General features: G+C 64.9%; 55 protein-coding genes, 1 other RNA gene and 1 riboswitch (1 of these 57 running past the window's edge). Of the genes, 29 read left to right on the top strand and 27 right to left on the bottom strand.

From position 1 onward, the window contains the following. The 6 genes from scpA to GBJ34_RS16815 form a co-directional block, all read left to right on the top strand. Positions 1–731: the 3' end of a methylmalonyl-CoA mutase gene (scpA, locus tag GBJ34_RS16840; protein WP_151720358.1), read on the top strand. It extends 1,399 nt beyond the left edge of the window; only the last 731 of its 2,130 coding nucleotides appear in the window; the start codon falls outside the window, past its left edge; the stop codon is at positions 729–731. A gap of 174 nt (positions 732–905) precedes the next feature. Then, complete coding sequence (hflK, locus tag GBJ34_RS16835) at positions 906–2,099, top strand: FtsH protease activity modulator HflK (RefSeq protein WP_151720357.1); 1,194 nt, start codon at positions 906–908, stop codon at positions 2,097–2,099. A gap of 1 nt (position 2,100) precedes the next feature. Continuing rightward, a complete protein-coding gene (gene hflC / locus GBJ34_RS16830) occupies positions 2,101–2,982 on the top strand; it encodes a protease modulator HflC (protein WP_151720356.1) in 882 nt (293 codons plus the stop codon). Between the two features lie 120 nt (positions 2,983–3,102). Then, positions 3,103–4,302: a chromate efflux transporter gene (chrA, locus tag GBJ34_RS16825; RefSeq protein WP_151720355.1), complete on the top strand. Its 1,200-nt coding sequence runs from the start codon at positions 3,103–3,105 to the stop codon at positions 4,300–4,302. A 207-nt stretch (positions 4,303–4,509) separates the two neighbouring features. Continuing rightward, the gene (locus GBJ34_RS16820) at positions 4,510–6,009 is read left to right on the top strand and encodes a DegQ family serine endoprotease (RefSeq protein WP_404811443.1); all 1,500 of its coding nucleotides are present in this window, start codon (positions 4,510–4,512) and stop codon (positions 6,007–6,009) included. A gap of 143 nt (positions 6,010–6,152) precedes the next feature. Further along, entirely contained in the window at positions 6,153–6,560 is a 408-nt protein-coding gene (locus tag GBJ34_RS16815) for an acyl-CoA thioesterase (protein ID WP_151720353.1), read from the top strand. Between the two features lie 326 nt (positions 6,561–6,886). Here the strand turns inward: GBJ34_RS16815 and GBJ34_RS16810 are convergent, their stop codons facing one another. From GBJ34_RS16810 to GBJ34_RS16800, 3 genes are read right to left on the bottom strand one after another with little or no spacing between them, the layout of a single operon-like run. After that, the gene (locus GBJ34_RS16810) at positions 6,887–7,432 is read right to left on the bottom strand and encodes a L,D-transpeptidase family protein (RefSeq protein WP_151720352.1); all 546 of its coding nucleotides are present in this window, start codon (positions 7,430–7,432) and stop codon (positions 6,887–6,889) included. Then, positions 7,432–8,070 carry an HD domain-containing protein gene (locus tag GBJ34_RS16805; protein ID WP_151720351.1) on the bottom strand — a complete coding sequence of 213 codons (639 nt, stop codon included), beginning with the start codon at positions 8,068–8,070 and terminating at the stop codon, positions 7,432–7,434. The genes GBJ34_RS16810 and GBJ34_RS16805 overlap by 1 nt, the downstream gene beginning before the upstream one ends. Beyond that, entirely contained in the window at positions 8,067–8,609 is a 543-nt protein-coding gene (locus GBJ34_RS16800) for a peptidoglycan-binding domain-containing protein (protein ID WP_151720350.1), read from the bottom strand. Before GBJ34_RS16800 ends, GBJ34_RS16805 begins: the two co-directional genes overlap by 4 nt. Before the next feature lie 174 nt (positions 8,610–8,783). Between GBJ34_RS16800 and GBJ34_RS16795 the strand changes: the two genes are divergently transcribed. Then, positions 8,784–9,107 carry a 2Fe-2S iron-sulfur cluster-binding protein gene (locus GBJ34_RS16795; RefSeq protein WP_151720349.1) on the top strand — a complete coding sequence of 108 codons (324 nt, stop codon included), beginning with the start codon at positions 8,784–8,786 and terminating at the stop codon, positions 9,105–9,107. 376 nt (positions 9,108–9,483) lie between these two features. On the opposite strand, the gene GBJ34_RS16790 is transcribed toward GBJ34_RS16795, so the two are convergent. Continuing rightward, positions 9,484–9,921, bottom strand: a complete 438-nt coding sequence (locus tag GBJ34_RS16790) for a DUF1178 family protein (RefSeq protein WP_151720348.1) — start codon at positions 9,919–9,921, stop codon at positions 9,484–9,486. A 69-nt stretch (positions 9,922–9,990) separates the two neighbouring features. Further along, the gene (locus tag GBJ34_RS16785) at positions 9,991–10,551 is read right to left on the bottom strand and encodes an NUDIX hydrolase (protein WP_226341246.1); all 561 of its coding nucleotides are present in this window, start codon (positions 10,549–10,551) and stop codon (positions 9,991–9,993) included. Positions 10,552–10,900: 349 nt separating this feature from the next. Here GBJ34_RS16785 and GBJ34_RS16780 point away from each other — a divergent pair, with 349 nt between their 5' ends. Together GBJ34_RS16780 and thpR are read left to right on the top strand one after the other, a co-directional pair. Continuing rightward, a complete protein-coding gene (locus GBJ34_RS16780; protein ID WP_226341245.1) occupies positions 10,901–11,452 on the top strand; it encodes a glutathione peroxidase in 552 nt (183 codons plus the stop codon). Positions 11,453–11,720: 268 nt separating this feature from the next. After that, on the top strand, positions 11,721–12,263 hold the full coding sequence (thpR, locus tag GBJ34_RS16775) for an RNA 2',3'-cyclic phosphodiesterase (protein WP_151720345.1): 543 nt from the start codon (positions 11,721–11,723) through the stop codon (positions 12,261–12,263). Here the strand turns inward: thpR and GBJ34_RS16770 are convergent. Beyond that, complete coding sequence (locus GBJ34_RS16770; RefSeq protein ID WP_226341244.1) at positions 12,248–13,507, bottom strand: 3-deoxy-D-manno-octulosonic acid transferase; 1,260 nt, start codon at positions 13,505–13,507, stop codon at positions 12,248–12,250. The two genes, thpR and GBJ34_RS16770, sit on opposite strands and share 16 nt — an antisense overlap. Before the next feature lie 132 nt (positions 13,508–13,639). Here GBJ34_RS16770 and GBJ34_RS16765 point away from each other — a divergent pair, with 132 nt between their 5' ends. Further along, complete coding sequence (locus GBJ34_RS16765) at positions 13,640–14,122, top strand: hypothetical protein (protein WP_151720344.1); 483 nt, start codon at positions 13,640–13,642, stop codon at positions 14,120–14,122. A 9-nt stretch (positions 14,123–14,131) separates the two neighbouring features. On the opposite strand, the gene GBJ34_RS16760 is transcribed toward GBJ34_RS16765, so the two are convergent. From GBJ34_RS16760 to GBJ34_RS16720, 8 genes are all read right to left on the bottom strand, one after another. After that, complete coding sequence (locus GBJ34_RS16760; protein WP_226341243.1) at positions 14,132–15,553, bottom strand: amidase; 1,422 nt, start codon at positions 15,551–15,553, stop codon at positions 14,132–14,134. Positions 15,554–15,714: 161 nt separating this feature from the next. Then, positions 15,715–16,740: an ABC transporter substrate-binding protein gene (locus GBJ34_RS16755; protein WP_151720343.1), complete on the bottom strand. Its 1,026-nt coding sequence runs from the start codon at positions 16,738–16,740 to the stop codon at positions 15,715–15,717. Between the two features lie 63 nt (positions 16,741–16,803). After that, a complete protein-coding gene (locus GBJ34_RS16750) occupies positions 16,804–18,519 on the bottom strand; it encodes a calcium-binding protein (protein ID WP_192931265.1) in 1,716 nt (571 codons plus the stop codon). 23 nt (positions 18,520–18,542) lie between these two features. After that, the gene (locus GBJ34_RS16740; RefSeq protein WP_151720341.1) at positions 18,543–19,346 is read right to left on the bottom strand and encodes an ABC transporter permease; all 804 of its coding nucleotides are present in this window, start codon (positions 19,344–19,346) and stop codon (positions 18,543–18,545) included. Continuing rightward, positions 19,339–20,250 carry an ABC transporter permease gene (locus GBJ34_RS16735; protein ID WP_151720340.1) on the bottom strand — a complete coding sequence of 304 codons (912 nt, stop codon included), beginning with the start codon at positions 20,248–20,250 and terminating at the stop codon, positions 19,339–19,341. The genes GBJ34_RS16740 and GBJ34_RS16735 overlap by 8 nt, the downstream gene beginning before the upstream one ends. Before the next feature lie 4 nt (positions 20,251–20,254). Next, entirely contained in the window at positions 20,255–21,361 is a 1,107-nt protein-coding gene (locus GBJ34_RS16730) for an ABC transporter ATP-binding protein (protein WP_404811442.1), read from the bottom strand. Positions 21,362–21,431: 70 nt separating this feature from the next. After that, complete coding sequence (locus GBJ34_RS16725; protein WP_151720338.1) at positions 21,432–22,868, bottom strand: amidase; 1,437 nt, start codon at positions 22,866–22,868, stop codon at positions 21,432–21,434. 197 nt (positions 22,869–23,065) lie between these two features. Continuing rightward, on the bottom strand, positions 23,066–23,365 hold the full coding sequence (locus GBJ34_RS16720; RefSeq protein ID WP_151720337.1) for a DUF6476 family protein: 300 nt from the start codon (positions 23,363–23,365) through the stop codon (positions 23,066–23,068). Between GBJ34_RS16720 and GBJ34_RS16715 the strand changes: the two genes are divergently transcribed. Then, positions 23,364–24,431: an RluA family pseudouridine synthase gene (locus GBJ34_RS16715; protein WP_151720336.1), complete on the top strand. Its 1,068-nt coding sequence runs from the start codon at positions 23,364–23,366 to the stop codon at positions 24,429–24,431. The genes GBJ34_RS16720 and GBJ34_RS16715 overlap by 2 nt on opposite strands. Positions 24,432–24,757: 326 nt before the next feature. Here the strand turns inward: GBJ34_RS16715 and cobA are convergent, their stop codons facing one another. From cobA to GBJ34_RS16700, 3 genes are all read right to left on the bottom strand, one after another. Then, complete coding sequence (gene cobA / locus GBJ34_RS16710) at positions 24,758–25,474, bottom strand: uroporphyrinogen-III C-methyltransferase (protein ID WP_151720335.1); 717 nt, start codon at positions 25,472–25,474, stop codon at positions 24,758–24,760. Positions 25,475–25,737: 263 nt separating this feature from the next. Next, complete coding sequence (locus GBJ34_RS16705; protein ID WP_151720334.1) at positions 25,738–26,574, bottom strand: anti-sigma factor family protein; 837 nt, start codon at positions 26,572–26,574, stop codon at positions 25,738–25,740. Continuing rightward, positions 26,561–27,184 carry a sigma-70 family RNA polymerase sigma factor gene (locus GBJ34_RS16700; RefSeq protein ID WP_151720333.1) on the bottom strand — a complete coding sequence of 208 codons (624 nt, stop codon included), beginning with the start codon at positions 27,182–27,184 and terminating at the stop codon, positions 26,561–26,563. Before GBJ34_RS16700 ends, GBJ34_RS16705 begins: the two co-directional genes overlap by 14 nt. A gap of 135 nt (positions 27,185–27,319) precedes the next feature. Here GBJ34_RS16700 and GBJ34_RS16695 point away from each other — a divergent pair, with 135 nt between their 5' ends. From GBJ34_RS16695 to GBJ34_RS16685, 3 genes are all read left to right on the top strand, one after another. Next, on the top strand, positions 27,320–27,643 hold the full coding sequence (locus tag GBJ34_RS16695) for a DUF1636 family protein (protein WP_192931264.1): 324 nt from the start codon (positions 27,320–27,322) through the stop codon (positions 27,641–27,643). 172 nt (positions 27,644–27,815) lie between these two features. After that, positions 27,816–28,026, top strand: a riboswitch (cobalamin riboswitch). 31 nt (positions 28,027–28,057) lie between these two features. Then, positions 28,058–28,228, top strand: a complete 171-nt coding sequence (locus GBJ34_RS16690) for a CbtB domain-containing protein (RefSeq protein ID WP_151720331.1) — start codon at positions 28,058–28,060, stop codon at positions 28,226–28,228. A 3-nt stretch (positions 28,229–28,231) separates the two neighbouring features. Further along, positions 28,232–29,005, top strand: coding sequence for a CbtA family protein (locus GBJ34_RS16685; protein WP_151720330.1), 774 nt, complete (start codon positions 28,232–28,234; stop codon positions 29,003–29,005). 61 nt (positions 29,006–29,066) lie between these two features. On the opposite strand, the gene guaD is transcribed toward GBJ34_RS16685, so the two are convergent. Further along, entirely contained in the window at positions 29,067–30,344 is a 1,278-nt protein-coding gene (gene guaD / locus GBJ34_RS16680; protein ID WP_151720329.1) for a guanine deaminase, read from the bottom strand. Positions 30,345–30,466: 122 nt separating this feature from the next. On the opposite strand from guaD, the gene mgtE reads away from it, so the two are divergent. Both mgtE and GBJ34_RS16670 read left to right on the top strand, forming a co-directional pair. Beyond that, entirely contained in the window at positions 30,467–31,840 is a 1,374-nt protein-coding gene (mgtE, locus tag GBJ34_RS16675; protein ID WP_151720328.1) for a magnesium transporter, read from the top strand. Continuing rightward, on the top strand, positions 31,837–32,391 hold the full coding sequence (locus GBJ34_RS16670; protein ID WP_151720327.1) for a 5-formyltetrahydrofolate cyclo-ligase: 555 nt from the start codon (positions 31,837–31,839) through the stop codon (positions 32,389–32,391). Before mgtE ends, GBJ34_RS16670 begins: the two co-directional genes overlap by 4 nt. Before the next feature lie 114 nt (positions 32,392–32,505). Here the strand turns inward: GBJ34_RS16670 and GBJ34_RS16665 are convergent, their stop codons facing one another. The 3 genes from GBJ34_RS16665 to cobS all read right to left on the bottom strand — a co-directional run bounded on the left by GBJ34_RS16665 (position 32,506) and on the right by cobS (position 37,456). Continuing rightward, complete coding sequence (locus GBJ34_RS16665) at positions 32,506–34,302, bottom strand: aminopeptidase P family protein (protein WP_151720326.1); 1,797 nt, start codon at positions 34,300–34,302, stop codon at positions 32,506–32,508. 92 nt (positions 34,303–34,394) lie between these two features. Beyond that, positions 34,395–36,266: a cobaltochelatase subunit CobT gene (gene cobT / locus GBJ34_RS16660; protein ID WP_151720325.1), complete on the bottom strand. Its 1,872-nt coding sequence runs from the start codon at positions 36,264–36,266 to the stop codon at positions 34,395–34,397. 203 nt (positions 36,267–36,469) lie between these two features. Beyond that, complete coding sequence (gene cobS / locus GBJ34_RS16655) at positions 36,470–37,456, bottom strand: cobaltochelatase subunit CobS (protein ID WP_151720324.1); 987 nt, start codon at positions 37,454–37,456, stop codon at positions 36,470–36,472. Between the two features lie 206 nt (positions 37,457–37,662). Here cobS and GBJ34_RS16650 point away from each other — a divergent pair, with 206 nt between their 5' ends. Then, the gene (locus GBJ34_RS16650; RefSeq protein WP_151720323.1) at positions 37,663–38,970 is read left to right on the top strand and encodes an FAD-binding domain-containing protein; all 1,308 of its coding nucleotides are present in this window, start codon (positions 37,663–37,665) and stop codon (positions 38,968–38,970) included. 126 nt (positions 38,971–39,096) lie between these two features. Then, positions 39,097–41,271 carry a malate synthase G gene (locus GBJ34_RS16645; protein ID WP_151720322.1) on the top strand — a complete coding sequence of 725 codons (2,175 nt, stop codon included), beginning with the start codon at positions 39,097–39,099 and terminating at the stop codon, positions 41,269–41,271. A 68-nt stretch (positions 41,272–41,339) separates the two neighbouring features. Here GBJ34_RS16645 and GBJ34_RS16640 read toward each other — a convergent pair whose 3' ends face one another. Next, positions 41,340–41,591 carry a BolA family protein gene (locus tag GBJ34_RS16640; protein WP_151720321.1) on the bottom strand — a complete coding sequence of 84 codons (252 nt, stop codon included), beginning with the start codon at positions 41,589–41,591 and terminating at the stop codon, positions 41,340–41,342. A gap of 80 nt (positions 41,592–41,671) precedes the next feature. Here GBJ34_RS16640 and GBJ34_RS16635 point away from each other — a divergent pair, with 80 nt between their 5' ends. Beyond that, positions 41,672–42,304: a J domain-containing protein gene (locus tag GBJ34_RS16635; RefSeq protein ID WP_151720320.1), complete on the top strand. Its 633-nt coding sequence runs from the start codon at positions 41,672–41,674 to the stop codon at positions 42,302–42,304. A gap of 172 nt (positions 42,305–42,476) precedes the next feature. Here the strand turns inward: GBJ34_RS16635 and GBJ34_RS16630 are convergent, their stop codons facing one another. Together GBJ34_RS16630 and GBJ34_RS16625 are read right to left on the bottom strand one after the other, a co-directional pair. Continuing rightward, complete coding sequence (locus GBJ34_RS16630; RefSeq protein WP_192931263.1) at positions 42,477–44,162, bottom strand: glycosyltransferase family 4 protein; 1,686 nt, start codon at positions 44,160–44,162, stop codon at positions 42,477–42,479. After that, complete coding sequence (locus tag GBJ34_RS16625) at positions 44,162–45,007, bottom strand: hypothetical protein (RefSeq protein ID WP_151720318.1); 846 nt, start codon at positions 45,005–45,007, stop codon at positions 44,162–44,164. The genes GBJ34_RS16630 and GBJ34_RS16625 overlap by 1 nt, the downstream gene beginning before the upstream one ends. Before the next feature lie 326 nt (positions 45,008–45,333). On the opposite strand from GBJ34_RS16625, the gene GBJ34_RS16620 reads away from it, so the two are divergent. After that, complete coding sequence (locus GBJ34_RS16620; RefSeq protein WP_151720317.1) at positions 45,334–45,477, top strand: entericidin A/B family lipoprotein; 144 nt, start codon at positions 45,334–45,336, stop codon at positions 45,475–45,477. Positions 45,478–45,607: 130 nt separating this feature from the next. Here GBJ34_RS16620 and lepA read toward each other — a convergent pair whose 3' ends face one another. Next, the gene (gene lepA / locus GBJ34_RS16615) at positions 45,608–47,407 is read right to left on the bottom strand and encodes a translation elongation factor 4 (RefSeq protein ID WP_151720316.1); all 1,800 of its coding nucleotides are present in this window, start codon (positions 47,405–47,407) and stop codon (positions 45,608–45,610) included. A 200-nt stretch (positions 47,408–47,607) separates the two neighbouring features. On the opposite strand from lepA, the gene gatC reads away from it, so the two are divergent. The 7 genes from gatC (at position 47,608) to rpmG (ending at position 52,417) form a co-directional block, all read left to right on the top strand. Continuing rightward, positions 47,608–47,895 carry an Asp-tRNA(Asn)/Glu-tRNA(Gln) amidotransferase subunit GatC gene (gene gatC, locus GBJ34_RS16610; protein WP_151720315.1) on the top strand — a complete coding sequence of 96 codons (288 nt, stop codon included), beginning with the start codon at positions 47,608–47,610 and terminating at the stop codon, positions 47,893–47,895. Further along, positions 47,892–49,373, top strand: coding sequence for an Asp-tRNA(Asn)/Glu-tRNA(Gln) amidotransferase subunit GatA (gene gatA / locus GBJ34_RS16605; RefSeq protein ID WP_151720314.1), 1,482 nt, complete (start codon positions 47,892–47,894; stop codon positions 49,371–49,373). The genes gatC and gatA overlap by 4 nt, the downstream gene beginning before the upstream one ends. A gap of 73 nt (positions 49,374–49,446) precedes the next feature. After that, positions 49,447–50,169 carry a hypothetical protein gene (locus GBJ34_RS16600; protein ID WP_151720313.1) on the top strand — a complete coding sequence of 241 codons (723 nt, stop codon included), beginning with the start codon at positions 49,447–49,449 and terminating at the stop codon, positions 50,167–50,169. A gap of 3 nt (positions 50,170–50,172) precedes the next feature. Next, positions 50,173–50,880 (top strand): N-acetylmuramoyl-L-alanine amidase, encoded by a 708-nt coding sequence (locus tag GBJ34_RS16595; RefSeq protein WP_151720312.1) that lies wholly within the window; start codon positions 50,173–50,175, stop codon positions 50,878–50,880. 12 nt (positions 50,881–50,892) lie between these two features. Further along, positions 50,893–51,318: RNase P RNA component class A (gene rnpB / locus GBJ34_RS16590), an RNA gene on the top strand. Between the two features lie 84 nt (positions 51,319–51,402). Further along, positions 51,403–52,113, top strand: a complete 711-nt coding sequence (locus tag GBJ34_RS16585) for a tellurite resistance TerB family protein (protein ID WP_151720311.1) — start codon at positions 51,403–51,405, stop codon at positions 52,111–52,113. Positions 52,114–52,249: 136 nt separating this feature from the next. Then, complete coding sequence (gene rpmG / locus GBJ34_RS16580; protein WP_101498908.1) at positions 52,250–52,417, top strand: 50S ribosomal protein L33; 168 nt, start codon at positions 52,250–52,252, stop codon at positions 52,415–52,417. A gap of 500 nt (positions 52,418–52,917) precedes the next feature. On the opposite strand, the gene GBJ34_RS16575 is transcribed toward rpmG, so the two are convergent. Both GBJ34_RS16575 and GBJ34_RS16570 read right to left on the bottom strand, forming a co-directional pair. Then, the gene (locus GBJ34_RS16575) at positions 52,918–53,697 is read right to left on the bottom strand and encodes a Bax inhibitor-1/YccA family protein (protein ID WP_151720310.1); all 780 of its coding nucleotides are present in this window, start codon (positions 53,695–53,697) and stop codon (positions 52,918–52,920) included. 196 nt (positions 53,698–53,893) lie between these two features. Beyond that, the gene (locus GBJ34_RS16570; protein ID WP_151720309.1) at positions 53,894–54,136 is read right to left on the bottom strand and encodes a DUF1127 domain-containing protein; all 243 of its coding nucleotides are present in this window, start codon (positions 54,134–54,136) and stop codon (positions 53,894–53,896) included. A gap of 119 nt (positions 54,137–54,255) precedes the next feature. On the opposite strand from GBJ34_RS16570, the gene GBJ34_RS16565 reads away from it, so the two are divergent. Next, positions 54,256–55,131: a LysR family transcriptional regulator gene (locus GBJ34_RS16565; RefSeq protein ID WP_151720308.1), complete on the top strand. Its 876-nt coding sequence runs from the start codon at positions 54,256–54,258 to the stop codon at positions 55,129–55,131. A gap of 93 nt (positions 55,132–55,224) precedes the next feature. Next, positions 55,225–55,980 (top strand): tRNA (guanine(46)-N(7))-methyltransferase TrmB, encoded by a 756-nt coding sequence (gene trmB / locus GBJ34_RS16560; RefSeq protein ID WP_404811441.1) that lies wholly within the window; start codon positions 55,225–55,227, stop codon positions 55,978–55,980. Positions 55,981–56,048 lie beyond the last annotated feature (68 nt).

Raw genomic sequence — 56,048 nt, 5'->3', positions numbered from 1 at the left:
ACATTCTGGATGTCGACAATGTGGCCGTGCGCGACAGCCAGATCGCCCGGTTGAACCAGATCAAGGCCTCGCGCGATCAGGCGGCCTGCGACGCGGCGCTTTTGGAACTTGGTCGCCGCACGGTGGAGGGCGGCAATCTGCTGGAAGCGGCGGTGGAATGCGCCCGGATGCGCGCCACCGTGGGCGAGATCAGTCTGGCGATGGAAGGCACCTTCGGGCGCCATCGTGCGGAGGTGAAGACATTGGCAGGGGTATATGGTGCCGCCTATGAGGGCGATGAAGGCTTTGCCGCCATCCAGAAGGATGTCGAGGACTTTGCCGAGGCCGAGGGCCGGCGCCCGCGGATGCTGGTGGTGAAGATGGGGCAGGATGGTCATGACCGGGGTGCCAAGGTCATCGCCACAGCCTTTGCCGATATCGGCTTTGACGTCGATGTCGGTCCGCTGTTCCAGACCCCTGAAGAGGCTGCACAGGATGCGGTCGACAATGACGTGCATGTGGTGGGCATCTCAAGCCAGGCGGCGGGCCACAAGACCCTGGCGCCGAAGCTGGTGCAGGCCCTGAAGGATGCCGGTGCAGGCGAGATCCTTGTGATCTGCGGCGGCGTGATCCCGCAGCAGGATTACGATTTCCTCTATCAGAACGGGGTGAAGGCGATCTTCGGGCCGGGCACCAATATCCCCAATGCCGCGCGCGATATCCTGAAACTGATCCGCGAGGCGCGGGGCTGACAGATCCGGCCGGCATGGCAAAGGGGCGGCGGGGCAACCTGCCGCCCTTCGTTGTTCGGGGCCATGGTCTCAGGCACCTGACACCGCCTGCGACCATCGGAAGCGCCGTTTCAGTCTTGATTTCCGCGTGGAAATGACCAGTTAGCTGAATGGATAACAGCAAGGGAAAGATCGATGTCGAACGGAGGGCCTTGGGGCGGCGGTGGTGGCGGCGGTGATGACCGCGACGGGCGCGACGGCCGTGATGACGGGCGTGGCAATGAGGGACGTGGTCCGCGTCGCCCCGGAAATGAAGGTCCGCAGATCCCCGAGATCGACGAGATCGTGAAAAAGGGCCAGGAACAGTTGCGCGTTCTGATGGGCGGGCGCGGCCGTCAGGGCGGTGGCAATGGCGGCGGCGGGCGCGGCCCGGGCGGTGTCGGCCCGATCTTCACGCCGCAGGGGCTGGCGCTTGGCGCGCTGGCGCTGGTGGCGGTCTGGGGCTGGATGTCCTTCTACACCGTGAAGCCGGAGCAACGTTCGGTCGAGCTGTTTCTGGGCGAGTTTTCCGATATCGGCCAGCCAGGCCTGAACTTTGCGCCCTGGCCCGTCGTCAAGGCTGAACTGGTCGAGGTGACCGGCCAGCGCACCACCGATATCGGCACCGGGCGCAATGGCGACGGCGATAGCGGCCTGATGCTGACCCGGGATCAGAATATCGTGGATGTGGCCTTCCAGGTGGTCTGGAACGTGAAAGACCCCGAAGGCTTCCTGTTCAATCTGGCCGATCCCGCCGATACCGTGCGCGCGGTTGCGGCCTCGGCCATGCGCGACATCATCGCGCGTTCTGAACTGACCCCGGTCCTGAACACCGGCCGTGCCAGCATTGCGGCTGATCTTCAGGCCAATGTGCAAGCGACGCTGGACGAATATAACGCCGGCATTCAGGTGCTGCGCGTGAACTTCGACCGAGCCGATCCGCCGCGCGAGGTGTCGGATGCCTTCCGCGAGGTGCAGGCCGCGCAACAAGAGCGCGACCGTCTTGAAAAAGAGGCCGATGCCTATTCGAACCGCGTCACCGCCGGTGCGCGTGGCGAGGCTGCGCGTCTGATGGAGGATGCCGAAGCCTATCGCGCCCGCGTCGTCAACGACGCGCAGGGTGAGGCCAGCCGCTTCCTTGCGGTTTACGGTGAATATGTGAAGGCACCTGAAGTCACGCGCCAGCGCATGTATCTGGAAACCATGGAAAACGTCCTTGGTCGCATGAACAAGGTCATCCTTGATGGCGTCTCGAACGGGCAGGGACAGGGCGGCGGCGGCGTCGTGCCCTATCTGCCGCTGAACGAACTGGCCCGCCCGGCCCAGCCGCAAACGCAGGGAGGCAACTGAGATGGCCCGCATCCAATATATCCTTCCCGCCGTTCTGGCCGTGGGCGCACTGGCGCTGTCTTCCGTCTTCATCGTGGATGAGCGCGAGCAGGTGCTGGTGATGCAGTTCGGTCAGGTGAAACAGCAGATCAGCGAGCCGGGCTTGGGCTTCAAGGTGCCGTTCATTCAGGACGTGGTGCGCTATGAAGACCGGATCCTTGGTCTGCAATCGCAATCGCTGGAAGCCACGCTGAAGGACAATCGCCGCCTGATCGTCGATGCCTTCGCGCGCTGGCGCATCACCAATGCGGTCGATTTCCGCGAAGCGGTGGGTGCCGGCGGGATCGAGGCTGCGCAATCGCGACTTGACCCGATCATCAGCGCCGCGATGCGGCAGGTTCTGGGCTCGGTCAACTCCAATGCCGTGCTGTCGGAAGACCGCACCGGGTTGATGAACGCGATCCGTGATATCGCGCGTCAGCAATCCGCCAGCCTTGGCATCGAGGTGATCGACGTGCGTCTGACCCGCACCGACCTGCCGGAGCAGAACCTTGCCGCGACCTACGCGCGGATGCGCGCCGAGCGCGAGCGCGAAGCGGCCGACGAGATCGCCCGCGGGAACGAGGCCGCAAGCCGCGTGAAGGCCTCTGCTGACCGCGCCGTGGTGGTCACCACTTCGGATGCGCGCCGTCAGGCCGAGGTCATCCGCGGTGAAGCCGATGCCGAACGCAACGCGATCTATTCCGAAGCCTTTGGTCGTGACCCTGAATTCTTCGCCTTCACCCGATCGCTGACCGCTTATGAACGGTCGCTGCGCGAGGGCAACAGCTCCATCGTGTTGGAACCGAACAGCGATTTCTTCAGCTATCTGAACTCGCCCGAGGGCCGGGCTGCCGCAGAATAACCCGGCGCAGATTGCAGAGAATGACGGGCGCGGGGGCAACCTCGCGCCCGTTTTTCATTCCGGGCGCTATGTTTTGTCACATCGCTGCGTCTATAACATGGCGGGCAACAGGATATCGGCATGGATGGCGGCGAAAAACATCGGCAGGGCCGCGTGGCCGAGGTGGGCGGTGCCTTCCTCAAGCTGGGACTGACGGCCTTTGGCGGGCCGATCGCGCATCTGGGCTATTTCCGCGATGAGCTGGTGATCCGGCGGCGCTGGCTTTCGGAACAGGACTATGCCGATCTGGTGGCGCTGTGCCAGTTCCTGCCGGGGCCGACCTCCAGCCAGGTGGGCTTTGCCCTTGGCCTGATGCGGGCGGGCTGGGGCGGGGCGCTCGTGGCCTTTCTGGCCTTCACCCTGCCATCCTTCGCGATCCTGTTCTTGCTGGCCAGTGGCGTCAGCCTGCCGGACGGGCCTGTAGGCGCGGGGCTGCTGCACGGGTTGAAGCTGGTCGCGGTGGCTGTTGTGGCGCAGGCGGTCCTTGGCATGGCGCGCACGCTTTGCCCCGATCGTGCCCGCGCGGGCATTGCGGTGCTTGCGGTGGCGGTGCTGGCCTTTTGGCCCGGGATCTGGGCCATGGCATCGGCGATCACTCTGGGGGCGGCGCTTGGCCTTGGGCTGAAGGTCGAACCGGCAGCCCAAGCGGCGCAGGGGCTACGCCACCGGATCACGCCCCGCGCTGGACTTGCGGCGCTGGTGCTGTGCCTTGTGCTGCTGGTGCTGCTGCCCATTCTGGCGGCCAGCCATCCCGGTCTGGCGCTGGCGGATATCTTTTATCACGCTGGGGCCATGGTCTTTGGCGGCGGCCATGTCGTTCTGCCCTTGCTGGAGCCGGGCATGGTGCAGTCGGGCCGCGTCGCACCTGATGACTTTCTGGCAGGCTATGCGCTGACCCAGGCCATGCCGGGGCCGCTCTTCACCTTTGCCGGCTGGCTTGGCGCGGTGCAAAGCCCGGTGCCGCATGGCCTGCTCGGGGCGCTGCTCGCCACGGGCGCGATCTTTCTGCCGGGCTTCCTTCTGCTGATCGCGGCCCTGCCATTCTGGGCGCGCCTGTCGGATCTGCGCACGGCGCGCGCGATGATGCAGGGGGCCAATGCGGCGGTCGTGGGCATCCTTGGTGCGGCGCTTTACCAGCCGGTCTTCACCGGCGCGGTCAACGGCCTGCCCGATCTGGCGCTGGCGCTTGTCTTGTTCGTGGGGCTGACCCGCTGGTCGGTGCCGCCATGGATCATCGTGCTGGTCGGGGCCTGCGGTGGGGTGGGCCTTGCCTGCCTCTGACCCGCGCCGCTCGGCCCGGTCGGATTAAAGCCCTGTCGGATTGAAGCCCTGTCGGATTGAAGCCCTGTCGGATTGAAACAAAGAATCACATCCGTTTGACGCGCCGCGATGGGGGTTTGCATTGCCTTCGCGCCGCCCTACCTGTTTGGTGTGAGACGGGATCGGCCGGGGAGGCCGTGCCATTTGCGACCGAAAAGGAGTTCTGCGGTGCAATCGAGAGCCATCACTCTGGACAGGCCTGCTTTCGACCCAAGCCCGCGTGCCCGCCAGCCACGCGGTGCGACGCGGCTGATGGGTGCCCTGCTGCTGGGCCTGACCGTGGCCATGGGCCCGGCCCATTTTGCCGAGGCGCGCGGCGCCCCGGAAACCTTTGCCGATCTGGCCGAGAAGATCAGCCCGGCGGTGGTGAACATCACCACATCTGCCGTGGTCGAAACCTCGGCCGAAGATCTGCCGCGCCTGCCCGAAGGCTCGCCCTTCCAGGATTTCTTCGACCAGTTCCAGAACCGCGATGGCGGCAATGAGCCGCGCCGTTCCGAGGCGCTTGGCTCGGGCTTCGTCATCTCGGAAGACGGCTATATCGTGACGAACAACCACGTCATCGAGGGTGCCGACGAAATCGAGATCGAGTTCTTCTCGGGCAAGCGCCTGCCGGCAAAGCTGATCGGCACCGATCCGAAAACCGATATTGCGGTGTTGAAGGTCGAAAGCAAGGATGCGCTGCCCTTCGTCAATTTCGGCGACAGTGACGGGATGCGCGTCGGCGACTGGGTGATGGCGATGGGCAACCCGCTGGGGCAGGGCTTCTCGGTCTCGGCCGGGATCGTCTCGGCGCGCGGGCGCGAGCTGCAGGGCACCTATGACGATTACCTTCAGACCGATGCCGCGATCAACAAGGGCAATTCGGGCGGCCCGCTGTTCAACATGGATGGCGAGGTGATCGGGGTGAACACCGCGATCCTGTCGCCCACCGGCGGCTCCATCGGGATCGGCTTCTCCATGGCGTCCAATGTGGTGACCAAGTTGGTCAATCAACTGCGCGAGTTCGGTGAGACCCGTCGGGGTTGGCTGGGCGTGCGCATCCAGGATGTGACACCGGATGTGGCCGAGGCGATGGCGCTTGGGGACGGGGTTGTCGGCGCGCTGATTACCGATGTGCCCGATGGCCCGGCCAAGGCCGCGGGGATGGAGGCGGGCGACGTCATCACCCTGTTTGACGGCAAGACCATCAAGGATGTCCGTGACCTGACGCGCCGCGTGGCCGATGCGCCGGTGGGCGAGGGCGTGAAGGTCGAGGTGCTGCGCAAGGGCAAGACCGAGACGCTGGAAGTGACGCTTGGCCGCCGCGAAGAGGCCGAGGCGACCGAAACCGCCGCCACCAAGCCCGGCGCGCCCGCGCCCTCAGCCAAGGCCGAGTTGATGGGCCTGACGGTGGAGCCTGTCACCAAGGAGCTGGCCGAAAAGCTGGGCCTCGCGGCGGATGCCGAAGGTCTGGTGATCACCAAGGTTGACGGCACCTCTGAGGCGTTCACCAAAGGCCTGCGCGAAGGCGATCTGATCACCGAGGCCGGCCAGCAAAAGGTGGCGCGGATCGACGATCTGAAAGCCCGTGTCGATGAGGCCCGCGAGGCCGGGCGCAAGTCGATCCTTCTGCTGATCCGCCGTGGTGGCGATCCGCGCTTCGTGGCGCTGTCGGTCGAAGATTGATCGGGCGCTGACGATCTGCTGTTGAAACGGGCGGCGGGCCATGGCCTGCCGCCCTTTTTCATGCGGGCGGAGTGGCGGCCATACGGCAGGGCTTTCGCAAGCGGCGGCGTTTTGCCATTCTGGCCCCAGCCAGAGGAGCCTCAATGTCCGACCAGCCGCAAGACGCAGCAAAAGACCAGCCGCCAGAAACCGAACCCGTCATCCGCACCATCGCCATGCCCGCCGATACAAACCCTTCGGGGGATATCTTCGGCGGCTGGCTGATGTCGCAGATGGACCTTGCAGCGGGCAATCTGGCCGCCCGCATCGCACGCGGGCGCGCAGCCACCATCGCGGTCGAGGGGATGACCTTTCTCAAGCCGGTGAAAGTGGGCGATGAGGTCTCGCTTTATGCCGATCTGGAGGGGCAGGGCCGCAGCTCCATGCGGATCCATGTCGAGGCCTGGCGGCGCGACCGTTACGGTGCCGAAAGCATCAAGGTGACGGATGCGACGTTTACCTTTGTGGCGCTGGACGATATGGGCCGCCCGCGCCCGATCCCTGCGGCGTGATCGTCATCTGTCAGACTGCCTGTGAGGTGGCGATTGTTGGGGGGCCGTCTCTCAGGGGTGCCTCTCGGGGGGTCTCTGAGGGAATGTCTTTGACGGAACGCCCGCTGCGTCCTGCGCGCCGTTCTCTCTGCTCGACGATCGGCAGATTGGCCACCTTGCGAATGATTGGCTGCGCCCCGGATCTGTCTGACCACAGGGCGCCGCTGACCTTTGTGACAGGCTTCTGTGACAGCCTTCGCGTTGCAATGTCCGTGCGGCGAATGGTTGACGGCAGGTGCCGCCTTGGCAGCCGCGCTTTACCGAGATTAGATCACCTGCATCCGACCTCAGGGCCGGATCTCGATCGGGGTGCCATCGGGGACCAGCGACCAGATCTGTTCCATCTCGGCATTGGTGACGCCGATGCAGCCATCGGTCCAGTCCGCCAGCAGATGCAGCCGCCCAAGCGCGCCCCAGCCATTGGGCAGGCCATGGATCATCACCGCCCCACCGGGGCTGACACCCATCGAGGCCGCCACCGCGCTGTCCTCGGGATGGGGATAAGAAATATGCAGGCTCATATGCGCAATCGAACGGGCATTGCGCCAGTCGATGATATATTGCCCCTCGGGCGTGCGCTCGTCGCCCTCTTGCTGCTTGTGGCCCGCCTCGGGCGCGCCACCAAGCGCGATGTCATAGCGGGCCAGCAGGGTGTCACCCTGCCACAGCTCCATCCGGCGCGCGGATTTCTCGACCAGAATGCGATCCGCCTGATCGGCCACCGGCGCCATGGCGGGCGGTGTGCCGGGGGCCAGACGCGCCATCACCTTGGTATAGGCGGGCACCGCCAGAACCATCGCCGCAGCGATCAGGAACCAATAGCGTTTCCGCATCAGCCGATCTCCCGCAACAGGCGGCTGCGGAACGACCCCATCCATTCGGCGCGTTCTTCCGCCATCTGGCGGCCCGCATGGGTCTGCATGGCCTGCGCCACGGGAAACAGCTTCACCTCCAGATGATCCAGCGCAAAGCGACGGTCGTCCAGCGGGCGGTGCAATGCCATCGGGTCGTGGTCATCGAACAGTGCGGTGCCGATCTGGCCCGCCACCACAAACAGCCGCGCCAGGCCGATGGCCCCAAGCGCCTCCAGCCGGTCGGCATCCTGCAGGATGCGCGCCTCCAGCGTCTCGGGCGGGATGGCGGCGGAAAAGCTGTGCGCGGCAATCGCATGGGCCACAGCGGGCAGTTTGGCTTCAGGGAAGCCCGCTTGCCGCAACCAGATCACCGCAGCCTCGGCCGAAAGGCGCGAGGCCTCGGCCCGGTTCGGCGCGTCCTTTGGCAGATTGACCAGATCATGCAGGAAGGCCGCAACGCGCAGCACCTCCAGATCTGCACCCGGCTCATCCAGCGCGATGCGGCGGCAATTGGCCCAGACCCTGCGCAGATGGCCCAGATCATGCGCGGCGTCGATGCGATGGTCATCGGTCTGATGGGCCAGCACCGCCGACTCAAGATCCGTGTCAGAAATCACAACTCGTCCAGCTCCGTCTTCACAAGCCCAAGGGTCTTTGCGCCCGCCAGCGACAGGACTGGGCTATCAAGGCCCTGATCCGCCTGAAAGCGCCGCACAGCCGCCAATGTGGGCGCATCCATCGCCCCGGTCACCGGCGCGGCGTAGAAGCCGCGCGCCTTCAGAGCCCGCTGCACCGAGGCGATGAACTCCACCGTCATATCCTCGGGGCAGGGGGTGCGGATATGGATCGATTGCCGGTCGCGCAGGATGCGTTGATGGGTCGATGTCGCATAGCGGGCGGGGCTGGTCACATTGCCCTGCGCATCGGTGACGGCAGGTGCGTCGATCACCTGTTCTGAAACCGTCTCGATGATGGCGGGGGTGGTGTCGGTGGTCCAGCAGCGCCCGGGCTCAGAGGCGGGCGCTGCGGTGTCGCTGCCGCGCACCCGGATCACGCCTTTGGAAAGATCGGCGGTGGAGGGACGTGCCACCCGGTCCTGGGTGCAGGCAGCCAGCAGGATCAGGACCGCAACCCCGGTCGCCAAGCGTGCGATCATGCTGTCCTGCCCCGTTCTGCTGCCTAGTTTGTCTTGTTGTGCAAAACCATAGCGACAAATGCGGGTGCAGAAAAGGGGCGCGGGACCGGCGGCTGCGGGAAACGGCTGCGCGCACTGGAAGCGGATGAAAATTTCGCCTATCTCTGCATCAGCAATGCTTTGGAGAGGCCGGGAATGGCAAAGATCACCTATGTGGAGCACAGCGGGAAACAGCATGTCATCGACGTGCCGAACGGGCTGACGGTCATGGAGGGCGCGCGCGACAATGGCGTTCCGGGCATCGAGGCCGATTGCGGCGGTGCCTGCGCCTGTTCGACCTGCCATGTCTATGTGGCTCCCGAATGGGTGGACCGGCTGCCGAAAAAGGATGCGATGGAAGAGGATATGCTGGATTTCGCATGGGAACCCGATCCCGCCCGTTCGCGCCTGACCTGCCAGATCAAGGTGAGCGACGCGCTGGATGGGCTTGTGGTGCAAATGCCTGAAAAGCAGATCTGACGCCGCGCGCATCGTGGCGGCGGGTTCTGTTGTCTGCAACCTGCCCGACCTGATGCGACGCAATTCTCCGACCCCGTATCCGGGGGGCTGTCTGCCCCCCGCGAAGCCTGACGGCTTCTCCCCCCGAGGATATCTGTGAAAAGGTGAAATTAGGCGGGCCTTCGATCGCGCCTGATCGCCTATTGTCATGCAGTCTCGGCCTGCCAATCTGGCTTTTCGACATCAAGCCTTCAGGGACTGCATTTTCTGGTCTTCTTTGCTCGATTATCCTGGGGGCAGGCATCCCGCAGGGACATGAGGGGGCAGACAATTCCCGGTGACATCCCCCAACGCTGAACGCTGACAGGGGCTGAAGCTTCTACAGGCTGATCGCGGATCAGTTTGCCTTGCGGCCGGGCAGGAAGGGCAGCGGCGCGACGGGAATGCCATCTTCAAGCAGGCGGCGCGCCTCATCGAGCCGGGCCTCGCCATAAATCGCGCGCTCGGGGGCTTCGCCCTCATGCATACGGCGGGCCTCGGCCACGAATTCACCGCCGACATATTCCGAATTGGCCTCTACTTCGCGGCGCAACCGGGCGAGGGCCGCCGCGGCAGGGCTTTCGGGGCTGCTGAGATCGGGGCGCGGTGCGGCGGGCATCGCGGCATCGGGGGGCGAGTTGACCGCGGGTGCCATCAGCGCCTTTTCCACCTGCGACACGCCACAGACCGCGCAGGCCACAAGGCCACGCGCCCGCAAGCCATCGAAAGCATCGGCCGAGGCAAACCAGCTGTCGAAGATGTGGCCGTTGGAACAGGTCAGGGCGTAGCGGATCATAAGGGGCCTATATTCGGGGCCTATGGGTGCGAAGGACTGATCCAGAAATGGCCTTTCCCGAAGGGAAGATCAACCATTGCCGCGCATTTCGCGCGCAAGCGGGGCGCCCTCTCCCTGTTCGGCCGCCGGGCGGCCATGCTTGCCATCCCAGTGCGCCAGTGAGGCCAGCAAGGCTTGCAATTCTGGCTCGGCCACCTTGCGGGCGGCCTCATCAGGGCGGAACCATTTGCGGCGGCGTTGCTTGCGTTCGGGAAAGCGGTCTGCCAGTTGCGCCACGCGCAGCCCGTAGACCGCGACCACGCAGGGCAGGGGATTGCGCTCTGGTCCGACGCATTTGTCATAGGAGTAAAGCCCGAGGCAATGCGGATCGGGGCGGCCTTCCACCCCGGCCTCTTCCCAGGCTTCGCGCGCGGCGGAGGCCTCGGGGGTCAGATCGCGGATCGGCCAGCCCTTGGGGATCACCCAGCGGCCCGTATCGCGGCTGGTGATCAGCAGGACCTCGACCTCGCCCGCATGTTTCTTTTCGCGCGCAGGGCGCCAGCACAAGGCACCGAACTGCGTCTTGGTTTCCTCCGGTTTTGGCGGGGCCGGGCCACCCTCGGGCGACCATGAATGGGTCTTGTGCGTCACGCCTGTTCTGCCTTCGATGCCAGATTGTGTGCCAGCAATATGGCCGGACCTCTGGACTTGAGATGAGTTAGGGCCGGCTTGCCGAAATATCCAATAAAGTTCGCTGCCAGCCTCTGAAGGTTCATAATGAAATCTGTGCGACAGATTGCAAGCCTTGACCCCGGCGATTTTGACGGAACCAATGGGCATATGTGGTGTTTTTATCGCAGCAGCCGCGCTAGGTCGGGTAATCTGCGCCAAGGTCCGAGGCGCTGCCGGGATTCTGGGCGCAGGCTGGCTATCGGCAAATTTCAGGTTTTGGGCGTCGCAGCGTGATATGAGCGGGAGGGGGGCGAGACGGATGGCAGCCATGCGGATCGATCGGCGGGGCGGCCTGGCTTTGCTGGGGGCTGGCTTGGTGTTTTGTGCTGCGGCCGGGCGCGCTTTTGCGGCAGACCCGCCCGATTTTCGCTTTGACGGGCTGGATGGCGGCCAGCACGACCTGTCGCTTTGGCGTGGCGCGCCGGTGCTGGTGGTCAATACCGCCTCGCTTTGCGGTTTTGCTCGGCAATTCGATGCGTTGCAGGGGCTGCAGGACCGCTTTGCCGCGCAGGGCCTGCATGTGCTGGCGGTGCCTTCGGATGACTTTCGGCAGGAATTGGAGGATGACGCCGCCGTGAAACGCTATTGCGCGGTGAATTTCGATCTGACCCTTGCCATCGCGACGATCACGCCGGTTCTTGGGCCAGAGGCGCATCCGTTCTATCGCTGGATGGCCGAAAGTCACGGCTTTGTGCCGAACTGGAACTTCAACAAGATCCTGCTGGGGCGAGACGGCCAGCCCCGCGCCACCTGGCGCGCGGTGGTGGATCCGCTTTCGACCCCGGTTCTGACCGCGGTGGAGGCGGCGCTATCTGCGTGATCTGTGCAGATCCGCAAGTCAAACGATGCATCTGCCTTGGCCGCAATCCAAGCAGAGCGCCCCCCACTCAGACCGTCACCCCAATCACGCGGGCAATCCAATCACGCGGGCACTCCAAACAGACCCGTAACCCAGACATGCCGGCGGCAGAAACCATGCGGCAGTTCATTCCCGGCATCGACCAATCTTCGCGCGCCGTCCTGATCAGCGCCCTTGCCGAGATATGCGCTTTCGATCAAGTTGCGCGGTGTCCCATCCCGGAAACCAGATGATCCGAACCTTCATTGCCCTGCCCATCCCGGAAGATCTGCATCCGCGCCTTGCATTGTTGCAGGCGTTGCTGCCGCTGCCTGAACAGGTGGAGGCGCAGGATTTCCATATCACGCTGGCCTTTCTGGGCGCGCAGCCGGTCCATGTGCTGGAGGCGCTGCACGAGGGGCTGGAGGCGGTGCAGATGCCGCAGTTCGTGCTGGAAATGGCCGGGGTGAATGCCTTTGGCGGGGCAAAGCCGCGCGTGGTCTGGGCGGGATTACAGACCTGTGCGCCCTTGATGCGCCTGCAAGCCAAGGTGGCGCAGGTGGCGGTCAGAGCCGGAATTGCGGTGAAATCGCAAGGCTTTACCCCACATGTGACGCTGGGCCGGTTCACTCCACCGCCGCCCGATCATGCAGCGCGGCTTGAGGCTGCGATGGTTGCGCAACAGGGCTTTCGCGCCGGACCTTGGAGCGTCACGGAATTTGCGCTCTATGCGTCATATCCGGCCCATGCCGGGCCGCGCTACGAGCTGATGGCGCGCTATCCTCTGGCCTGATCCGGCACTTGCGGCAGGGCTGCAAGAATGGCGGCCCGCAATGCAGCCCCCCCTTCGGCCTTGGAAAGCGTGGCCGTTGCCGCCTCGGCCAAGGCAATCTGGCTTTGCGCGGTCAGGGTGGCCAGCGCATGACCAAGGCCATCGCGACCCACCGCAAGCGCAGCCTGCGCCTGATCCAGTTCGGCAAAAACTTCGGCAAAATTCGCGACGCCGGGGCCATGCAGAATGGCCGAACCATGACGCGCGGGTTCATATGGGGTATGGCCGCCCGCATCGCCAAAGGTGCCGCCGATGACCGTCGCACCGGCCATCTCATACCAGATCGGCATCTCGCCCAGACTGTCGGCCAGATAGACCGCGGTGCCGGGCCCCGGCACCTCGCCCATGGAGCGCGTGGCGAAAGACAGGCCATGGGCCCGGATCGCCGCCGCCACCTCTGCGCTGCGACGCGGGTGGCGTGGGGCCAGGATCAACAGGTCGAACTGGCCACGCGCCTGTGCAAAACCTTGCAGGATGACTGCCTCTTCGCCGGTATGGGTGGAGGCCGCCAGCAGGATCCGCGCGCGCGGATGCATCGGCGCGAAGGGCGGGGTCGTGGGGCTTGCCGCCTGGGTGCCTTGTGCCTTCAGCATCAGCCGTGGTCCGATGCGATCGGCGGGCAGGCCAAGCGCCAGAAACCGTGCCTCCGATCCGGCATCCTGCGCCGAAAGCAGGGTGATCCGCCGCAGCATCGCCGCGATCAGGCCGGGGGCAAAGCGTTGCCAGTTGCGGGCGGAGCCTTGCGACAACCTTGCGCCGATGCCGATCACCGCGCCTTGCGCGGCCATGCGGATGATCCGTTCCGGCCAAAGCTCGTTTTCGATGAAGATCAGCGCCTTGGCACCCGATCTTGCGATCATGCGCCGGGTGGCACCGGGGGTGTCAAAGGGTGCAAGCTGGGCCGTGACACGCGGCAGGCCCCAATCCCGCACCATGGCCCGCGCCGTCCAGCTGTTGCAGGTGATGACGATATGCAGGTCGGGCCGTGCCCGCAACAGATCGGCGATCAGCCAGCGTGCCGAGGTCAGCTCGCCATTGGAGGCGCCGTGCAGCCAGACCACGTTTTGGCCCGCCGCGGGCTGCGCCGCGCGCCCCAGGCGTTCCGACAGGGCCGCGCGACCAACCCGGCCGCGCAGCCGCTGCACCAGCACCAGCCCCGCCAGAACCGGCGTCAGGGCCGAAAGGATCATCCGATAGGCCAGCAAGGGCAGCTCCGCTCCGCATTCGTGCCCCGGCATAGCCAGAGGTCCCGCGCAAGGCAAGCGGGCGCAGCTTGGGCTTGGCACGGCCCGCCCGGCGCGGCATGGTGGCGGCGCTTAACTCATGTGGGGGTCTTCGTGCCTGATCTTCTCCGTGCCATCTGCCTTGGTATGATGCTGGCGGGCCTGCCATTGGCCGCCCAGGCCGCGCTGGATTGCCCGCAGGCGGCGCTGGTGACTGTGACCGGGCAGGGTGAGGGGCTGGTGGAAGGCATGGGTGAGACCGGGCTCTGCCTTGTGCGGCTGGCCGGTGGCAGGCTGATCGAGGTGCCCGCCGCCGATCTCCAGCACGCACAGGCAGGCGACACTCCGCCGCCGGCGCCGCTGCCCAAGGGGCTGCTGTCCTGCGGTGAGGGGCAGGCGCGCTTTGGCATCGCGCTTGCGCCGGGTCTCTATATCGATGACAGCGGCATGGCCGGGCGCTTTGGCCAAAGCGGCGGCGATCTGGGCTTTGAAACCGGACCGCTGGCGGGGGCTGCGGGCCGGATTGAGGGGGACAGGGTGGTGCTGTCCCTGCCACGCCGGGCCGAAGCGGTCTGCACCCATTGGCAGGCAGGCTAGCTTGCGGCGCTAAAGGGCGGGCGGTTGCCGTTCCGGCCAGCGCGTCGCCTGATGATATTGGGCCCCCATGGCCAATATCTGCGCATCGGCCCCAAAGCGGCCAATGATCTGCATCCCGGTCGGCAGGCCGGCTGCACCAAAGCCGCAGGGCACGGCAAGGCTGGGCAGGCCGATCAGGCTGACCGGGATCACGATCTCCATCCAGCGGTGATAGGTGTCCATTGCGCGACCATTGATCACCTGCGGCCAGCGCCAATCGGCCGGGAAGGGCCAGACCTGGGCCGCCGGCATCACCAGCGCATCATAGCGGGCCAGCAGCTTGGCCGCCCGCGCATACCAGCGCGAACGCGTCTCGCTGGCGCGGTAAACCTGCATGGGGGTCAGGTTCAGGCCCTGCTCGATCTCCCATTGCGTCTCGGGCTTCAGTTGCGCCCATTTTGCCGGATCCTCGCGCAGCGCGCCTTTGGATCCGGCATTGAGGAAGCCGCGCAGGGTGATCCAGGCCTGCCAAAGCCGTTCGGCCGGGAAGGGCGGTGCCAGCTCCTCGACGATCGCGCCCTGATCCTCCAGCACGGCAAGGCCCGCGCGGCAGGTCTCCAGAATGCCGGGCTCGCAGGGATAGGCCCCACCCCAATCCCCGAGCCAGCCGATGCGCTTGCCTTTCACATCCATGTCCAGATGCGCGGCATAATCCATGGGCTGCACCGGGAAGGGGACCTCCGGGTTTTCGCCCGCCAGAACGGACAGAAAGCGGGCGATATCCTCGACGCTGCGCGCCATCGGGCCTTCGGTCGCCATCGTGGCGGAAAAGGTGTCGCCTAAGGCATCGGCGGGCACCAGCCCGTAGGACGGGCGAAATCCATAGACATTGCAAAAGGCTGCCGGGTTGCGCAGCGATCCCATCATGTCGCTGCCGTCCGCCAGCGGTGCCATGCGCGCGGCCAAAGCCGCCGCCGCCCCTCCCGAGGATCCGCCTGCGCTGCGGCTTAGATCATAGGGGTTGCGGGTCACGCCGAAGACCGGGTTGAAACTGTGGCTGCCATGGCCCCATTCCGGCGTATTGGTCTTGGCGGTGAAGATCGCACCCGCCTTGCGCATCCGCGCCACCACCAGATCATCGGCCAGCGGCACATGATCGGCATAAAGTGGCGAGCCATAGGTGCTGCGCAAGCCCTTAACCGCCAGCAGATCCTTCACCGCGATTGGCAGGCCATGCATCCAGCCCTGCGGCGTGGCCGCATCCGCCGCCCGCGCCTCCTCCATCAGCTGCTCGGCATCGCGCAGCGAGACCAACGCATTCACCGCCCCGTTCACCGCAGCGATGCGCGCCAGATAGGCCTCCATCACCTCGGAGGGTTTCACCTCGCGCGCAGCAATCAGCCGCGCCAGATCCGAGGCCGAAAGGTCGGTCAGCGCCACAGCCGTCTTCATGTTCTGTCCAAAAATATCGTGGGGAGTGTGCGGGGGGCAAAGCCCCCCGCGCTTGTTTTCCAAGGGTAGGTAAATCCCCCCGGCTTTTCCTGATGGCGGGCAATGCACCTGCCATTTCCGTGAAAGCAGATGCAGCCCGTTCTCCGGGCTGCCTGGTCCGCTTACTTCTGCAGCTCGGTCCAGATCGCGGTCAGATATTCCTGCGCCTTGGGCGAGCAGGTCGGCAGGAAGTGACCAGAGGCCTTGAACTCTTCCGGGATCATGACCTCGGGCGCGGTCTTCATGTCTTCCGGCATGAAGGCGTCCGATCCGGTAATGCCATTGGCATAGCGCGCAAAGGCCGAGATCATCGCGGCATTTTCCGGCATCATGATGAAATCGAGGAACTTGTAGGCCTCATCGACATTCTTCGCGTCGCTCAAGAGCGCGACCGAATCCATGAACAGGGTATAGCCCTCTTTCGGATAGCCGTATTTCACATCGGGATTGGCCAGACGCGCCCGCATGGTGGAGCCGTTCCAGTTCACCGAGGCCGCCCAGTCATTGTTCGACAGCCGCTCGGTCGCGCCGTAATCCATCGACAGCCAGTCGGGCTTGGCGGCCAGCAGCGCGTCGCGCGCCTTTTTCAGCACCTCGGTATCTTCGGTGCAGGCCTCGCCGCCGACATACCAGATCGCAAGGTTCACCACGTCGTTCATTTCCGGCACGACGTTGATCTTGCCCTTCAGCTCATCCGGCACATCCAGAAACACCGCCGATGTATTGATGTCGCCGCCATAGACCTTGGTGTTGACGGCCATCCCGACCGAGCCCCATTGCCACGGGATCGAATGCTTGCGGCCCGGATCCCAATCCACATTCTGCCATTCGGGGGCGATATTGCCGAAATGCGGCAGCTTGGACTGGTCCAGCTCGGTCACAAGGCCCTTCTCGACCCAGATCGGCACATAATTGGCCGAGGGCACCACAAGGTCAAAGCCGTGGCCGCCGGCCTCGATCTTGGCCAAGGCGGTGTCGTTGCTGTCATAATCGGTGACGGTGACCTTGATGCCGGTCTCTTTCTCGAACTTGGCCAGCAATTCGGGGCTGGTATAGTTGCCCCAGTTGTAAAGCTGCAGCACGCCCTCGGCATGGGCAAGGCCGGTGCCGCAGAGCAGCAGCGCGGTCGCAGACAACAGTCGTTTCATCTTTCTCTCCTTGTTGGTCTTTATCTGGTTATGGCCACCCCCGGTGGTGAAGGGGGCGGGTGGTCATATGAACTGGAAATCGCTGCTGCTCAGCCGGATCGTGGCATCGTCACGCAGCACGATGGTCTGATCGTCAAAACGGATGATCCATTCGCGGGCATTCACCCGGTCGATATCCAGTGCGGCGAAGTTGCGGGCCAGATCGCGGTCGATGACGATCATGTCGCGGCCATCCTCGAAATCGCGGATCAGGTCGCGCGCGCGGCCCTTGGTGTCGAAGACAAAGCGGTCGGCCCCGGCACCGCCGTGCAGCGTGTCATTGCCGAAGCCGCCAAGCAGGTGGTCATTGCCATCACCGCCGAACAGGCTGTCATTGGCCACGCCGCCGTAAAGCCGGTCCGCGCCCTTGCCGCCGTACAGCCGGTCGATGCCCTTTTCGCCGAAAAGCACATCGTTTTCGCTTTCGCCATAGATCAGGTCATTGCCCTTGCCACCATGGAGGGTGTCGTCCTGGCTGCCGCCGCGCAGAGAATCCCTGCCGCCATGGGCTCGGATCACATCCTTGCCGGTGCCGCCCAGGATGCGATCATCAAAGTTAGACCCGGTCAGGGTGTCGCGTCCGTCGCCACCATCGATATAGCCATTGGCCTCGTATTTCCTTGCCCCCAGTAGACTGACCCTGTCATGTCCGCTGCCCGCGATGACGACCGTGCCGGATGTGCCTTTGGTCTGCTCCAGCACATCGTCATTTGGTCCGAGCATGGCCGATATGCGCACCTCGGCTTTCACAGCATCGCGCCCGATCGAGCCGATGATCGATGCCAGCTTGTCACGGATCACCACCTGATCCAGCCCGGCTTCGAGGGCCACGAAATAGCCACGATTCTCAAGATCCGAACGGTTATAGGTGTTGGAGACGATGGCCTTCTGGCTTGTCAGCAGATTGACCAACCGCGCAATGCCGGCGCTGTCCAAGCTGCCCTCGTCGCGCATCATCTCGGTAAATATCACCCGCGCATCCCGTTGCGCCTGCCAGAAACGCTCTAGATCAGGCGTAATGACGCTGCGGAAATTGCCGTCGCTGTCGGTGAGGGTCAGCGCATCCAGCACGTCAAAGCCCGAGGAGCCGATCAGGTCCATCGCGGCCATGGCCTCGTCTTCGCTGAAGGCCGCCAGTCGGAGATCGCCGGATGCTTGGATGCCGAAGGTGCCAGACACCCATTGGAAAAGTTCGGCATTCACGGTGCCATTGCCGAGCTGCCCAAGCACCTTTTCCATCATGATCAGCATCTGCTGATCGCTTTTGGCATAAAGGCGATACAGTCCATTGGTCTGCGGATAGTAATGGATCATGCCATTCTCATCCGTCCAGTGATCGCTCCACCGCTCCATATAGCGAGGGTCCGGCGGATTGGGTTCAACCGGCGGCTTCGGGGGTTTGGGTGGCTCGACCGGGGGCTCCACGGGAGGATCCACCGGCGGGTCAACCGGCCCGTCGCTGTCGATCACCCCCCATGCCAGCCGCGAGGTGGCGGCCCCTTCAACGAAGGTGGTGTTGAATTCGGCAGGGCGCGAGGGATAGACCGCAATGACCTGATATTCCTCGTAATCCTGATCGCTTCCATCCCAATAGGCCCCGTAGCGGGTATGGGCGACAAGGCTGCCATTGCTTTGCAGGGCATAGACCACCGACCCGCTATGGGTCAGGACCGTGCTCAGACTGCCAGGTTGGTCCTCGTAGCTGCGCACCAGTCCCAGCTTCACATAGAATCTTGCCATATCCGCATCCCCCTTTGGCCGGATCAGCCCTTCTTCCGCGTCAGCAGGAAGAAGGCGGTCAGCAGGATCACGGTCAGGCCCAGCAATCCGGTAGAGATCGCATTGACCTCGGGCGTGATCGCGCGCCGCATCTGGCCCAGCATATAGGTCGGCAGTGTATCCTGACCGCCGGATTTCACAAACTCCGTAATCACCACGTCATCCAGGCTGATGACAAAGGCAAGCATGGCACCGGCTAGGATGCCGGGGGCAAGCAGCGGCAATGTGACATGGCGGAAGGTCTGCCAGGGCGAGGCATAAAGGTCGGCGGCGGCGGTCTCGAGGCTCAGGTCCATCCCCTCCAGCCGGGCGCGGATCGGCAGATAGGCGAAGGGCACGCAGAAGGCGCTATGCGCGACGATCAGATAGCCAAGCCCCTGATAGCCGGTCCAGGTCTTGACCACGCCAAACAGGATCAGCAGCGCCACGGCGGTGACGATCTCGGGCACCATCAGCGGCTGGTTGATCATCACATAGATGAAGGTCTGGCCCTTGAAGGCGCGGCGGCGCGTGGTGCCAAGGGCCGCCAGCGTCGCGCAGGTGGTGGCGATGATCGCCGCGCTGACCGCGATGGTCAGGGATCGCAGGGTGGCGGCCTTCACCGCTTCATTCGCCCAGGCCTTGCTGAACCAATGCAGTGAAAACCCTTCCCAGACCCCGATGGAGCTGCCGCCATTGAAGGCATAGACCACCAACGTGAAGATCGGCAGGTAAAGCGCCACGAAGGCCAGAATGGCGATGGGGCGGAAGAACGGGATCCGGCTCGGCTCGAAGGATGCGTCAGCCATGGGCGCTGTCTCCCTTGCTGGCGGCGCGGACATAGACCAGCAGCGCCACCATGACGATCAGCAGCAGCGCGACCGAGAGCGCCGCCCCCAATGGCCAGTTGCGGCCCTGCCCGAATTGCAGCTCGATGAAGTTGCCGATCATCATGTTCTTGCCGCCGCCCAGCACGCGCGGCGTGACATAGGCCCCCAGCGAGGGCACGAAGACAAGGATCGAGCCCGCGACGATGCCAGGCTTCACGATGGGCAGGATCACTCGGCGCAAGACCTGCCAGCGATTGGCGTAAAGGTCATAGGCGGCTTCCAGCAGCCGCATGTCGAAACGGTCGATCGCGGCAAACAGCGGCAGCACCATCAGCGGCAGATAGACATAGGTCATGCCGACCAGCACCGCAAAATCGGTGTTGATCATGCGGATCGGGGCCTCGATCATGCCGATCTTTTGCAGAACCGTATTCACCAGACCTTCATTGCGGATCACCTCGTTGATTGCGAAGGTGCGGATCAAGAGGTTGGTCCAGAACGGAATGGTGATCAGGAACAGCCACAGCGCGCGGGCCTTTGGCGGCCGTGTCGCGATGAACCATGCGGTCGGAAAGCCCACCAGAAAGGTGATGCCGGTGGTCAGCAGCGACAGTTTCACCGAGCGCCAGAAGATCGTGATATGCGCATCGGCCAGTTGCAGCGTGTCGTCGAAGATATCCTTGGTGAACAGGATGCCGCGCCAGCCATCCAGGCTGAAGACCCATTCGACATTGCCGTATTTGCCAGGACTGAGGAAGGAATAGATCACAACGATCAACAAGGGCCCGGCTGCGGCGCAGGCCAGCAAGACCAGGGCCGGGGCCGAGAGCGCCCAGGCATTGCGCACGGACCTTGCGCGGGATTGGTCTTCTAATGTGCGCATGGCCTCAATCCCCCACGATCTGGGCGGCGCCCGGCGCAAAGCGGATGCCGACCGGCGCATCTTGGCTCAGGCCGCTATCGCCTGTGGGGTTGCTCTGCAGCCGCGCCACCACTTCGGTTCCGTCGGCCAGCAGCAGATGGACATGGGTATCGGTGCCGAAATAGACCCAGTCGCGGATGGTGGCGGGCACCGATCCTGCCTCGCCCGCGGGCGTCAGGCGGACCTGTTCGGGGCGCACGGTCAGGGTGACGGGACCGGCCGGACCCTCCGCCCCGGGCAATTCCACCACATCGCCCGTGGCCAGCCGCGCGCCACCGGGGACCAGCGTGGCGGGCAGGAAGTTGGTCTCTCCGATGAAACTTGCGACAAAGCGGTTCACCGGCCGGGTATAGATGTCGCGCGGGGTGCCGATCTGCTGGATCTTGCCATTGCTCATCACGCCGATCCGGTCGGACATGGTGAGCGCCTCTTCCTGATCATGGGTCACGAAGATGAAGGTGATGCCGGTCTCGGTCTGCAACCGCTTCAGCTCGACCTGCATTTCCTTGCGCAGTTTCAGATCCAGCGCCGAAAGCGGCTCGTCCAGCAGCAGCACCTCGGGCTTTGCGGCAAGGGCGCGGGCCAATGCCACGCGCTGTTGCTGGCCGCCCGACATCTGGGTGATCTTGCGATCCGCCAGATGGCCCAGCTTTACCAGATCCAGCATCTGCCTTGCGGTCTCGGCCACCTGGGCCTTTGGCTTGCCCTGCATCTGAAGCGCGAAGCCCACATTCTGGGCCACCGTCAGATGCGGAAACAGCGCATAGCTTTGAAACACCGTGTTCACCGGCCGCTTGTTGGGCGGCAACATGGTGATGTCGCGCCCATGCAGCAGGATCTGCCCCGAGGTCGGGCTTTCAAAGCCTGCGATCAGGCGCAAAAGCGTGGTCTTGCCGCAGCCCGAGGGGCCAAGCAGGGTGAAGAACTCGCCCTTGCGGATCTCGACCGAGACATCATCAAGCGCGCGAACCGCCGCGCCGCCCTGTCCAAACGCCTTGACGGTGTTGCGGGCCTCGATGGCTATGCCCGCAGCGTCAAGGGTTGCGGTTGCTGTTGTGGCGGTTGCTGTCACAATGCCGTCCCCGTTGCTGACTCTGTTCTGGTTTTTGATCATATTTCGCGGGGAATGCGCATCTGGCAAGTCATTTTGCCCAAACGGGTGGCTTTCGTGCCAACCAGTCGCCAGATTTCTCGACTTCTGCACAAAGCGCGAGCAGTTCCTCATCATTGCCGAAGGGTGCGGCAAGGTGGATGCCGATGGGCAGGCCGCTTGCGCTCATCCCCAGCGGCAGCGAGGCGGCGGGCTGCCCGCTGGCGTTGAATGCGGCGCAGAAGGGGGAATAGGCGAAGATTCCCTTGGGGCCGTTGCGATAGCCGACATAGTCTTCGGTCTTGTGGTCAAAGCGGCCGACACGGGCCGGAAGCTCGGCGAGTGTCGCAGACAGGATGATGTCATACTGCCCAAAGGCTGCGGCCATCTGGCGGCCAAAGGCATGGATCTCGCCCACGGCTTCCAGATAGCGGGTCGGGTGCAGGGTTTCGGCGTAGGCGCAGGCACCGCGCCCCACACCTTCGACCAGATCGGCGGTCAGCGGGCGGCCCTTCAGCGCCTTGCGGATGCCAAGGGCCGTGCCCACGCCGACAAGATCGGTCCAGGCCCGCATCATCCGCGTCACATCGGCGTTTGGCAGGCCGGGGCTGACATGATGGCCTAGGCCTTCGAGAAGGGCTGCGGCATCAAGGACGGCCTGTCGCACCTCGGGGTCGATCGCCTCGCCGGTAAAGGTTGTCTCCACCAGCATCACGCGCAGGCGGCGCGGCGGGCGGCTGATCGCATCCATATGGCCATGGCGTAGCGGCGGCGCGTGATAGGGCGCGCCGGGATCGGCACCATGGCAGGCGTCCAGCATGGCGGCGGTGTCGCGCACCGTGCGGGTCAGAAAGCCGTCGATTGCCATGCCCGCCCAGCCCTCGCCGACATAGGGGCCATCGGGCAGACGCGCACGGGTGGGCTTGTAGCCGAACAAGCCGCAGCTTGAGGCCGGGATACGGACCGAGCCACCGCCATCCGAGCCATGCGCGAAGGGCACGATGCCTGCGGCAACCACCGCCCCCGCACCGCCCGAGGATCCACCGGGCGTGTGATCAGTGTTCCACGGATTGCGGCTTGGCCCGCCATAGACAGCCGCTTCGGTGACCGTTCCGACGCCACCTTCGGGGCTGGTGGTGCGCCCCCATGTCACCACGCCGGTGGCCCGGATGCGCTCAAAGATCGCGCTGTCGCGGTCATAATGCGTATTGGCCAGCAGCCGCGATCCGTTATGGGAGGGGAAATCCACCGCCTCGCAGCCCAGATCCTTTAGCAAGAAGGGCACGCCCGTGAAGGGGCCGCGCGGCAGGCCCTCGGCGATCTTGCGGCGCGCGACATCCTCTTGCGGCAGGGTGATGGCGTTCAGGACGGGGTTCAGGCTTGCTGCGGCCTCCAGCGAGGCGTCCAGCAATTCGGAAGGTGATACCGCCTTGCGGGCCACAAGCGCCGCAAGGTCGGTGGCATCGCGGGCGCCGAAACGGTCGAGCATGGTGATTCCCCGTCATCTGATCTGAATATTTGATCATATGTTCGGGGCGCAGCAGGTATCTGGCAATCCTGCCTGCGACATTTGTCATGCCGCAAAGCGGCGATATGGCCCTTCAAGCCGCCCGGCGGTGTGGAAGCGGGCCATCCAAGCGGGGCTCGGCCCGAAAGCTGCAAGGATCGGCAACCCTCTTGCCGCCTTTATCGGTTCACCGCGATTTCCTGTGTCATTTGGCCATTCGTGTCGAAGATCAGGATCCGGCCATCATCGGTCACCACCGCCACCCAACCCTTGCCGCGGGTGATTGCCTGCGGGCTGACGCCCTCTGGCAAGGTCAGGTTCTCCGGGAAGGCCGGGGTGGTGCCAAGGGGCAGGCGCGTGACAAGCAGGCCCACGATGGTTATGACGCCGAGGATCAGGGTGAGGGTCAAGGCCGTCACCAGCCATTTCAGCCAACGCAGCGAGGGCGGCAGCTCCAGCTGTTCCGAGGTATCGTCCATGACCCGCTCCTTTGACGATGATGATGCAGCCGACGGCCCGCTGCTGCGCGTGGTGATCGGCGAGGACCCGCCCGACCGTCTGGATAAGGCACTGGTGCGCGAGGTGCCAGAGGAGGCGTCTCTGTCACGCTCGCGTCTGATGAAGATGATCGCGGCGGGCGAGGTGCTGCGCGACGGTGTGGCGGTGACCGATCCGAAGACCCGTGTTTCAGCGGGCGAGGTCTATGATCTGGTGGTGGGACAGGCCGCCGAGATCGACACCCAGCCCGAGGATATCCCGCTGGAGGTGATCTGGGAAGACGGTGATCTGATCGTCATCAACAAGCCGGTCGGCATGGTGGTGCATCCGGCGCCGGGATCCTGGACCGGGACGCTGGTCAATGCGCTGCTGTTCCATTGCGGTGACACGCTGTCCGGGGTGGGGGGCGAAAAGCGCCCCGGCATCGTGCACCGGATCGACAAGGATACATCGGGCCTGCTGGTCGTTGCCAAAAGCGATCGCGCCCATCACGGGCTTGCGGCGCAGTTTGAAAAGCATACGGTCAACCGGCATTATCTGGCGCTGGTCCATGGCGTGCCCTCGGCCGCTGATCCGCGTCTGCGCGGCACGCGGGGCGTGAGCTTCGAGACCGGGGGGATCCTGCGCATCGCCACCCATCTGGCGCGCCACAAGACGGATCGTCAGCGTCAGGCCGTGGTTTGGAATGAGGGACGCCACGCGGTGACCCGCACCCGCGTGCTGGAGGCTTACGGCACGCCCGAGGCAGCGAGCCTTGTGGAATGCTGGCTGGAAACCGGGCGGACACACCAGATCCGCGTGCATATGGCCCATGCCGGTCACGGGCTGCTGGGCGACCAGACCTATGGCGGCAACAAGCGCCGGGTTGCGGCCAAGGCGGTGGGGGATGCGGCCTCCGAGGCCGCCAATGCCTTCCCGCGCCAGGCACTTCACGCGGCAAGCCTTGGCTTCACCCATCCGGTGACCGGCGAGGATCTGCAGTTCGAAGCGCCCTTGCCAGAGGATATGGCGGCACTGGTCGATCTGTTGCGCGCTGGAATTGCGTAGCTGCCTGACACCCGATCGGGCCCAGACGCGCTGGGCAGGGTTCGGGGCTGGGGTGCTTGCGCCTTTGCAGCGCGCATGACGCTGCAAGACCAGACTATCGGGTCTTGTCTGAAAATGAATGGCGGCCATGCTTGCGCCACGCCCTGTTGACGCTGGGCGGGCAGGTGGGCGTTGGTCCTCCACCCGGAGAGCCATACACGCGGATAGCCAGCCACCCGGAGAGCCGCCGCCTATCGACAACCTTCCGCCGGGCAAAGCGCGGATCAGACTTTGACCCTCAGTTGCCTGATCCGGCTGTCGCTGGCGCTGGGCATGTCTGTGCGGGTCTAGAACGCCAGTGGCCCGTAAAGGATCAGCCCCGGTTGTGACGTATCGGCATTGCGCAAATGCGCGGCCAGCGAGGCAATGCTATGGCGCGCGATCGTCTCATCCGGGGTCGAGATGCCATGCGCCAGCAAGGCGGGCGTTGCGGCATCCATCCCGGCTTGGATCAGCCGCGCCGCCAGATCGGGGAAGGTGCGCTGCCCCATATAGATTACCGTCACCGCCATCGGATCGGCCAATGCGGCCCAGTTCAGATCGCCGGGCAATTGCCCCCGCGTATCGGCCCCGGTGATGAACTGAACACGTCGTGCGGTCAAGCGGCGCGTCAGGGGCAGGCCTGCGGCCGCCGTGGCCGATGTCGCGGCGGTGACCCCGGGCACGATCTCGAAGCCGATGCCTTGCGCGCTCAGCGCGATGATCTCTTCTTCCAGCCGACCGAACACCCCGGCATCGCCCGATTTCAGCCGCACCACCCGTAGCCCGCGGCGGGCATGATGGCAAAGCAGGCGGTTCACCTCTTCCTGACGGGCCGAGGGGCGGCCCGCGCGCTTGCCAACCGCAATGGCCTCGGCCTCGGGTCTGATCATTTCAAGGATCGGGCCGGAGCTCAGATCGTCGTAAAGCACCACATCGGCCTGGCGCAGCCGGTTCGCGGCGCGCAGCGTCAGCAGATCGGCCGCACCGGGGCCGGAGGATACGAAGGTGACGAAACCGGGCATGGCATGGTCCAGCGGCAGGGATCGGCGATCAGGGTTGCCTGATGCCATAGCGGGCCGGAACGCCCGGGTCAAATGCGCAGGGACAAGTGGGTGGGTCGATCAAATTGGCGGGCCAAGTCAATTGGGTGAGCGAGCCCAATGCGGAGCGAGCCGAATGGGGGGGCAGCCAGATACGCAGGGCAGCCAGATACCCAGGCAGCTCTGCTGCGGATCAGACCTGCGGCGGGAATGCGCCTGCCAATATCCGGGGCGCTTGGCCTTGCCTAGAATCTGCGCAGCAGGCGATTGGCCCCTTGCGACAGATCCGCCAGCGGCTGCGAATTGTCGACCAGCACATAATTCGCCGCATCGCGCGAGAACACGGCGAAGGCCTTGCCGTCGCGATGATAGGCGCGGGGGGGCTGATCCTGCGCGGTGCCGCTTTGCGCGACCGAGAACAGCATGATCTCGCCCATATCGGGGGTCTCGATGGCAATGGCCACGCCAGGGCGGCTTTGTGTCGCCACCACCTGCACATCGCGCACCAGCCAGTCCTGAGGCAGACCGGGCAGGGTGATGCCAAGCGCGCGGGCGATCTCCGCCGTATCAAGGCGGGGGCTTTCGGGCTGTGATTGCATGGCAAGGCGCAGCGCCATCGCCGCCTCGGCATCCAATGCGGCATCGATCAGCGGCGTCACGGTGGAGCCGGGTGAATGCGGTGACAGTGCGGTCATCAGCGATTGCCCGCTCCAGCCAAGGGCGAAACAGGCGATGGCCGCCGCAATGGGCAGATAGCGGCGGCGCAGGTCCTGGCGCTCCAGCCCGGCAGAGACCCGGCGCGCCTCGGACCGCATGGCGGCGGGGGCGGGGCCGTTGATCGCGCCGAGCGCAAGCCGCAAGCCTTCGGTCAGGCGCAGATCGGCCATGGTCTGGGCCGCAAGATCTGGATGCTGTGCCAGATAATCCGCCACTTCGAATCGCTGCTCGGGCGGCATCTGGCCATCGGTCAGGGCGGCCACGAAGCCCTCGATATCATGATCGCCATGCGGGCGATCCGCATCTGTCGGCGCAGACATGGCACCCGGTTCACTGGTCCGGGGATCATTGTCATCGATTGTCATCGCGACCTCCTACCAATCGCAAGCCCGCCAATCGCAAACCGGGCCGCGTGCCATCGGGGCTTTGGGCGCGGCCCGCAGGCTGTGCGCCACCTGCCACGCCTGCAGCCTGAGGGGCATCCGCCTGCCGGGGCGGGCCATCCTCGAACCGCCGCAGCGCCGCACGCGCCCGCCCGATGCGCGACATCACTGTGCCCGGCGGTATCTGCAACACCGCCGAGGCCTCGGCAATGCTCAAGCCCTCCATCGCCACCAGATGCAACGCCTCGCGCTGATCGGGGGGCAGGTCGAGAAAGGCCAGCCGCAATTGTGCCAGCCGCATCGCCTGTTCGCCATCCGGCGTCGAAAAGCCGGGATTCAGTTCGGCCCAGGCCTGCTCGCGCGCCTCGGATGCGCGCCGGCTGCGCATCTGGTCGATGAAATGGTTGTGCAGGATCGACATCAGCCAGACGCGCAATGACCCGCCGGGCCGAAAGCTCGCCCGGCGCTCATAGGCTTTGAGAAGCGCACCCTGCACCAGATCATCGCCTTCCTGACTGGCACGCGTCAGCACCCGCGCATAGCGGCGCAGCGCGTCGAGATGTGGTTGAAGGTCGAAATCGCTTTGTCCCATATTGGCTATACGATACCGGCGCAGCTTTCATCCGCAAGGCGGCGCAGATTTTTCCGTCGATCTGCTGGAAAGAGGCGGCGCTTGCCCCTGCCGGTCATTTCGCCAGAATGCCGTCGAAACGGATGGGGCGAGGGAATGGTCACGGTCTTTGTCTGCACCGAATGCCCGACAGGGGCCGAGCGGTTGGCCAAGGTGCAGAAGGCGCTGCGGGGCCAGCCCTGCCGGGTGCAGGGCAATGCCTGCCTGTCGGGCTGTCGCAGCGGCGCCTCGGTCGCGCTGCGGGCATCGGGGCGGATGGCCTATCTGTTCGGCCCGCTCCAGCCCGAGGATATGGCCTTCCTGCCGGTTCTGATCGGCGAATATCTTGCCGCACCCCGGGGCGAGATCCTGGACGCGCGCCCGTTGGGATCGCTGCGGCTGCGGGTGCTGGCCCGCATCCCCGCCTGCCGGGAAGACTGATCCCGGGTCTTGACCTGCGGCCCCACCACCGAGACCAGACTACCGAAGCCAGAGGCTGGAGGTTTACCCACCTGGGCTGACCGCTCGAGTCCGGCCATCCTCCGCCAGACCACAGACGCCTGTGTGCTCATACCCCCGACCTTTGTGCGCTTGACCCTGCCGGGGGCAGCTGTCACAGTTTCCTCGCAAAAGCGTGACCGGGCCCATCCCGGTGACAGGGAACATGGCAGGCAGCCCGACCAATGGGTCAGACCTGAACCAGACCGCCCCCGCGACTGTGAGCATCGAGCCAGTCCGACAAACCACTGTGGCCCCCGCGCCATGGGAAGGGTCGGCGGCAGCGACATGCAAGTCAGGAGACCGGCTTTTCGCGCGCACTCAACCGCCGTCGGGGATGACGGCCAGGAGAATGACATGACGACTGCAACCCGTGCCGCGGGCACAGCTTCCGTATCCTATGGCAATATCGCCATCGTGGCCTTGATCGGTGCGATCCTGATCTTCACCGCGGGCCTTGCCCAGTCCGAGGCGCTGCATGATGCCGCCCATGACGTGCGCCACGCCACCGGCTTTCCCTGCCACTGATCCATGCTGACGAAAATGCTGACCAGCGCCTTGATCGCTGGCGCTGCCGCAGGGCTGATTGCCGCCCTGCTGCAGCTTTTCTTCGTGCAGCCCGTGCTGCTTCATGCCGAGCTTTATGAGGGCGGCGAGCGGACCCATTTCGCGGCGGCCTCTGGCCATGATCATGGTGCGGGGGCAGCGGAAGGACATGACCATGCCGCACCGGCGGAGGGGCATGACCATGCGGCCCCGGTCGAGGCGCTGGCTGCTGAAGGGCACGCAGCACCCGGCATCGGCTTTGACGCGCCGCGCGACGGTCTGTCGATCCTGTTCTCGATCGTCGTCTATTCAGGCTATGGCCTGCTGCTGGTCGCAGCCTTCGCGCTGTCCGAGGCGCGCGGGCATACCGTCAGCGCTCGCGAGGGGCTGCTTTGGGGTGTCGCGGGCTTTGTCGCCGTGCAAATGGCCCCGGCCTTTGGTCTGGCACCCGAACTGCCGGGGATGGCGGCTGCCGATATCAATGCCCGCGCCCTTTGGTGGATCATGACCGTTCTGCTGTCGGCAGGCGGGCTGTGGCTGGTGGCTTTTGGCCGCAACTGGACGGTCTGGGCGCTTGCCCTTGTCATGCTGGCGCTGCCGCATGTCGTGGGTGCCCCGCATCCTGCCGATTTCACCGGCCCGACCCCGCCGGAACTGGCGGCGCAATTCGCCGGACGCGCGCTTGGCGTGGGGCTTGCGGCCTGGGCTGTGCTCGGGCTCTTTGCCACCACGCTCTGGACCCGCGCCCGCGCGGCCTGATGCCTTTGCCGAAGGGCCCCGCGCTTTGGGCCCTTCGGAACCGGATTGTGCCCGGCGGGATTTAAGCTGCCCGTTTGCCGCCGATCCAGACCGCCTGCACCGCGCGGTCATCGCCCATCATGATGGTGGGGAACAGCGCCTGCCACAGCGTGTCCGCCCGCGCGCTTGCCTGGGCAATGGCGGGGGTGGAGGCCAGATCGATCACCACAAGATCCGCCTCAAGCCCCGGGGCAATATTGCCGATCTGGTGATCGGCATGAAGGCTGCGGGCCGAACCTTGCGTTGCCAGCCACCAGAGCTGCGCCGGATGCAGCGCATGGCCGCGCAGTTGCGACACTTCATAGGCCGCGGCCATGGTGCGCAGCATCGAAAAGGATGATCCGCCGCCGGTATCGGTGGCAAGGCCCACGCGGTGACCGGCCGATTTCAGCCCCGCCATGTCGAACAGGCCCGAACCGATGAAGGTGTTGGAGGTCGGGCAATGGATCAGGCTGCCATCCACCTCGCGCAGCCGGTCCTTTTCGCGCGGTTCCAGATGGATCGCATGGCCATAAAGCCCCCCTTTGCCCAGCAGGCCGAAACGTTCATAGGTATCCAGATAATCGCGGGCATCCGGGAACAGATCCTTGACCCAGGCGATCTCGTCGGTCTGTTCGCTCAGATGGGTCTGCATCAGGCAGGACGGATTGGTGGCCCAAAGCGCCCCCATCGCCTCAAGCTGTTCCGGCGTCGAGGTCGGCGAGAAGCGCGGGGTGATGACATAGGACAGCCGGTCCACCCCGTGCCATTTGGCCAGCAGCGCCGCGCTGTCGTCATGCGCCGATTGTGCGGTGTCGCGCAGGCCCTCGGGGGCGTTGCGATCCATGCAGGTCTTGCCGGTCCAGATCCGCTGGCCGCGTGCCTGTGCCGCCCCCATCAGCGCATCGACCGATGCCGGATGGATCGTGGCATAGGAACAGACCGAGGTCGTGCCATGCGCCCGCGTCAGATCCAGATAGCGGTTGGCCACGGCCTGCGCATAGGCGGGGTCGGCAAAGCGCATCTCTTCGGGAAAGGTATAGCTGTTCAACCAGTCGATCAGACGCTTGCCCCAGCTCGCGATGATCGCGGTCTGCGGGTAGTGCACATGGGCGTCGACAAACCCGGCGGAGATCACCGAAGTCCCGTAATCGGTAACCTGCGCCTGCGGATGGGCGCGGGTCAGCGCATCCCGGCTGCCGGTCGCGACAATGCGGCCAGCTTCGACCAGCACCGCCTCATCGATGCGCGCAGCCTCTGGCCCCGCCTCGAACGGATCGGCGGAGAAGGACAGCACCTGTCCCAGCAGAAGATCGGCCATGGCATTCTCCCTACATTGGCGACCCATGTTAAACCCGTGTCATCTGTTCGTAAATTTCCCTTCCTACTCTGTTTCTTTGAAACAGCTTGGCATAAGGTCCGCACAATCGGATCGGAGGCGCGATGAACGAAACACAGGCAGCAATGGACGAGGAAGAGGCCCTGGACCCCCGCCGCGTCACCGCCATTCTCGAGGCGGTTGAAGCCGGGGACGGTGCCCGCCTGCGCGTCCTGGCGCAACCCTTGCACGCTGCCGACGTGGCCGACCTTCTGGAACAGATCGGCCCTGCGGAACGCCGCGCCTTCCTTGCGCTTTACGCGGGCGAGATCGACGGCGACATCCTGTCGGAAATTGACGATTCGATCCGCGAAGAGGTGATCGAGGCGCTGCCACTGAATGTGGTGGCGGATGCGGTGCGCGAGCTGCACACCGATGACGTGGTCGACATTCTGGAAGACCTTGAGGCACCGCAGCAGGAAAAGATCCTGGAGGCGCTGGAAGATGCCGACCGGATCGCGGTCGAACAGGCCATGGCCTATCCGGAATATTCCGCAGGCCGCCTGATGCAGCGCGAGGTCGTGGTCGCGCCTGAACATTGGAATGTCGGCGAGGCCATCGATTATCTGCGCGTGGCCGATCATCTGCCCGACCAGTTCTATCATGTGATCCTGATCGATCCGCGGATGCGCCCCAAAGGCTATGTCACGCTGGGGCGGCTGCTTTCCTCACGCCGCGATGTGCGGCTGCGTGATATTGTCGAAGACAGTTTCCGCACGGTGGAGGCGACCGACGAGGAATCCGATGTTGCCTATATCTTCAACCAGTATCACCTGATTTCCTGCCCCGTTGTCGATGAGAACGGCCGCCTGGTTGGCGTCATCACCATCGATGACGCGATGAACGTGCTGGATGAGGAACATGAGGAAGACATGCTCCGCATGGCGGGGGTGGGGGATGAAAGCTCCATCGCCGACGGGGTGGTCGATACGGTGAAGGGGCGGCTGCCCTGGCTGCTTGTCAATCTTGTGACCGCCAATATCGCGGCCTTTGTGATCTCGTTGTTCGAGGGCACGATTTCGTCGCTGGTGGCGCTGGCCGCGCTGATGCCAATCGTGGCCTCGATGGGCGGCAATGCCGGCACCCAGTCGCTGACGGTTGCGGTGCGGGCGCTGGCCACGCGCGACCTGACCGCGCAGAACGCCGCCCGCGTGGTCTGGCGCGAGGCGGGGGTGGGGCTGATCAACGGGCTGACCTTCGCCCTCATCATGGGGGCCGTGGGCTGGCTGGTCTTCGGGATGCCGCTTCTGGGTCTGGTTCTGGGGCTCGCGCTGATCTTCAATCTGCTGATCGCGGCGCTGGCGGGCATTGTCGTGCCGCTGGTGCTGGATCGCTGGGGCTTTGATCCGGCGCTTGCTTCCGGCACTTTCGTCACCACCATGACCGATGTGTTCGGCTTCTTCTCCTTCCTTGGCCTTGCCACGCTGGTGCTGTTGTGACCGGGATCGCGGCGCTGAAAGCGCAGGCACGGCAGGCGGCTTTTGCTGCCCGCAAACTGGCCTTCGCGCAAGGGCAGGGGCAGGCGGCGGCGATCCTTGCGGACCTTCTGTCGGAATACGGCGCGCGGCCGCTGGCCGGTTACATGGCAATGCGGACCGAGATCGACCCGACCGAGGCCATGGCGGCGCATCCCGGCGTGGTTGGCGTGCCGGTCATCATGGGCGCAGGGCAGGCGCTGCGGTTTCGCGAATGGACGCCGGGTTGCGCGATGGTCGATGGCCCCTTTGGCGCACAAGTCCCGACTGAGGGGGCCTGGATCGAGCCCGAGGTTCTGATCGTGCCGCTGGTCGCCTGGGATCGGCGCGGCTATCGCCTGGGCTATGGCGGCGGCTTCTATGACCGCACGCTGGAGGGCTTGCGCACCCGCCGCCCGACGCTGGCGGTGGGATTTGCCTTTGCCGCGCAGGAACTGCCCGAGGTGCCGGTAGAGTCGATCGATCAGCCGCTGGATGCCATCGTGACCGAGGCGGGCGTGTTGCGCTTTTCCTGAAGTGGCACCTTGCGGATGGCCGCATTCAATCGCCTTGCAAGCGGCCATTCGCGCAATGCGCCCTGTTGTCCAGACGCGTGACTGGTCTTTAGACGCCGCGCAGGCGACTTGCTGTTAGATCGCCGCACAGGCGGCTTGCAGCCAATCCAGCACCGCGCCCTCGACCCTTGGCCCGATCTTTGCCAGCACCTCGGCGTGATAGGCGTTCAGCCAGTCCCGCTCACCCGGGGCCAGCATGTCGGTCACGATCAGGCGGCGGTCAAAGGGCGCAAAGGTCAGGGTCTCGAAGCTGAATTGCGCGCGATTGTCGCCAAGCGCCGGGGCCTCCTGCACGACGATCAGGTTTTCCAGCCGGATCCCGAAAGCACCCGCGCGGTAATAACCCGGCTCGTTCGACAGGATCATACCTGGCTGCAACGGTACGTCGGACAGGCGCGAGAGGCGTTGCGGCCCCTCATGCACCGACAGGAAGGCCCCCACACCATGGCCGGTGCCATGGTCATAATCCTGTCCCGCCATCCAGAGCGGCGCACGCGCCAGCGCATCCAGATCACGCCCGGCCAGACCGCGCGGAAACCGCGCCCGGCTGATCGCGATCATGCCTTGCAGCACACGGGTATAGCAGGCGCGTTCCTCGTCGCTCGTGGGGCCGGTCGCCATCGTGCGGGTGATATCGGTGGTGCCATCCTGATACTGGCCGCCGCTGTCGACCAGCATCAGTTCACCCGGCGTGACGGGGCGGTTGGTGGCCTCGGTCACCCGGTAATGAATCACCGCGCCATTCGGCCCGGCGCCACTGATCGTGTCAAAGCTGATATCGCGCAACGCATTGGTGTCGCGCCGGAACCCTTCCAGCGCCTCGACCACCGCGATCTCGGTCAACTCGCCCTTCGGGGCCTCGGCATCAAACCACGCCAGAAACCGCACCACCGCCGCGCCGTCGCGCAGATGCGCCTCGCGGGTCGCCGCGATCTCGGCCCCGGTCTTGCAGGCTTTCGGCAGGCGGCAGGGATCGTCGCCCCAGGCCACAGAAACCCCCGCAGCCGCAAGCCGTTGCGACACGATCAGGGGGGCGGCGCTGGCATCGACGCGGACCGGACCGGCAAGGCCCGCCAACGCGGGCAGGAAATCCGCGACATCGTGCAAACTGACCGCGTCGCCCATATGGGCGCGGGTCTCGGCGTCGAATTTGGCCGCATCTGCAAACAGTTGCACCCGCCCGTCATCGGCCAGAATGGCAAAGCCATGCAGCACCGGGTTGCGCGGCACATCGGCACCGCGGATGTTCAGCAGCCAGCAGATCGAATCCGGCAGGGTCAGCACGGCAGCCTTTTGTCCGGCCTTGCGCAGATCCGCGGCCAGCGCGGCGCGCTTTTCGTCGCTGCGCCGTCCGGCCAGCGCATCGGGATGCGGGAAGGCGCGGCCCGTCGGAGGGGCAGGCTGATCCGGCCAGATCGCGTCGATCATATTGGCAACCGGGCGCAGCGTGACCCCGGTTGCGGCAAGGGCACTCTCCAGCCGCCCGATTTCCTCGGCGGTGTGCAGCCAAGGGTCAAACCCCACCACGCCGGCCGCCAGGTTTTCCGCGATCCAGACCCCCGCCTGCATCTCGGGCCAGTTCACCGGCGTATAGACGGACAGATCCACCTGATCGCGCACCTGAAGGCGATAGCGGCCGTCGATGAAGACCCCGGCAATCGCGGGCAGCACCACGGCAAAACCCGCCGATCCGGTAAAGCCGGTCAGCCAGGATAGCCGCTCGTCATGCGCCGCGACATATTCGCCCTGATGGGCATCCGCGCGCGGCACCAGAAACCCGTCCAGTCCCTCGGCCACAAGCTGTGCCCGCAGCGCGCTCAGCCGCGCCGCTCCCGTTGAGGGATCAAAAGTCGAGCTAAAGGTCTGAAACACCGCAGCGCCTTTCTTCTTTTCAAAAATAGCTTATGGGCGGGAAAAGGCGGTGCGTAAACGCCCTTTGGGGGGGGCAGGCAGCCCCCCTTCATCTACCCGGCCTTGCGCGACAGCCCGCGCGCCCGTTTGCGCGGATCGCTTTCAAACAGGCTTGCCAGCTGTTCGGTCATCGCGCCCGCCAACTGCTCCACATCGGTGATGGTGACGGCGCGCTGGTAGTAGCGCGTCACGTCATGGCCGATGCCGATGGCGATCAGCTCCACCTGTTTGCGCTTCTCGACCATGCTGATCACGTCGCGCAGATGCTTTTCAAGGAAGCTCGCGGGGTTCACGCTCAGGGTGGAATCATCGACCGGCGCGCCGTCCGAGATCACCATGAGGATCTTGCGCGCCTCCTTGCGGGCCATCATCCGGCGATGCGCCCATTCCAGCGCCTCGCCATCGATGTTTTCCTTCAAAAGCCCCTCTTTCATCATCAGGCCCAGATTGGGCCGCGCCCGCCGCCAGGGCGCATCGGCGCCCTTGTAGATGATGTGGCGCAGATCGTTCAGCCGCCCCGGTTGCTGCGGCCGCCCCGAGGCCAGCCATTTCTCACGGCTCTGGCCGCCCTTCCAGGCGCGGGTGGTGAAGCCCAGGATCTCCACCTTCACGCTGCAGCGTTCCAGCGTGCGCGCCAGAACATCGGCGCAGATCGCGGCGATGGAAATCGGCCGCCCCCGCATGGAGCCGGAATTGTCCAGAAGCAGCGTCACGCAGGTATCACGGAACTCGGTGTCCTTCTCCTGCTTGAACGACAGCGGCGTGGTCGGGTTGGCAACCACACGCGCCAGGCGCCCGGCATCCAGCGTGCCTTCCTCCAGATCGAACAGCCAGCTGCGGTTCTGTTGGGCTTGCAAGCGCCGTTGCAACTTGTTGGCCAGACGCGAGACCGCCCCCTTCAACGGATCAAGCTGCTGGTCGAGATAGGCGCGCAACCGTTCCAGTTCGGCGGGTTCGGCCAGATCCTCGGCGCGGACTTCCTCGTCGAACTCGGGCGTATAGACGGTATAATTCGGATCGGCATCGGAATAGGGCGCGGGCGGTGGCGGCTCCAAGGGCGCCTCGCCCTCGGGCAGCTCCGATTCCTCGGCCTGCTCCATATCCGCGTCATCCTGCATCGAGACCTGAGCCTGGCTCTGATCCTGCTGCTGTTCCTGACTGCGCTCGGCATCCGCCTCGGCGTCTTCCTCCTGCTCCGACTGATCTTCGCCGGTGCTTTCGGGATTGTCGTCGGCCTCGGCCTGATCCTCGGCCTCCTGATCCTCGTCCTCGGCATCCGGGTCATCGCCCAGCTGATCGCCATATCCCAGATCGGAAATCACCTGCCGGGCCAGCCGCGCGAAAGCGGCCTGATCGGCCAGAACATCGTCGATGCGGTCCAGCGCGCCGCCCGCCTGCTCTTCGATGAAGCCACGCCAGAGGTTCATCACATTCTCGGCCGACTTGGGCAGCGGCTGGCCGGTGGCCAGGTGGCGCACCAGATAGCCCGCCGCGACAGAGAGCGGCGCGTCGGAGGCCTGGGTGATCTGGCCATAGCCCTTGCGCTCGGCCTCCTGACCCAGCTTATGGGCGATGTTCACGGCAGTGCCGGGCATGGCGCGGGCCCCTAGCGCCTCGGCGCGGGCGGTCTCCATCGCGTCATAGATCTCGCGGGCGAGGCCACCGGGCGGGGCGTATTTGCTGGCTACGCCTTCGTCATGGTGACGGCGGCGCAGGGCGAAAGCATCCGCCGTGCCGCGCGCCAGCATCACCTCGTCGCGGGTCATGCGGCGGCTGACTTGCGGCAGGCGCACACCCTCGGAGGTCATGCCGGCGGGGTCGACCGAATAGGTGACCGTCATCTCCGCATCATCGGCCATGGTCTTGGTGGCTTCGGCCAGGGCCTTCTTGAACGGATCGGCGGGGTTGTCGGTGGGCTTGGTCATATCTCGCGCGCTCCGGGTCTTCGTGGTTTCCCCAAGGCCGGGGGGCTGTCTGCCCCCCGCGCTTCCCTTCGGGAAGCTCCCCCCGAGGATATTTGGGAACAGATGAGAGGCAGGGCGATGCCCTTGATCTCACCTGTTTCGAAATATCCTCAGGGGGGTGAGGCCGCAGGCCGAGGGGGGCGCGAGCGCCCCCCTGCGACGCATCACTTCATTGCAGTCGAGGCCGCACTTTCTGGCAGTTCCTCGCCGAAGCAACGCTGATAGAACTCGGCCACGGTCTGGCGCTCCAGCTCGTCGCACTTGTTCAGGAAGGACAGCCGGAACGCATAGCCGATATTGCGGAAGATCCGGGCATTCTCGGCCCAGTTCAGCACGGTGCGCGGGCTCATCACGGTCGAGAGGTCGCCATTGACAAAGGCGGTGCGGGTCAGATCGGCCACCGTCACCATCTGGCTGATCTGCTTGCGCCCATCCGCGGTATTGTAATGCGGATTCTTGGCCAGCACGATCGCACTTTCGGCGTCATGGGACAGGTAGTTCAGCGTGGCCACCAGGCTCCAGCGGTCCATCTGCGCCTGGTTGATCTGCTGCGTGCCGTGATAAAGGCCGGTCGTGTCGCCCAGACCCACGGTGTTTGCGGTCGCAAACAGCCGGAAGGACGGGTGGGGGGTGATGATCTCGTTCTGGTCCAGAAGCGTCAGCTTGCCGTCATGTTCCAGCACGCGCTGGATAACGAACATCACATCCGCGCGCCCCGCATCATATTCGTCGAATACGATAGCCACCGGATTCTTCAACGCCCAAGGCAGGATGCCGGGATGGAACTCGGTCACCTGCTTGCCGTCTTTCAGCTTGATCGCGTCCTTGCCGATCAGGTCGATCCGGCTGATATGGCTGTCGAGGTTGACGCGCACGCAGGGCCAGTTCAGCCGCGCCGCGACCTGTTCGATATGGGTCGATTTGCCGGTGCCGTGATAGCCCTGGATCATCACTCGGCGGTTATAGGCAAAGCCCGCCAGGATCGCGAGCGTGGTATCGGGGTCGAACTTGTAGGTCGGATCGATCTCGGGCACGCGGTCGCCCCGCTCGGCGAAGCCCTTGACCTTCATGTCGGTGTCGATGCCGAAGACATCGCGCACGGAGATTTCTTCGGTGGGTTTCGCAATCTGGTCGAGCATTCCATCCGCCATTCGGTCTGGGGCGCGCGCGTCCCGGGCGGGGCGCCTGCGCAGTCATGGGTTCGCTGTTTTGTGAAACATTCCGCGCAGGGCTGCAAGGGGTCGGCCTGTGCCCCTTACAATCGCAGATCCCGAGATGGCGCAGGCCGCGCAGGCGCGCTGCGGCGCGGGGTTTACGAATCCTTTCGCTGTGCTAAGCAATGCTCTATGAATGTTCTATGAATGTTTTAGTTTGGCTCCGGCGCGATCTGCGGATCGGCGATCATGCGGCGCTTGCGCTGGCGGCGCAGCGCGGGCGGGTGCTGCCGGTCTGGCTGGCAGAGCCTGCGCTGTGGCGCGCGCCATCTTCCTCCGCACGGCAATGGGCTTTTGTGGCGGAAACCCTGACCAGCCTGCGCGCCGATCTGGCGGGGCTTGGTCTGCCACTTGTGATCCGCACAGGCGACGCGCGGGCGCAGCTGGAGCGGTTGGTGCGCGCGCATGATATCAGTGAAGTCATCACGCTGCGCGGGGCGGGCACGATGCCTGGGCCTGCGACCGCAGGGGCGGCCTGGGCGCGTGCTGCGGGCTTGCGCTGGACCGAGTTGGAGGCAGGCGCCGAGATCGGGCCGCTGCCCGAGCGGATTGTCCCGGTGCCGGGAGTGGAGCCGGGCGTTCTGCCTTCTGCGCGTGCGCTTGGTCTGGCCGATGATCCTTGCCCGCATCGGCAAGCGGGCGGCTGGGCCTCGGCGCAGATCCTGCTGGAAAAGCTGGGCCGGATGCAGACCGCCCCGACCCACCCGTTGATGGCAGAGCGCGCATCCTCTCGTCTGTCGCCGCATCTGGCCTGGGGGGCGATCGCGCCGGGGGAGCTGGCCGCTGTGCCGGGTATGGGGGGGCGGCATCTGCGGGCGGGTCTCGCCCGGCGGGCGCAGGCCCTGAGCCGCTGGGAGGGCGGCGGGACGGGTTCGGGACCTGCGGATCGCGGCGTTCTGGCGGCCTGGGAGGCGGGCGAGACCGGCTTGCCATTCCTTGATGCCTGCCTGCGCTATCTGCGGGCGACCGGCTGGCTGCATCACCGGCTGCGCGCGATGCTGGCGGGATCGGCGCTGCGTGTCTTCGGGCTGGAGGCGCAGGCGGCGCATGATCTGCTGGGGCGGCGCTTTACCGATTTTGACCCGGCCTTGCATGGGGTGGCGATGGAGGCGGCGGCTCATCTGCCGCTGGCGCAATGCGATGCAGTCGGGCAGGGGCTGCGGCTGGATCCCGATGGCACCTTCATCCGCCGCTGGCTGCCCGAACTTGCGCCGGTGCCGGGCGATCATCTGCATCGGCCATGGCGATGGGAGGGCGCGGCGCGGTTGCTGGGCCGGCGCTACCCCGAGCCGCTGCTGGACCCTGCCAGCACCTTGCGGGCCTTGCGCGAGGCCAGCCCGCCGCGCGACCCACGCCCCCGCAGGCCTGTGGTGCCGGTGATCTTGCTGGAAGGCGATGCGCCCGCGCGTCCGCGCGGGTCATCGGGACAGCAGTTGCAACTGGATCTTTAGGTCCATTCTCAAGGATGGCCAGCAAGTGTTATCTTGCCGATTTTGCAAATAACGGGTCCTGATTTGTTGCGCCGGGCGCGTCTTTCCCGCATCCTCGCCCGCGATTGCATATCCAAGGAGACTGCCATGGCCGAACGGATCGTCAAACACGGGCTGCAAGTCGATGCACGGCTTGTCGATTTCGTCGAAGGTCGGGCGCTGCCGGGCACCGGTATAGCGGCAGATGCGTTCTGGCAGGGCCTGTCCGAAGGGGTGGCGGAATTTGGTCCGCGAAACCGGGCGGCATTGGAAAAGCGCGCGGCGCTGCAGGCCGCGATCGATGCCTGGCACCTGGCCCGCAAGGGCACAGAGATCGTGGCGGAAGATTATGAATCCTTCCTGCGCGAGATTGGTTACATCGTGCCGGAAGGCGATGATTTCACCATTGAAACCGCGAATGTAGATCCTGAGATCGCGCTGATCCCCGGCCCGCAACTGGTGGTGCCGGTGATGAATGCGCGCTATGCGCTCAATGCGGCCAATGCGCGTTGGGGCAGCCTTTATGACGCGCTTTACGGCACGGATGCGCTTGGCGACCTGCCCGCCGGCAAGGAATACGATCCGGCGCGGGGCAAGCGGGTGATCGACTGGGCGCGCGGCTTCCTCGACAGCGCGGTGCCGCTGGTTGGGTCGTCCTGGCGCGATGCGCGGCGACTGCGCATGGTGAATGGCCAGCTGATGGTGCAACTGGATGCGGGCACCTCGGCGCTGGCGCAGCCCGACAAGTTCATCGGCTTTGAGGGTGAGGCCGATGCGCCGACCGCCTTCGTGCTGCTGGATAACGGTCTGCATATCGTGATCCGCATCGACGCCAACTCGCCCATCGGGGGCACGGACAAGGCGCAGATCTCGGACATTCTGCTGGAATCGGCGCTGTCGGCGATCATGGATTGCGAAGACAGCGTGGCGGCTGTGGATGCCGAGGACAAGGTCCTGGCCTATGGCAACTGGCTGGGCTTGATGAAGGGCGACCTGAGCGAAGAGGTGGTGAAGGGCGGTCGCAGCTTTACCCGCCGCCTTGCCCCGGACCTGAGCTTCACCGCTGTCAAGGGCGGCACGATCAGCCTCAAGGCGCGCTCGCTCATGCTGGTGCGCAATGTGGGCCATCTGATGACCAACCCGGCCGTTCTGGATGCCGAGGGGCGTGAGATCGGCGAAGGCATTCTGGATGCGTTTGTCACCACGCTTTGCGCGCTGCATGACCTGCAAAAGACAGAAGGCAACCGCAATTCGGTGGCGGGATCGGTCTATGTGGTGAAGCCCAAGATGCATGGCCCTGAAGAGGTCGCCCTTGCCGCCGCCATCTTTGACAAGGTCGAGGCGGTGCTGGGTCTGCCCGCGAATACCGTCAAGCTGGGCATCATGGATGAGGAACGCCGCACCAGCGCCAATCTGAAGGAATGTATCCGGGCCGCCAAGGCGCGGGTTGCTTTCATCAATACCGGCTTCCTGGATCGCACCGGTGACGAGATCCACACCTCGATGGAAGCTGGGCCGATGATCCGCAAGGGCGATATGAAGAACGCCGCCTGGATCAAGAGCTATGAGGATCGCAATGTCGATATCGGTCTGGCCTGCGGCCTGAAGGGCCGGGCGCAGATCGGCAAGGGCATGTGGGCCGCGCCCGATCTGATGCAGGCCATGCTGGAACAGAAGGTGGCGCATCCCAAGGCCGGGGCGACCTGTGCCTGGGTGCCGTCGCCCACCGCGGCCACGCTTCATGCCACGCATTACCACAAGATCGACGTGCTGGCGCGTCAGGACGAGATCGCGGCGCAGAACGCCAAATCCGGCGCGCCGCGCGGCAGCCTGCGCGATCTGCTGACCATTCCGGTGGCGCAGGGCCAGAACTGGTCTGCCGAGGACATCCAGTCCGAGATCGAGAACAATGCCCAAGGCATTCTGGGCTATGTGGTCCGCTGGGTCGATCAGGGGGTGGGCTGTTCCAAGGTGCCCGATATCCATGATGTCGGCCTGATGGAAGATCGCGCGACCTGCCGCATCTCCAGCCAGGCCTTGGCGAACTGGCTGCATCATGGGGTGGTCAGCCGGGATCAGGTGATGGCCGCGATGCAGAAAATGGCCGCTGTGGTGGATCGCCAGAACGCGGGCGATGCCGCCTATCGCCCCATGGCACCGGGCTTTGATGGTGTGGCTTTCAAAGCGGCCTGTGATCTGGTCTTTGAAGGCCGGGCACAGCCCTCGGGCTATACCGAGCCGGTGCTGCATTCCCGCCGACTTGAGGTGAAGGCCGGGAGGTGAAGGCCGGGAGGTGAAGGCGGGGGCGTAAGCGCCAAGCGGGGCCGGTCGATCCGGCCCCCTTTTGGCCTTCAGCCGATATCGAGGGACAGGGCGTGGATGCGCACCGTCAGATCGCCAAGCGCCTGATGCACGGCGCGGTGACGTGCCACCCGGTTCATCGGTGCGAAGACGCCGGCGCGGATCGTTACATTGAAATGCGTCTCACCGCCTTCGCGCCAGCCGCCATGGCCGCGATGCTTTTCGCTATCATCCTGAATTTCCAGCACATCCGGGGTAAATGCCTCGGTCAGTCGGGCAGAAATCTCGTCCTTGATGCTCATTTTCACAGTCATTTTTCGTGCTGCCCCCTTCCCGTTGCCGCCCAATCACCTAGTATTGGCGCCCCGAGTCGGAAAGGCCCATCATGCAGAAACCCCCGTTTGAATTCGATATCCGCGTCACTTCCGACAAGAAAAAGAAGAAGACCGGCCGCCGGGGTATGTCGGGGGCTTTCGAGACATCGCAGAAGCAATGCGACTTTCCCGGCTGCGAGGCGGCGGGGCTATATCGCGCGCCGAAATCGCCGGATCTGCTGGACGAGTTCTTCTGGTTCTGCAAGGACCATGTCCGCGAATACAATCTGAAATGGAACTTCTTCAACGGCACCTCGGATGACGAGTTCCAGAAGTTTCTGGACAAATCCCGCGTCTGGGAACGCGAGACCAAGCCGTTCAGCCAGAAGGATGACGGGCGCGCCTGGGCACGGCTGGGGGTCGATGACCCGATGGGCATTCTGGGGGAGAAGGCCACGCAGAATCCGGGCAGGGTGGCGACGACCGTGACGCGCAAGCTGCCCTCGACCGAGCGCAAGGCGCTGGAGATCCTGGACGCGCGCGATACCTGGACCCGGGCCGAGATCCGCAAGCAATACAAGAGCTTGGTAAAGGACCTGCATCCGGACATGAATGGCGGCAACCGTGATGATGAGGCACGGTTGCAAGAGGTGGTCTGGGCCTGGGACCAGATCCGCGAAAGCCGCTACTTCCGCGACTGAGCGGTGCCCGCCCCTGGCATCGGTCACAGATGGCGGGGGCCGAATCTGCGGCCTTACGGCCTGGGTCAAGAACAATGCCGGTGGCCAGAAGTTGTGGGGCACAGCCCTGAGGCCGACGGCTTGGCTCTTAACGGTGTGATGCCCAAAAGACCTTTGCTGCGGCGATGGCGGCTTAGATCCGCCGGATCAGCCCGTATTTCAGCAACCAGATCAGCACGCGGTCGACCATGACCGGCGTCGCGCGCTGACTGGTCGCCAATCCGTCCCGGGTTTCGCCCGCCGCACCTGCGATGCGGATGGCATGATGCACCGCGACAAACAGATCGGTCCGTTCGGTCTGGCGACCCTGCGCCATGTAATTGCGCAGCGCCAGCAGATCCTGCGGCGCATGTGGCAGGTCGGTCGCGATGAAACGCTCGCGCTCCAGCCCGCCCTGACGGCTGGGCCAGGCGGCAAACAGTGCGAAAGGCGACGGGCCGACGGGCAGGGCCGCGCGCGGGATCGCCTGTCGGGTCAGGGCCGCGCGGCGGCGCAAACCCAGTTCCTGCCACAGATCCTGCATCTGCGGCACGATGCGCGCCCAATCATACATCTCCTGCGCGCGCTTGCGCCCGGCCTCTCCCATGCGGCGGCGCAGGTCGGGCTGCTTGGCCAGAGTCACGATTGCCGCGATCAGCGCGGGCATCTCCACCTCGGTCATGGCCGACGCCTGCGCGCAATATTGCACATAATTGTCGGTGCCGGTCAGATGGCGATAGCCCTCATGCTCGGCATGGGCGGCGGTCAGGCTCCGGGTCGGCACACGGATGCCGGTTTCGGGCGTCACGGTATCGCGCATCCCGTCCCAGTCGGAGCACAGCACCGGCAACCCGGCGGCCATCGCCTCGATCGGGGCAAGACCGAAGGTTTCCTGAATATTGTCGATGACAAAGGCAAAGGCGTCAGCACCCGACAGCAGGGCGTGGCGTTCGCGGGCATCGGCGCCATCGAGCACATGAAAGCCCACATCGGGCATCAGGCGGCGCGCGCCGTCCTCGAACACCTTGCGCGACAGGTCATCGCGGTAGATGCCGCACAGCGCCAGGTGCAGTCTGGTGCCTTTGGGCATCTGGGCCTGCGCCGCCTGCAGGGCCAGATAGACCGGCAGCGGGTCAAATTTCTCATAGGGTGTCAGCCGGGCAATGGTGGCAAAGATCACATCTGTCTTGGCGACGCCAAGACGCTTGCGCAGCGCGGCCCCTGCCGCCGCATCCGGGCCGAAGGCTGCGGTATCGACCCCCAGCGGGATCACCGGCAATTGCGGGCGCGCCGGTGGCGTGCCGCCAAACCGTTGGCGGATCTGCAGATCGATCAGTTCGAACTGATGCAGCACCGAGGCCAGCACCGCACGCGAGGTGCAGATCACCGCATCCCATTCCATCTGTTGCGCCATGCGCAGATCATAAAACCCCTGCATCACCCCCTTGGTCGAGGTGGTATGGGTGATGCCGCAGATCGACCAGGCTTGATGGCCAAAGGGCGCACGGCGCCAGGTCTCGGCGGCGAAGTTCGGGCTGGGGTAGAACAAGGTGCCCAGCGGTGCCATCTGGTGCAGGTTGCGCAGGGCCACGGCGCGATGGGGCAGGGCCGGGCGCTCTGCGATGGCCATCTGGGAAAACAGCGCCTCGTCGCTGCTGCGCGGGGTCAGCGAGACGATCTCGGCCGCGTCGGCATGGCGCAGATAGCCGCGCAGAAAGCTTTCCCCCGCCACGCGGCGACCATTGATGCCCTTGGCCTTGGGGTCATATCCGTCGGCTGCAAAATAGATTGCGGCATTGCGGGCTGGATCGGCGGCGGGATTGGCGGGCAGGCGCGTCATCAAGGGGCCTCTTGCGGCAGGAAAGGCTGGGGGGGATGGGCGGTGCGCCGGGTCATCCAGAGCCATGGCGTCGGGGTTGCGCGCCATTCCCACAGCAAAAGCAGGCGATCGAGATCGCTCAGTTGCTCCATCCAGCCGGTGAGCGCGCTGTCATCCAGTTTGCGGTCGATACGGCGGATGTCATGGCTGTCGGCAAAGCGGTGGGTCAGCAGATCCACCGCGCCGGGATGGATCGCCTCATGCACCTCGACCAGAATGTCGACATGGCGCAGGCCGGGGGCGCGGTCATGGTCCAGCAGATCAACTTCTGCCCCTTCGATATCACAGATGAGCACCGTCTGCCCGGCGGGCAAGGTGTCCAGATCGGCATGGCCCATCGGCGGGCCGATCTCGATCCGGTCGGCCACGTCATTTGCCGCGCCAAGCCGGGCGCAAAGCCGCTGTGCGCGGGCGTCGCCATCGCGCGCCATCACCCGGCTGCCGGGCATCCGCCGCGCAAGACCCACGGCATAATAGCCCTCTGCCGCGCCGATATCGCAGACAAGCGGATAGGCGCGGGCGATGATCTCCTCGATCACGGGGGCAAGGCTTGCCTCATAGCAGCCCAGCATCCGCGGCAGGCGCGCCCCTTCCGAGGCCCGGACCGGATAGGCCATGCCCTTGAAGGGACCGGCAGGAATGCGGCCGGGGCCGCGCTTTTCGATCTGCCCCTCAAGCAGAAAGGCCCGCCATTTTGCAAGACGGCGCAGCGCCTGCATCAGCGTCTGCGCATCCGATCCGTCGGCAAGCAGCGCCCGGACTTCGGCGGCGATCCGTTCCGTCACCTCTGCGGTTTTCAGCTTCATTCGCCCTGCCTGCGATTTGCGCCCATGTTGCGCCTGCGCGATGGTTATCTGCCGCGCTTTGCCGCAAAGGCTAGCCGTCCGCGCAGGGCCGGTCCATCGCAAATACAGGATGTGCGCCGGGTGGTGTCACATGCGGGGCGATTTGTCGGTATTTGCATGGTCTGCGGCGTGCCGGCGGGCTTGCGATACGGCGCAAGCTGTCGCAGATTGCGCAAGGCGGGCGGGGAACCGACCGACGGGTCGGGGCGTTTGCCCGGGCCAAGTTGTTGAATTACCAGCGCCCTGGCCTGGCAATGCCGGGGTGCCTCTGACCGAAAGGCCGCAATATGCGCATGATTTCCGCCCTGATCCCCCTTGTCGCCCTGCTGGGCCTGACCGCCTGTGAAACCGTGCAGGGGGCGGGTCGCGATATGCAGAAGGCCGGCAGCGCCATCACCCAAGAAGCACAACGCGCCGAACAGAAGATGTAAGGGGCGTGATCGTCCCGCAGGCGACCCGATTGGGCGCGTCTGCGGGGCAGACCGGCGATGGATCTTCCTGGCCGGGTAGGGCCGCCTGTTTGCGAGGCGTCTGAGGGCAGCCCTATCAAGGGCAGCCCTGTCAGTTGTCCATCTTGAGCGCAGAGATGAAGGCGCTTTGCGGGATCTCGACCTTCCCGAACTGGCGCATCTTCTTCTTGCCCTCTTTCTGCTTCTCCAGCAGCTTCTTCTTCCGCGTGGCGTCGCCGCCATAGCATTTCGCGGTCACGTCCTTGCGCATGGCCGACAGCGTCTCACGCGCGATGACGCGGCCCCCGATGGCGGCCTGGATCGGGATCTTGAACATGTGGCGGGGGATCAGCTCTTTCAGCTTTTCCACCATGACGCGGCCGCGCGCCTCGGCGCGGTCGCGGTGCACCATCATGGCCAGCGCGTCCACGGGTTCTTCATTCACCATGATCGACATCTTCACGAGATTGTCCTCGCGATATTCGCTGATCTGGTAATCGAACGAGGCATAGCCCTTGGTCACCGATTTCAGACGGTCGTAGAAATCGAACACCACTTCGGCCAGCGGCAGGTCATATTCGACCATGGCGCGGGTGCCAGCATAAGTCAGATTCTGCTGGATGCCGCGACGGTCCTGACACAGTTTCAGGATATCGCCCAGATATTCATCCGGCACCATGATCGTGGCCTTGATGCGCGGCTCTTCGATATGGTCGACATAGGTCAGATCGGGCATGTCGGCGGGGTTGTGCAGGTCGCGCACCTCGCCGTCTTTCATATGCAGCTTGAAGACCACCGAAGGCGCGGTGGTGATCAGATCGAGATCATATTCGCGCTCCAGCCGGTCGCGGACGACCTCGAGATGCAAAAGCCCAAGAAAGCCCATGCGGAAGCCAAAGCCAAGTGCGGCCGAGGTTTCCATCTCGTAGCTGAAGCTCGCATCATTCAGCGCCAGCTTTTCGATCGCGTCGCGCAGCGCCTCGAAATCATTGGCGTCCACCGGGAACAACCCGCAGAACACCACCGGCTGTGCGGGTTTGAAGCCCGGCAGGGCCTCGGCGCAGGGTTTGCGCTCATGCGTGATGGTGTCGCCGACGCGGGTGTCGCGCACCTGCTTGATCGATGCCGTCAGCACGCCGATCTCGCCCGGGCCCAGTTCGGCAATATCGACCATCTGGGGCTTCAGCACCGCCAGCTTGTCGATACCGTAGACCGCGCCGGTCTGCATCATCTTGACCCGGTCGCCCTTCTTGATGACGCCGTCGATGACGCGGATCATGACGACCACGCCCAGATAGGCATCATACCAGCTGTCGACCAGCATGGCCTTCAGCGGCGCGTCGCGGTCGCCCTTGGGGGCGGGCAGGCGGGTCACGATGGCTTCCAGCACATCGGGGATGCCGAGGCCGGTTTTCGCCGAGATCGGAATCGCATCGGATGCGTCGATGCCGATCACGTCTTCAATGTTTTCCTTGACCCGATCGGGGTCGGCCGCGGGCAGATCGACCTTGTTCAGCACCGGCACGATCTCGTGACCTGCGTCAATCGCCTGATAGACATTGGCCAGTGTCTGCGCCTCGACCCCTTGCGATGCGTCGACGACCAGCAAGGATCCCTCGACCGCGCGCATCGACCGGCTGACCTCATAGGCGAAGTCGACGTGACCGGGGGTGTCGATCAGGTTCAGGATATAGGTCTGGCCATCCTTGGCGGGATATTCGATCCGCACCGTGTTGGCCTTGATGGTGATGCCGCGCTCGCGCTCGATATCCATACTGTCCAGCATCTGCGCCTTCATATCGCGCGCAGCCACCGTGCCCGTCATCTGGATCAGACGGTCGGCGAGGGTGGATTTACCGTGGTCGATATGGGCCACGATGGAGAAATTGCGGATGCGGTCTAGCTGGGTCATGGGCGCGGATATAGCTTGGAAAACAGAAGCCGGGAAGGGGGTGTGAACAGGCCTTTTCCGGTGCGGTGCCCAAGGGGCATGGCCGGGACCAAACCCCTTGGGCCAGGCTGGGGGCAAAGGCGGGCAAACCCGAGCGGCGCCTTGCGCGGCCCGGTTCGCGCCGTTAAACGATGGGCAAACTGTCAGAAGGGGCCTGTCCCATGTCGATTGATGTCGAAACCGCGCGCCGGGTGGCAAAGCTCGCCCGCATTCAGGTGGATGAGGGTGACCTGCCCGCGCTGGCGGGCGAATTGTCCAACATCCTCGGCTTCATGGAGCAGTTGAACGAAGTGAATGTCGACGGGATCGAGCCCATGACCTCGGTCACGCCGATGCGCCTGAAGCGCCGTGCGGATGTGGTGACCGATGGAAATATTCAGGATCTGGTGCTGAAAAACGCCCCCGATGCCCGTGAGGGCTTCTTTGCCGTGCCGAAGGTGGTGGAATGAGCAACGCAAACGAACTGACCCTGTCGGATGCGCGCGACGCGCTGCGCAAGGGCGATCTGTCGGCCACCGATCTGACCATGGCCTGCCTGACCGCGATGGATGCGGGCGACGCGCTTGGGGCCTATGTGCACAAGACCCCCGATATGGCGCTGGAACAGGCCCGTGCGGCCGACGCGCGGCTGAAGGCGGGTGGCGCGCCCGATCTTTGCGGCATCCCGCTGGGCATCAAGGATCTGTTCTGCACCAAGGGTGTGGCCTCGCAGGCGGCCTCGAACATTCTTGAGGGCTTCAAGCCCGAGTATGAATCGACGGTGACGTCGAAACTGTTCGGCGATGGCGCGGTCATGCTCGGCAAGCTGAACATGGACGAGTTTGCCATGGGCTCGTCCAACGAATCCTCCTGCTATGGGCCTGCGGTGAACCCCTGGCGCGTCGATGACCGTGAACTGACCCCGGGCGGGTCTTCGGGCGGGTCAGCCTCGGCCGTGGCGGGGGATCTCTGCATCGCCGCGACCGGCACCGATACGGGTGGTTCGATCCGTCAGCCTGCCGCCTTTTGCGGCATCGTCGGCATCAAGCCGACCTATGGCCGGGTCTCCCGCTGGGGGATCATCGCCTATGCCTCCAGCCTGGACCAAGCCGGGCCGATGACCAAATCGGTGCGCGATGCGGCGATCATGCTGAAATCCATGGCAGGCCATGACCCGAAGGATTCGACCAGCGCCGAACTGGCGGTGCCGGATTTCGAGGCGGCGCTGACCGGCGACATTCGCGGCAAGAAGATCGGCCTGCCGCGCGAATACCGCCTGCCGGGCCTGCGCCCCGAGATCCAGAAGATCTGGGACAAGGGTGCCGAAATGCTGCGCGATGCGGGGGCCGAGATCGTCGATGTCTCGCTGCCGCATACCAAATACGCGCTGCCCGCCTATTACGTCATCGCACCGGCAGAGGCCTCTTCCAACCTTGCGCGCTATGACGGGGTGCGCTATGGCCACCGCGCCAAACTCGCGGCGGGCGATGGCATCACCGAGATGTATGAGAAAAGCCGCGCCGAAGGCTTTGGGGCCGAGGTGCAGCGCCGCATCATGATCGGCACCTATGTGCTGTCGGCCGGCTTCTATGATGCCTATTACAACCGCGCACGCAAGGTGCGGGCGCTGATCAAGCGCGATTTCGAGCTGGCATTTGCGGATGGGGTCGATGCGATCCTGACGCCGGCCACGCCGACACCTGCCTTCGGTCTGGGCGAGATGCACAGCGCCAATCCGGTGGAGATGTATCTGAACGACGTCTTTACCGTGACGCTGAACCTTGCGGGCCTGCCGGGCGTTTCGGTGCCGGTGGGTCTGGATGCCGACGGGCTGCCGCTTGGTCTGCAACTGATCGGCAGGCCGTGGGCGGAGGGCGATCTGCTCAATCACGCCCATGTGCTGGAACGTGCGGCAGGCTTTGTTTCCAAGCCTTCCAAATGGTGGTAAGGCCCCTCTGACCCGATCTTTCCGAATCCGGCCCCTTCGCGGGGCCGGTTCCATATCCAAAGGACTGACCGTCATGCGCCGTTCGGCTCTTTCGCTTTTCGCCCTTGCGCCGCTGGCGCTGGTTGCCTGTGGCCCGACCGTGCCGGAATCCGGCGCAGGCGTGGGCTTTGGCGATTATGACAGCTACAACGCGCAGCGTGAGGCGGCGCTGACCAATGGCGCGCCGATGGTGGCGCCGGGCGCGCAGCCGATCATGGGCAGCGGCGTGGGCGCGCAAGCCATTGGCGGCACGCCGGTGGCCCCCGCAACCGGGTTCTCGACCGACCGTATCGGTGCGGCGATTGACAGCGCCAGCGGCGGGGCAAGCGTTGGCGTTCCTGCGGCGGGTAGCGGCTTTGTCGGCACCGCGCCGCTGGTCGGAGCACCGACCGACCCGCTGGCACCCGTGCCGATGAACCCGACGCCCATGGCCCCTTCAACCCTTGCGCCGACGGTGGCACCGGCAGCACCGACCATGCCGGTGCAGAACCTGCCGACCCGTGCAGGCAATTCGGCCAATATCGTGCAATACGCGCTGACCACCACCAACAGCGTGGGGCAGTCGATGTATGACCGCCCGTCGCTGACCATGCGCAACCCGGAAAAGGCCTGCGCGGCCTTCTCCTCGCCCGATCAGGCGCAGGCGGCGTTCCTGGATGCGGGTGGCCCGCAAAAGGACCGCAAGGGTCTTGATCCCGATGGCGACGGCTTTGCCTGCGCCTGGGATCCGTCGCGCTTCCGCAAGGCGGTTCAGTAAGGCATGGCGGACCTGTCCGCCTATCCATCCCCCAATCGCGGCCCGCGCCGTCTTGGCGCGCTGCCTGATCTGGTGGTGATCCATTACACCGCAATGGCCTCTTGCGCCGAAGCAGAGGCCCGGCTTTGCGATGCGCAGGCCGAGGTATCGGCGCATTACCTGATTTCCGAACGGGGCGACATTCTGCCTCTGGTGCCCGAGGAACTGCGCGCCTGGCACGCCGGGGCAGGGTCCTGGGGGGCCTGTTCCGATGTCAATTCCCGCTCGATCGGGATCGAGCTGGCAAATCGGGGCACGGAACCCTTTGCCGAAGCGCAGATGGCAGCACTTGAGCGGCTTCTGGCCGATATCCTGCATCGCTGGCAGATCCCGCCCGAACGGGTGATCGGGCATTCCGACATGGCACCTGCGCGCAAGTCCGATCCCGGCCCGCGCTTTGACTGGCGGCGGCTGGCGCTGGCGGGCCTTGCCGTCTGGCCCGCGGATGAAGTCGCGGCAGATACGGCGCAGGGCCTTGCCGCTGATGCCCGCGCCTTCACTGAGGATGCCCGCGCCTTCGGCTATGGCGATCTGACACCTGATCTGGTGCTTGCAGCCTTTCGCCAACGCTTTCGCCCCTGGGCGACGGGGCCGCAGGATGCGCAGGATGCGGCCCTGATCGCCGATCTGGCCGCCCGCTTTCCGGTTGACGCCCGCCCGGCCCGCAGCTAAGCCGCCAATCGCGCGGATGGCTGGATGACCGCGTGCGCCGCAAGGCGTGCGAGGAAAGTCCGGACTCCATGAAGAAAGGGTGCCGGGTAACGCCCGGCGGGGGCAACCCCAGGGAAAGCGCCACAGAAAACAGACCGCCCTGATCGGATCCTCGGATCGGTTCAGGGTAAGGGTGAAACGGTGGGGTAAGAGCCCACCGCGGACCGGGCAACCGGGACGGCACGGCAAGCCCCACCCGGAGCAATGCCGAATAGGGGCCTCGCGCGGAAAGGTCCGACGTCCAGCCGCAAGGCTGTCGGAGACCTCCGCATGGGAACTTCAGCCCAAGAGTGCCCGGGTTGGCAGCTAGAGCGTCGTGGTAACGCGGCGCGCAGAGGAATGGTCATCCAGAGGGGGCAACCCCTTGGACAGAATCCGGCTTATAGGCCGTCCGCGCAATAAATTCCCCGTCGATGCATCATGCCTCTGGGCTATCCTGAGGCCCGAATCGTATTCGGAATCGCATTCAGGAGGGGACACCCCATGAGCTTCATCAAGACGCTGGCCACGCTGGCCGTGGGCTTTGCCGCTGCCAAGGGCGTGCAGAAATTCCAGCAATCGGGCGGCATGGCGGGCATGAAGGACGCGTTGCGCGGGGCGGGCCAACCGGGCGGCATGGCGGACCAGATGGGCGCCATGGCCGAAAAGCTGGGCATCCCCGGCGGCGCGCAGGGCGTGCGTGACATCATGGGCAAGCTGGGCCCGCAGGCGGCCCAGGCGACCGAACAGGCCGAGGCGGGCTTTGGCAGCCTGATGGGCGCGATGACGGGGGCCGCATCGGCGGGCGCCCGCAATATGGGCGAGATGATCGGGGCGATCACCGGGGCCACGCCGATGGGTGCCGCGGTGGAAGAAAATGCCAAGCTGATGATCCGCGCGATGATTCAGGCCGCGAAAGCCGATGGTGAGATCGACGCGACCGAGCGCGCCACCATCCTGTCGCATCTGGGGGAGGCCAGCGACGAGGAGATCGCCTTCGTCAAAGCCGAGCTGGACGCACCGATCGACATTGCAGCCTTTGCCGCCGAGGTCGGCGAAAGCGCCAAGGCGCAGGTCTATTCGGCGGCCTTGATGGCCATCACGGTCGATACCGAGGCTGAAAAGGTCTATTTGCGCGGTCTGGCCACTGCCCTTGGCCTTGAAGCGGCGACGGTTTCGGCGATCCATGCCGGTGCGGGCAAGCCTGCGCTGTGAAACGGGGCTTGCGGCCTGTAAAATCAGCGGGTGGCGGGGGTTTTCATGGTTGACTCTGCCGCCCGCATCCGTAAAAGGCAGGCTTCAAGAGATTAGGGAAGGCGACGCTGTTTCGCCTGATGCAGGAGAGACGACTATGGCGAAGCCGACGACGATCAAGATCCGTCTGAACTCGACGGCGGGCACCGGGCACTTCTATGTGACCAAGAAGAATGCCCGCACCATGACCGAAAAATTCTCGGTCAACAAATATGACCCGGTGGTGCGCAAGCACGTCGAATACAAAGAAGGCAAGATCAAGTAAGATCTTCCCCGATTTGCATGGATTGAAAGCCGCGCCCGCAAGGAGCGCGGCTTTTCGCTATGCCCTGCCGACATGGGCTTTTGTGTAAGGGGCGGGGGGCGCTTCGCCAAGACGCGGCGCGCGGCGCGCGGCGGGCATCATGGTGCCCTTTCCTGCAAACCGTGCCATATGGGGCACTTGGACCATATGGCGGCTTTTGGGAGGCGTGGCCACCGCCCCCCTCTTGCCCACGGCCCTGAAAATCCTTGCCATCAATCCCGAGAATCCCCTTTCTCGCCGTATAGGCCGTATAGGCCGTATAGGCCGTATAGGCCGTGTAGGCGCTGCTTGTCGTGCCACAGGAAAGGGCCTGCCCCCCCCTTGCCCTTCATTTCGATCCCCCACCTTCTCGCTGTGCCATATGGCCCCACAAAAGCCTTGCGCGGGCTGCCCCTGCAACGGAAAACCCCCGCCAGCGGGGCTGGCGGGGGCTTCGGTATCATGCCTGTGGGCCGATGCGATCAGTCGCGATTGCCGAGGAATTGCAGCAGGAACATGAACAGGTTGATGAAGTCGAGATAGAGGTTCAGGGCCCCCATGATCGCCGATTTCGCCAGCCATTCCTGATCGCCATTGGCGGCGTGCTGCAGGTAGGTGTTCTTGATGTTCTGGGTGTCATAGGCGGTCAGGCCGGCAAAGATCAGCACACCCAGCACCGAGACCACGAATTGCAGCCCGTCCGATTGCAGGAAAAGGTTGACCAGCGAGGCGATGATGATGCCGATCAGGCCCATCATCAGGAACGCCCCCATGGCCGAGAGGTCGCGCTTCGTCACATAGCCGTAAAGGCTCAGCGAGGCGAAGGCGATCGCGGTCACCAGGAAGGTGGTGGCGATCGAGGCACCGGTGAAGACCACGAAGATCGAGCTGATCGAGACGCCCATCACCACGGCATAGACGTAGAAGAACAGCTGTGCCGCCGCAGCCGACATGCGGTTGATCATCCCGCTCATCAGGAAGACGAGGCCCAGCGGCAGCAGCATCACAACCCATTTCAGCGGGCTGGTATACAGCAGCGCACCGAAGCTGGTCAGGTATTTGTCGGCCCCGATCTGGGCCACGGCATTGGTCGCGTCGCTGGTCACGGCGAGACCGGCAATGGCCCAAGCGGCTGCGCCGGTGATCAGCATCGCCACCGACATCAGGCCATAGACCTTGTTCATATAGGCGCGAAGGCCTTCGTCAATCTGCGCGGCGCGGGCGCCAACCGTGCCCGTGCGCAGGGAGTCAAATTCAGCCATGGGTGCCTCCGAGTTCTGACTGTTCAGCCCGCACGCATTGCGCGCGCACGGATTTCATGTCTGAATATCGGCAGCCCCGCCCGTGATTTCAAGAAGTTTACTGATAAAACATGACCCTTGCGGGCGGGTTTTGCCCTTGGCAGACGGATTTTCCGGCCTTGCGCCGTGCCATCTGGTGCCAGCGCCGCCGACCAGCTTAGCGCCGCCAATGCGCGGGCGCATCCCAGACCGATTGCGCCGCGATTTCCTCGGCTTCGGCCTCGCTCAGCCCGACATCGCGCAACATGCGCGGATCCAGCTGCGCCAGCCGGCGTTTGGAGCGGGCCTGTTCGCGCAGCGCAAACAAATAGCGCAGCCCGAGAAGGGGCGAGAGGCGGACAAGACCAAGGCGGGACAGGCCGATTTGGGACAGGCCGCGCAGGATCACGATCGGTTGCATCGGAAACCTCCTGTTTCTTGATGGATGCGGTTGGTTGGATTTCGTATCGTGATATTGACGCAGTCATGAAAATAATGAAAATGAATGATTGCCATGTATATCATAACGAGGATTGATGTATGCCGCGCAATATGGATCTGACCGCGCTGCGGGCATTTGTCGCTGTTGTCGATGCCGGCGGGGTGACGCGCGCGGCCGGGCTTTTGAACCTGACTCAAAGCGCCGTTTCGATGCAGATCAAGCGCCTGGAGGAAAGTCTGGGGCTGGAGCTGTTCCTGCGCGCGGCGCGCAAACTGTCGCTGACCGGCGAGGGGGCGCAGCTGCTGGGCTATGCGCGCCAGATGCTGGAGCTGAACGATACCGCGCTGGCGCGGCTGTGCCTGTCGGGCTTTGAGGGTGAAATCCGGCTCGGCGTGCCGCATGACATCGTCTATCCGGCGATTCCCGGCATTCTGAAACGGCTGGCCGCGCAATATCCGCGGATGCGGGTGAACCTGTCCTCGTCCTTCACGCTGTTGTTGCGCGATGGCTTCGCCAAAGGCGATTTCGACGTCATCATCACCACCGAAGACCGGCCCGGGCCCGAGGGCGAGGTGCTGTCGCATCAGGATCTGGTCTGGATCGGTGCGGCTGATGGCATCGCCTTTGCCAAGCGCCCGCTGCGCCTCGCTTTCAAGGATACCTGCATCTTCCGCCCCACCGCGCAGACCGCGCTCGACCGCGCAGGTATCCAGTGGGACACCGCATTGGAGGGCGACAGCGAACAGGCGGCCGAGGCGATGGTGGCGGCCGATCTGGCGGTGACCGCCCGGTTGACTGGGCGCTGCCCGCCCGGCGCGGTCGAGATCGTGGGGCAGGGGCTGCCGCCGCTTGGGGGCCTGTCGATCTGCCTCTATGCGGCTCCCACCGCGCGCGGCGAGGCGATGGAGATGCTGCTGGCCGAGCTGCGGCTGGCCTATGGTTCGGCCAGTCAGATGGGCGAACGCGCGGCCTGAGGCCGGACCTGGGTGCCGCTGCCCCTTCCACGCTTGACGCAGCAGGGGCAGGGCGCTAGGGCGGCGCCATTCCCAATGTCAGGCCCCGTTCCGATGACCGATCCGACAAGCAGCCCCGATGATGCCGCCGCCATGGCCCAATCCGCCCCGCAGCCCGAACGGCGCAATTTCTATGGCCGCACCCATGGCAAGACCCTGCGCCACAGCCAGAAGACCTATCTGTCCGAGGATCTGGGCAGGCTGAGCCTGCCCGGGGTGACGGTGGCCGATAACCCTGCGCGCCAGCCGCTGGAGGTGGCGGCCCTGACGGGGGGGCGTCCGCTCTGGCTTGAGGTCGGCTTTGGCGGCGGCGAGCATCTGGTTCATATGGCGGCGCGCTACCCGAATGTGTTCCTGATCGGCTGCGAGCCCTTCGTGAATGGCGTGGCCATGCTTTTGGGCAAGATCCGCGCGGCAGGCATCACCAATCTGGCGCTGCATCCGGGCGATGTGCGCGATCTGTTCGACGTGCTGCCCCCCGCCTGTCTGGACAAGGCGTTCCTGAACTATCCCGATCCGTGGCCCAAGGCGCGCCATCACCGCCGCCGCTTTGTCACACAGGGCTATCTGCAGCCGCTGGCACGGGCGATGAAGCCGGGCACAGAATTCCGCGTGGCGACCGATATTCCCGATTACATCCGCCAGACCTTGGAGGAAGTGCCACAGGCAGGGTTTGACCTGGTCTCGACCACCGGCGCGGGCTTCGGCGGGGGCGAGGCCTGGGATGACTGGCTGTCGACTCGCTACGAGCAGAAGGCGCTGCGCGAGGGGCGCGATCCGCATTATGTGACCTTCCGCCGTCAGAGCTGAGACGCGCGGGCCAGAGGAGTCCGGGCCCCAAGAAACCTGCGCCGAGAAACGCGAGAATTGGGCGGAAG

This window comes from Gemmobacter serpentinus (assembly GCF_008973825.1).
Classification (GTDB): Bacteria; Pseudomonadota; Alphaproteobacteria; order Rhodobacterales; family Rhodobacteraceae; genus Gemmobacter; species Gemmobacter serpentinus.
This window is presented reverse-complemented; position numbering and strand designations above follow the sequence as displayed.

Coding starts and splice junctions, on each gene's coding strand:
- GBJ34_RS16595 (WP_151720312.1), top strand. CDS start 50,173: ATGGCGGACCTGTCCGCCTATCCATCCCCCAATCGCGGCCCGCGCCGT.
- GBJ34_RS16715 (WP_151720336.1), top strand. CDS start 23,364: ATGACCCGCTCCTTTGACGATGATGATGCAGCCGACGGCCCGCTGCTG.
- GBJ34_RS16800 (WP_151720350.1), bottom strand. CDS start 8,609: ATGATCGCACGCTTGGCGACCGGGGTTGCGGTCCTGATCCTGCTGGCT.
- GBJ34_RS16645 (WP_151720322.1), top strand. CDS start 39,097: ATGGCCGAACGGATCGTCAAACACGGGCTGCAAGTCGATGCACGGCTT.
- GBJ34_RS16620 (WP_151720317.1), top strand. CDS start 45,334: ATGCGCATGATTTCCGCCCTGATCCCCCTTGTCGCCCTGCTGGGCCTG.
- gatA (WP_151720314.1), top strand. CDS start 47,892: ATGAGCAACGCAAACGAACTGACCCTGTCGGATGCGCGCGACGCGCTG.
- cobA (WP_151720335.1), bottom strand. CDS start 25,474: ATGCCCGGTTTCGTCACCTTCGTATCCTCCGGCCCCGGTGCGGCCGAT.
- gatC (WP_151720315.1), top strand. CDS start 47,608: ATGTCGATTGATGTCGAAACCGCGCGCCGGGTGGCAAAGCTCGCCCGC.
- hflK (WP_151720357.1), top strand. CDS start 906: ATGTCGAACGGAGGGCCTTGGGGCGGCGGTGGTGGCGGCGGTGATGAC.
- GBJ34_RS16740 (WP_151720341.1), bottom strand. CDS start 19,346: ATGGCTGACGCATCCTTCGAGCCGAGCCGGATCCCGTTCTTCCGCCCC.
- cobS (WP_151720324.1), bottom strand. CDS start 37,456: ATGGCGGATGGAATGCTCGACCAGATTGCGAAACCCACCGAAGAAATC.
- GBJ34_RS16565 (WP_151720308.1), top strand. CDS start 54,256: ATGCCGCGCAATATGGATCTGACCGCGCTGCGGGCATTTGTCGCTGTT.
- GBJ34_RS16790 (WP_151720348.1), bottom strand. CDS start 9,921: ATGATCCGCTACGCCCTGACCTGTTCCAACGGCCACATCTTCGACAGC.
- trmB (WP_404811441.1), top strand. CDS start 55,225: ATGACCGATCCGACAAGCAGCCCCGATGATGCCGCCGCCATGGCCCAA.
- thpR (WP_151720345.1), top strand. CDS start 11,721: ATGATCCGAACCTTCATTGCCCTGCCCATCCCGGAAGATCTGCATCCG.
- hflC (WP_151720356.1), top strand. CDS start 2,101: ATGGCCCGCATCCAATATATCCTTCCCGCCGTTCTGGCCGTGGGCGCA.
- guaD (WP_151720329.1), bottom strand. CDS start 30,344: ATGGCCGATCTTCTGCTGGGACAGGTGCTGTCCTTCTCCGCCGATCCG.
- GBJ34_RS16815 (WP_151720353.1), top strand. CDS start 6,153: ATGTCCGACCAGCCGCAAGACGCAGCAAAAGACCAGCCGCCAGAAACC.
- GBJ34_RS16575 (WP_151720310.1), bottom strand. CDS start 53,697: ATGGCTGAATTTGACTCCCTGCGCACGGGCACGGTTGGCGCCCGCGCC.
- chrA (WP_151720355.1), top strand. CDS start 3,103: ATGGATGGCGGCGAAAAACATCGGCAGGGCCGCGTGGCCGAGGTGGGC.
- GBJ34_RS16720 (WP_151720337.1), bottom strand. CDS start 23,365: ATGGACGATACCTCGGAACAGCTGGAGCTGCCGCCCTCGCTGCGTTGG.
- lepA (WP_151720316.1), bottom strand. CDS start 47,407: ATGACCCAGCTAGACCGCATCCGCAATTTCTCCATCGTGGCCCATATC.
- GBJ34_RS16640 (WP_151720321.1), bottom strand. CDS start 41,591: ATGAGCATCAAGGACGAGATTTCTGCCCGACTGACCGAGGCATTTACC.
- GBJ34_RS16795 (WP_151720349.1), top strand. CDS start 8,784: ATGGCAAAGATCACCTATGTGGAGCACAGCGGGAAACAGCATGTCATC.
- GBJ34_RS16630 (WP_192931263.1), bottom strand. CDS start 44,162: ATGACGCGCCTGCCCGCCAATCCCGCCGCCGATCCAGCCCGCAATGCC.
- GBJ34_RS16650 (WP_151720323.1), top strand. CDS start 37,663: ATGAATGTTTTAGTTTGGCTCCGGCGCGATCTGCGGATCGGCGATCAT.
- GBJ34_RS16705 (WP_151720334.1), bottom strand. CDS start 26,574: ATGACAATCGATGACAATGATCCCCGGACCAGTGAACCGGGTGCCATG.
- GBJ34_RS16780 (WP_226341245.1), top strand. CDS start 10,901: ATGCGGATCGATCGGCGGGGCGGCCTGGCTTTGCTGGGGGCTGGCTTG.
- GBJ34_RS16760 (WP_226341243.1), bottom strand. CDS start 15,553: ATGAAGACGGCTGTGGCGCTGACCGACCTTTCGGCCTCGGATCTGGCG.
- GBJ34_RS16625 (WP_151720318.1), bottom strand. CDS start 45,007: ATGAAGCTGAAAACCGCAGAGGTGACGGAACGGATCGCCGCCGAAGTC.
- GBJ34_RS16600 (WP_151720313.1), top strand. CDS start 49,447: ATGCGCCGTTCGGCTCTTTCGCTTTTCGCCCTTGCGCCGCTGGCGCTG.
- GBJ34_RS16685 (WP_151720330.1), top strand. CDS start 28,232: ATGCTGACGAAAATGCTGACCAGCGCCTTGATCGCTGGCGCTGCCGCA.
- GBJ34_RS16755 (WP_151720343.1), bottom strand. CDS start 16,740: ATGAAACGACTGTTGTCTGCGACCGCGCTGCTGCTCTGCGGCACCGGC.
- GBJ34_RS16585 (WP_151720311.1), top strand. CDS start 51,403: ATGAGCTTCATCAAGACGCTGGCCACGCTGGCCGTGGGCTTTGCCGCT.
- mgtE (WP_151720328.1), top strand. CDS start 30,467: ATGAACGAAACACAGGCAGCAATGGACGAGGAAGAGGCCCTGGACCCC.
- GBJ34_RS16735 (WP_151720340.1), bottom strand. CDS start 20,250: ATGCGCACATTAGAAGACCAATCCCGCGCAAGGTCCGTGCGCAATGCC.
- GBJ34_RS16695 (WP_192931264.1), top strand. CDS start 27,320: ATGGTCACGGTCTTTGTCTGCACCGAATGCCCGACAGGGGCCGAGCGG.
- GBJ34_RS16700 (WP_151720333.1), bottom strand. CDS start 27,184: ATGGGACAAAGCGATTTCGACCTTCAACCACATCTCGACGCGCTGCGC.
- cobT (WP_151720325.1), bottom strand. CDS start 36,266: ATGACCAAGCCCACCGACAACCCCGCCGATCCGTTCAAGAAGGCCCTG.
- rpmG (WP_101498908.1), top strand. CDS start 52,250: ATGGCGAAGCCGACGACGATCAAGATCCGTCTGAACTCGACGGCGGGC.
- GBJ34_RS16570 (WP_151720309.1), bottom strand. CDS start 54,136: ATGCAACCGATCGTGATCCTGCGCGGCCTGTCCCAAATCGGCCTGTCC.
- GBJ34_RS16725 (WP_151720338.1), bottom strand. CDS start 22,868: ATGCTCGACCGTTTCGGCGCCCGCGATGCCACCGACCTTGCGGCGCTT.
- GBJ34_RS16690 (WP_151720331.1), top strand. CDS start 28,058: ATGACGACTGCAACCCGTGCCGCGGGCACAGCTTCCGTATCCTATGGC.
- GBJ34_RS16810 (WP_151720352.1), bottom strand. CDS start 7,432: ATGCGGAAACGCTATTGGTTCCTGATCGCTGCGGCGATGGTTCTGGCG.
- GBJ34_RS16750 (WP_192931265.1), bottom strand. CDS start 18,519: ATGGCAAGATTCTATGTGAAGCTGGGACTGGTGCGCAGCTACGAGGAC.